This window comes from Desulfosarcina sp. (assembly GCF_055467485.1).
Genome location: NZ_JBUOIV010000008.1, coordinates 57,672 through 115,342, shown reverse-complemented (window position 1 = coordinate 115,342; position 57,671 = coordinate 57,672). Strand labels below are relative to the sequence as shown.

55 protein-coding genes and 2 tRNA genes (2 of these 57 cut by a window edge) are annotated in these 57,671 nt (G+C 55.7%); 25 read left to right on the top strand and 32 right to left on the bottom strand.

Translation table 11 applies throughout. The annotated features are described in order from the left end of the window. From ACZCED_RS06285 to ACZCED_RS06275, 3 genes are all read right to left on the bottom strand, one after another. A protein-coding gene (locus tag ACZCED_RS06285) for a (Fe-S)-binding protein (RefSeq protein ID WP_462969916.1) crosses the window boundary here: on the bottom strand, positions 1-2,036 show its 5' portion. Its footprint begins 76 nt before the window's first position; the window shows 2,036 of its 2,112 coding nt (coding positions 1-2,036); its start codon is at positions 2,034-2,036; its stop codon lies off the left edge, out of view. Positions 2,037-2,127: 91 nt separating this feature from the next. After that, positions 2,128-3,087, bottom strand: a complete 960-nt coding sequence (locus tag ACZCED_RS06280; RefSeq protein ID WP_462969917.1) for an electron transfer flavoprotein subunit alpha/FixB family protein — start codon at positions 3,085-3,087, stop codon at positions 2,128-2,130. Positions 3,088-3,156: 69 nt separating this feature from the next. Further along, positions 3,157-3,942 carry an electron transfer flavoprotein subunit beta/FixA family protein gene (locus ACZCED_RS06275; protein ID WP_462969918.1) on the bottom strand — a complete coding sequence of 262 codons (786 nt, stop codon included), beginning with the start codon at positions 3,940-3,942 and terminating at the stop codon, positions 3,157-3,159. Between the two features lie 673 nt (positions 3,943-4,615). On the opposite strand from ACZCED_RS06275, the gene ACZCED_RS06270 reads away from it, so the two are divergent. Next, positions 4,616-6,448, top strand: coding sequence for a L,D-transpeptidase family protein (locus ACZCED_RS06270; protein ID WP_464860443.1), 1,833 nt, complete (start codon positions 4,616-4,618; stop codon positions 6,446-6,448). Between the two features lie 160 nt (positions 6,449-6,608). Here ACZCED_RS06270 and ACZCED_RS06265 read toward each other — a convergent pair whose 3' ends face one another. The 5 genes from ACZCED_RS06265 to ACZCED_RS06245 form a co-directional block, all read right to left on the bottom strand. Continuing rightward, positions 6,609-7,577, bottom strand: coding sequence for an ABC transporter ATP-binding protein (locus ACZCED_RS06265; protein WP_462969920.1), 969 nt, complete (start codon positions 7,575-7,577; stop codon positions 6,609-6,611). Continuing rightward, positions 7,574-8,584, bottom strand: coding sequence for an ABC transporter ATP-binding protein (locus ACZCED_RS06260; protein WP_464860442.1), 1,011 nt, complete (start codon positions 8,582-8,584; stop codon positions 7,574-7,576). Before ACZCED_RS06260 ends, ACZCED_RS06265 begins: the two co-directional genes overlap by 4 nt. A gap of 235 nt (positions 8,585-8,819) precedes the next feature. After that, positions 8,820-9,986: an ABC transporter permease gene (locus ACZCED_RS06255; protein ID WP_462969922.1), complete on the bottom strand. Its 1,167-nt coding sequence runs from the start codon at positions 9,984-9,986 to the stop codon at positions 8,820-8,822. After that, positions 9,986-10,945 carry an ABC transporter permease gene (locus ACZCED_RS06250; RefSeq protein ID WP_462969923.1) on the bottom strand — a complete coding sequence of 320 codons (960 nt, stop codon included), beginning with the start codon at positions 10,943-10,945 and terminating at the stop codon, positions 9,986-9,988. Before ACZCED_RS06250 ends, ACZCED_RS06255 begins: the two co-directional genes overlap by 1 nt. A 9-nt stretch (positions 10,946-10,954) precedes the next feature. Continuing rightward, positions 10,955-13,060, bottom strand: a complete 2,106-nt coding sequence (locus ACZCED_RS06245; RefSeq protein ID WP_464860441.1) for an ABC transporter substrate-binding protein — start codon at positions 13,058-13,060, stop codon at positions 10,955-10,957. Between the two features lie 389 nt (positions 13,061-13,449). On the opposite strand from ACZCED_RS06245, the gene ACZCED_RS06240 reads away from it, so the two are divergent. Beyond that, positions 13,450-14,649: a M24 family metallopeptidase gene (locus ACZCED_RS06240; protein ID WP_462969925.1), complete on the top strand. Its 1,200-nt coding sequence runs from the start codon at positions 13,450-13,452 to the stop codon at positions 14,647-14,649. A gap of 248 nt (positions 14,650-14,897) precedes the next feature. Here ACZCED_RS06240 and rpsI read toward each other — a convergent pair whose 3' ends face one another. After that, the gene (gene rpsI, locus ACZCED_RS06235) at positions 14,898-15,293 is read right to left on the bottom strand and encodes a 30S ribosomal protein S9 (protein ID WP_462969926.1); all 396 of its coding nucleotides are present in this window, start codon (positions 15,291-15,293) and stop codon (positions 14,898-14,900) included. Positions 15,294-15,337: 44 nt separating this feature from the next. Beyond that, positions 15,338-15,775 (bottom strand): 50S ribosomal protein L13, encoded by a 438-nt coding sequence (rplM, locus tag ACZCED_RS06230; RefSeq protein ID WP_462969927.1) that lies wholly within the window; start codon positions 15,773-15,775, stop codon positions 15,338-15,340. A 165-nt stretch (positions 15,776-15,940) separates the two neighbouring features. Here rplM and cyaB point away from each other — a divergent pair, with 165 nt between their 5' ends. Beyond that, on the top strand, positions 15,941-16,564 hold the full coding sequence (cyaB, locus tag ACZCED_RS06225; protein WP_462969928.1) for a class IV adenylate cyclase: 624 nt from the start codon (positions 15,941-15,943) through the stop codon (positions 16,562-16,564). A gap of 165 nt (positions 16,565-16,729) precedes the next feature. On the opposite strand, the gene ACZCED_RS06220 is transcribed toward cyaB, so the two are convergent. The 12 genes from ACZCED_RS06220 to tolQ all read right to left on the bottom strand — a co-directional run bounded on the left by ACZCED_RS06220 (position 16,730) and on the right by tolQ (position 26,750). Further along, entirely contained in the window at positions 16,730-17,074 is a 345-nt protein-coding gene (locus ACZCED_RS06220) for a bactofilin family protein (protein ID WP_462969929.1), read from the bottom strand. 70 nt (positions 17,075-17,144) lie between these two features. Next, complete coding sequence (locus ACZCED_RS06215) at positions 17,145-18,326, bottom strand: hypothetical protein (RefSeq protein ID WP_464860440.1); 1,182 nt, start codon at positions 18,324-18,326, stop codon at positions 17,145-17,147. 59 nt (positions 18,327-18,385) lie between these two features. Continuing rightward, positions 18,386-19,189 carry an SAM hydrolase/SAM-dependent halogenase family protein gene (locus tag ACZCED_RS06210; protein WP_462969931.1) on the bottom strand — a complete coding sequence of 268 codons (804 nt, stop codon included), beginning with the start codon at positions 19,187-19,189 and terminating at the stop codon, positions 18,386-18,388. A gap of 4 nt (positions 19,190-19,193) precedes the next feature. After that, positions 19,194-20,234 carry a Holliday junction branch migration DNA helicase RuvB gene (ruvB, locus tag ACZCED_RS06205; RefSeq protein WP_464860439.1) on the bottom strand — a complete coding sequence of 347 codons (1,041 nt, stop codon included), beginning with the start codon at positions 20,232-20,234 and terminating at the stop codon, positions 19,194-19,196. 66 nt (positions 20,235-20,300) lie between these two features. Beyond that, positions 20,301-20,918: a Holliday junction branch migration protein RuvA gene (gene ruvA / locus ACZCED_RS06200; protein ID WP_462969933.1), complete on the bottom strand. Its 618-nt coding sequence runs from the start codon at positions 20,916-20,918 to the stop codon at positions 20,301-20,303. Positions 20,919-20,967: 49 nt separating this feature from the next. Continuing rightward, positions 20,968-21,450, bottom strand: coding sequence for a crossover junction endodeoxyribonuclease RuvC (locus ACZCED_RS06195; RefSeq protein WP_464860438.1), 483 nt, complete (start codon positions 21,448-21,450; stop codon positions 20,968-20,970). A gap of 90 nt (positions 21,451-21,540) precedes the next feature. After that, positions 21,541-22,437, bottom strand: a complete 897-nt coding sequence (ybgF, locus tag ACZCED_RS06190) for a tol-pal system protein YbgF (protein ID WP_462969935.1) — start codon at positions 22,435-22,437, stop codon at positions 21,541-21,543. Between the two features lie 213 nt (positions 22,438-22,650). Next, complete coding sequence (gene pal, locus ACZCED_RS06185) at positions 22,651-23,247, bottom strand: peptidoglycan-associated lipoprotein Pal (RefSeq protein WP_462969936.1); 597 nt, start codon at positions 23,245-23,247, stop codon at positions 22,651-22,653. Positions 23,248-23,281: 34 nt separating this feature from the next. Next, on the bottom strand, positions 23,282-24,604 hold the full coding sequence (tolB, locus tag ACZCED_RS06180) for a Tol-Pal system beta propeller repeat protein TolB (RefSeq protein ID WP_464860437.1): 1,323 nt from the start codon (positions 24,602-24,604) through the stop codon (positions 23,282-23,284). Between the two features lie 74 nt (positions 24,605-24,678). Beyond that, entirely contained in the window at positions 24,679-25,584 is a 906-nt protein-coding gene (locus ACZCED_RS06175; RefSeq protein ID WP_462969938.1) for a TonB C-terminal domain-containing protein, read from the bottom strand. Continuing rightward, positions 25,584-26,024 (bottom strand): protein TolR, encoded by a 441-nt coding sequence (tolR, locus tag ACZCED_RS06170; protein ID WP_462969939.1) that lies wholly within the window; start codon positions 26,022-26,024, stop codon positions 25,584-25,586. Before tolR ends, ACZCED_RS06175 begins: the two co-directional genes overlap by 1 nt. 12 nt (positions 26,025-26,036) lie before the next feature. Beyond that, positions 26,037-26,750: a protein TolQ gene (gene tolQ / locus ACZCED_RS06165; protein WP_462969940.1), complete on the bottom strand. Its 714-nt coding sequence runs from the start codon at positions 26,748-26,750 to the stop codon at positions 26,037-26,039. A 541-nt stretch (positions 26,751-27,291) separates the two neighbouring features. On the opposite strand from tolQ, the gene ACZCED_RS06160 reads away from it, so the two are divergent. The 14 genes from ACZCED_RS06160 to ACZCED_RS06095 all read left to right on the top strand — a co-directional run bounded on the left by ACZCED_RS06160 (position 27,292) and on the right by ACZCED_RS06095 (position 43,794). Then, the gene (locus ACZCED_RS06160) at positions 27,292-27,861 is read left to right on the top strand and encodes an HD domain-containing protein (protein ID WP_462969941.1); all 570 of its coding nucleotides are present in this window, start codon (positions 27,292-27,294) and stop codon (positions 27,859-27,861) included. Between the two features lie 52 nt (positions 27,862-27,913). Beyond that, entirely contained in the window at positions 27,914-28,555 is a 642-nt protein-coding gene (locus tag ACZCED_RS06155; RefSeq protein WP_462969942.1) for a succinate dehydrogenase cytochrome b subunit, read from the top strand. Positions 28,556-28,646: 91 nt separating this feature from the next. Then, the gene (locus tag ACZCED_RS06150; protein ID WP_462969943.1) at positions 28,647-30,560 is read left to right on the top strand and encodes a fumarate reductase/succinate dehydrogenase flavoprotein subunit; all 1,914 of its coding nucleotides are present in this window, start codon (positions 28,647-28,649) and stop codon (positions 30,558-30,560) included. Continuing rightward, positions 30,557-31,321 (top strand): succinate dehydrogenase/fumarate reductase iron-sulfur subunit, encoded by a 765-nt coding sequence (locus tag ACZCED_RS06145; protein WP_462969944.1) that lies wholly within the window; start codon positions 30,557-30,559, stop codon positions 31,319-31,321. Before ACZCED_RS06150 ends, ACZCED_RS06145 begins: the two co-directional genes overlap by 4 nt. A gap of 558 nt (positions 31,322-31,879) precedes the next feature. Next, positions 31,880-35,140: a hybrid sensor histidine kinase/response regulator gene (locus ACZCED_RS06140; RefSeq protein WP_462969945.1), complete on the top strand. Its 3,261-nt coding sequence runs from the start codon at positions 31,880-31,882 to the stop codon at positions 35,138-35,140. Between the two features lie 121 nt (positions 35,141-35,261). After that, positions 35,262-35,696, top strand: a complete 435-nt coding sequence (locus ACZCED_RS06135) for a chemotaxis protein CheW (protein WP_462969946.1) — start codon at positions 35,262-35,264, stop codon at positions 35,694-35,696. A 66-nt stretch (positions 35,697-35,762) separates the two neighbouring features. Beyond that, positions 35,763-36,878, top strand: a complete 1,116-nt coding sequence (locus ACZCED_RS06130) for a protein-glutamate methylesterase/protein-glutamine glutaminase (protein ID WP_464860436.1) — start codon at positions 35,763-35,765, stop codon at positions 36,876-36,878. 54 nt (positions 36,879-36,932) lie between these two features. Then, entirely contained in the window at positions 36,933-37,772 is an 840-nt protein-coding gene (locus tag ACZCED_RS06125; RefSeq protein WP_462969948.1) for a CheR family methyltransferase, read from the top strand. Between the two features lie 65 nt (positions 37,773-37,837). Next, positions 37,838-38,407, top strand: a complete 570-nt coding sequence (locus tag ACZCED_RS06120; protein WP_462969949.1) for a response regulator — start codon at positions 37,838-37,840, stop codon at positions 38,405-38,407. Between the two features lie 472 nt (positions 38,408-38,879). Then, positions 38,880-40,007, top strand: coding sequence for a mechanosensitive ion channel family protein (locus tag ACZCED_RS06115; protein WP_462969950.1), 1,128 nt, complete (start codon positions 38,880-38,882; stop codon positions 40,005-40,007). 70 nt (positions 40,008-40,077) lie between these two features. Next, the gene (locus ACZCED_RS06110; RefSeq protein WP_462969951.1) at positions 40,078-40,758 is read left to right on the top strand and encodes a PTS sugar transporter subunit IIA; all 681 of its coding nucleotides are present in this window, start codon (positions 40,078-40,080) and stop codon (positions 40,756-40,758) included. A gap of 127 nt (positions 40,759-40,885) precedes the next feature. After that, on the top strand, positions 40,886-42,616 hold the full coding sequence (locus tag ACZCED_RS06105) for a chloride channel protein (RefSeq protein ID WP_462969952.1): 1,731 nt from the start codon (positions 40,886-40,888) through the stop codon (positions 42,614-42,616). A gap of 59 nt (positions 42,617-42,675) precedes the next feature. Continuing rightward, positions 42,676-43,503 (top strand): universal stress protein, encoded by an 828-nt coding sequence (locus ACZCED_RS06100; protein ID WP_462969953.1) that lies wholly within the window; start codon positions 42,676-42,678, stop codon positions 43,501-43,503. 15 nt (positions 43,504-43,518) lie between these two features. Next, entirely contained in the window at positions 43,519-43,794 is a 276-nt protein-coding gene (locus ACZCED_RS06095; RefSeq protein ID WP_462969954.1) for a hypothetical protein, read from the top strand. A 28-nt stretch (positions 43,795-43,822) separates the two neighbouring features. Here the strand turns inward: ACZCED_RS06095 and ACZCED_RS06090 are convergent, their stop codons facing one another. The 6 genes from ACZCED_RS06090 to ACZCED_RS06065 all read right to left on the bottom strand — a co-directional run bounded on the left by ACZCED_RS06090 (position 43,823) and on the right by ACZCED_RS06065 (position 47,222). Beyond that, positions 43,823-44,224 (bottom strand): YkgJ family cysteine cluster protein, encoded by a 402-nt coding sequence (locus ACZCED_RS06090; protein WP_464860435.1) that lies wholly within the window; start codon positions 44,222-44,224, stop codon positions 43,823-43,825. Further along, positions 44,214-44,813, bottom strand: coding sequence for a recombination mediator RecR (gene recR / locus ACZCED_RS06085; protein ID WP_462969956.1), 600 nt, complete (start codon positions 44,811-44,813; stop codon positions 44,214-44,216). The genes ACZCED_RS06090 and recR overlap by 11 nt, the downstream gene beginning before the upstream one ends. After that, positions 44,813-45,124: a YbaB/EbfC family nucleoid-associated protein gene (locus tag ACZCED_RS06080; RefSeq protein WP_462969957.1), complete on the bottom strand. Its 312-nt coding sequence runs from the start codon at positions 45,122-45,124 to the stop codon at positions 44,813-44,815. The genes recR and ACZCED_RS06080 overlap by 1 nt, the downstream gene beginning before the upstream one ends. 12 nt (positions 45,125-45,136) lie before the next feature. Continuing rightward, on the bottom strand, positions 45,137-46,825 hold the full coding sequence (gene dnaX, locus ACZCED_RS06075) for a DNA polymerase III subunit gamma/tau (protein ID WP_462969958.1): 1,689 nt from the start codon (positions 46,823-46,825) through the stop codon (positions 45,137-45,139). Between the two features lie 159 nt (positions 46,826-46,984). After that, positions 46,985-47,078: transfer RNA gene (locus ACZCED_RS06070), tRNA-Ser, on the bottom strand. A 51-nt stretch (positions 47,079-47,129) separates the two neighbouring features. Beyond that, positions 47,130-47,222: transfer RNA gene (locus ACZCED_RS06065), tRNA-Ser, on the bottom strand. A gap of 203 nt (positions 47,223-47,425) precedes the next feature. Here ACZCED_RS06065 and ACZCED_RS06060 point away from each other — a divergent pair. Then, positions 47,426-48,754 (top strand): DUF1015 domain-containing protein, encoded by a 1,329-nt coding sequence (locus ACZCED_RS06060; protein ID WP_462969959.1) that lies wholly within the window; start codon positions 47,426-47,428, stop codon positions 48,752-48,754. A gap of 29 nt (positions 48,755-48,783) precedes the next feature. On the opposite strand, the gene ACZCED_RS06055 is transcribed toward ACZCED_RS06060, so the two are convergent. Both ACZCED_RS06055 and ACZCED_RS06050 read right to left on the bottom strand, forming a co-directional pair. Next, the gene (locus ACZCED_RS06055; protein ID WP_464860434.1) at positions 48,784-49,506 is read right to left on the bottom strand and encodes a tRNA1(Val) (adenine(37)-N6)-methyltransferase; all 723 of its coding nucleotides are present in this window, start codon (positions 49,504-49,506) and stop codon (positions 48,784-48,786) included. Positions 49,507-49,629: 123 nt separating this feature from the next. After that, on the bottom strand, positions 49,630-49,947 hold the full coding sequence (locus ACZCED_RS06050) for a DciA family protein (RefSeq protein ID WP_462969961.1): 318 nt from the start codon (positions 49,945-49,947) through the stop codon (positions 49,630-49,632). 426 nt (positions 49,948-50,373) lie between these two features. Between ACZCED_RS06050 and hflK the strand changes: the two genes are divergently transcribed. Beyond that, positions 50,374-51,345 (top strand): FtsH protease activity modulator HflK, encoded by a 972-nt coding sequence (hflK, locus tag ACZCED_RS06045; protein ID WP_462969962.1) that lies wholly within the window; start codon positions 50,374-50,376, stop codon positions 51,343-51,345. Next, a complete protein-coding gene (gene hflC, locus ACZCED_RS06040; RefSeq protein ID WP_462969963.1) occupies positions 51,342-52,313 on the top strand; it encodes a protease modulator HflC in 972 nt (323 codons plus the stop codon). Before hflK ends, hflC begins: the two co-directional genes overlap by 4 nt. Before the next feature lie 91 nt (positions 52,314-52,404). On the opposite strand, the gene ACZCED_RS06035 is transcribed toward hflC, so the two are convergent. Further along, a complete protein-coding gene (locus ACZCED_RS06035) occupies positions 52,405-52,503 on the bottom strand; it encodes a 30S ribosomal protein bS22 (protein WP_073474648.1) in 99 nt (32 codons plus the stop codon). A 223-nt stretch (positions 52,504-52,726) separates the two neighbouring features. On the opposite strand from ACZCED_RS06035, the gene ACZCED_RS06030 reads away from it, so the two are divergent. From ACZCED_RS06030 to ACZCED_RS06010, 5 genes are all read left to right on the top strand, one after another. After that, positions 52,727-53,278, top strand: a complete 552-nt coding sequence (locus ACZCED_RS06030; RefSeq protein ID WP_462969964.1) for a hypothetical protein — start codon at positions 52,727-52,729, stop codon at positions 53,276-53,278. Between the two features lie 115 nt (positions 53,279-53,393). Continuing rightward, on the top strand, positions 53,394-53,678 hold the full coding sequence (locus ACZCED_RS06025) for an FmdB family zinc ribbon protein (RefSeq protein ID WP_462969966.1): 285 nt from the start codon (positions 53,394-53,396) through the stop codon (positions 53,676-53,678). A 276-nt stretch (positions 53,679-53,954) separates the two neighbouring features. Next, positions 53,955-54,242, top strand: a complete 288-nt coding sequence (gene groES / locus ACZCED_RS06020; RefSeq protein WP_319258132.1) for a co-chaperone GroES — start codon at positions 53,955-53,957, stop codon at positions 54,240-54,242. A 41-nt stretch (positions 54,243-54,283) separates the two neighbouring features. After that, complete coding sequence (gene groL, locus ACZCED_RS06015) at positions 54,284-55,945, top strand: chaperonin GroEL (protein ID WP_464860433.1); 1,662 nt, start codon at positions 54,284-54,286, stop codon at positions 55,943-55,945. Between the two features lie 341 nt (positions 55,946-56,286). After that, on the top strand, positions 56,287-57,360 hold the full coding sequence (locus ACZCED_RS06010; RefSeq protein ID WP_462969968.1) for a LysM peptidoglycan-binding domain-containing protein: 1,074 nt from the start codon (positions 56,287-56,289) through the stop codon (positions 57,358-57,360). Positions 57,361-57,445: 85 nt separating this feature from the next. On the opposite strand, the gene ACZCED_RS06005 is transcribed toward ACZCED_RS06010, so the two are convergent. Continuing rightward, positions 57,446-57,671 carry the 3' portion of a GspE/PulE family protein gene (locus tag ACZCED_RS06005; protein WP_462969969.1) on the bottom strand. Its footprint extends 1,589 nt past the window's final position, so 226 of the gene's 1,815 nt are visible here — the last part of the coding sequence; the start codon falls outside the window, past its right edge; its stop codon occupies positions 57,446-57,448.

Here is a 57,671-nt window from a genome sequence, read left to right as displayed (position 1 = left end):
ATCCCGTCTTCGATCATGGTCAGGCAGAAGGGACAGCCCACCGCCACGTTGGGCACCCGGCAGTCGACGATTTCTTCGGCACGCGCCAGATTGATTCGTTTGCCGATGGTCTCCTCCATCCACATTCTTCCACCACCGGCGCCGCAACAAAAGCTTTCGCGCCCGTGTCGGTCGAGTTCCTTGACGCCGCCACTGCAGACGGATCGCAGGATCGACCGGGGTTGATCGTAAATGTTATTGTAGCGCCCGAGATAACAGGGGTCATGGTAGGTCAGCGCGCCGTCGAGTGATGGTTTCAGTTTGATCTTTCCGGTTTGGACGAGTCCATCGATGAACTCGGCATGATGGATCACCTCGTAATTTCCCCCCATCTGAGGATAATCATGTTTAAGCGAATTGAGACAATGCGGACAGGCCGTGATGATCTTTTTGACCTGGTAGGCGTTCAGTGTGGCGATGTTTTCCTCGGCCATCATCTGGAACAGCATTTCATTGCCGACCCGTTTGGCAAAATCACCGGTGCACTTTTCTTCCACGCCCAGCATGGCGAAACGGATCCCGGCGTTGTTCAGAATGTTGACCAGGCTGATGGATACTTTTTTGGATCGATCATCAAAGGAGCCGGCACACCCGACCCACAGCAGATAATCGACCTCCGGGTCGTCAGCCATCGTTTTGACGTTCAGTCCGTCGGCCCAATCGGCGCGTTTGTCATAACCGATTCCCCACGGGTTGCCGTTGCGTTCGAGCCCTTTCAGAGCCGGGTTCAGCTCTTTGGGATAGGTTTCCGCGATCAAGGTTTGCCCCTGCCGCATGGCGATGATCCGGGGTACATGTTCAATGGTCACGGGGCACACTTCTTCGCAGGCACGGCAGGTGGTACACGCCCACAGCGTCTCATTGGCGATCACCTCACCGACCAATTGCTTATCGCTGTTCAGTGCGGCGATCGCCGCCTTGGTTGTTTCAAGCTGCTCGGCATCTTCGATGTGGCCCAGGGTGGATGACAATTTGGCCCGCTTGATTATTTTTGACTCATTTTCCGATAGTTCCGATTTCAGGGCGTCATTGAATTCATGCAGGTTCAATGGTTTGTCGGTGGTGTAGGTCGGGCAGACCTCCTTGCATCGTCCGCATTCGGTGCAGGTGTAAAGGTCCAGTCCCTGTTTCCAATTGAGCTGATGGATGTGATTGAGCCCCAAGGATTCTTCCTCCCAGGCGGTTTCATCTTCCAAATCCAGCCGTTTGGTTTTTTCATGGGGATAGCCCAGGCTTTTCAGGAAAACGTTGGGAAGTGCGGTAATCACATGGAAATGCTTGCCGGTAGGCAGAATATTCAGAAATATCAATTGGGTACAAATGTGAACCCAGAACATCATCACCAGGATGGTGAGGTTGGCGTCGGCGTTCAATCCCGAAACCAGGCTGGCCGCGCCCACCGTTACCGGTGTCCAGAGAAATTCAGAACCATACTTCAGGCTGTTGAAGTAGTGAATATTTCCCGGGTTGTCATACAGCTGGATCAAATTGTAGCGCGCCCCGTCATACAATAGATCCGACACCATCAGGATCCCGATCATCACCAGGACCAGGTAGGCTTCAAAGGTGTTGTGCATGCGTTTGGGTCTTAACACGGCACGACGATAGATGGCGAGGATGACCATCAATAAAACGATGCCCTCCATGACATCTTTGATTGCCACATAAAGATATCCGAGCAGATAATCGCCACTTAAGAATGGAAGGTGAAAGCCTTGCTGGAATCCTTCTCCATAAAGGGTCAGGCTGCGAATCAGCAAGACGCAGAATCCCCAGAAGATCAAGGCATGCATCACGCCCGAGCTTCTCTCTCTTGCTCTTCCGACCAGGCGTTTCTGTCCAATGGCCAGAATGGCCATATTGATCAATCGATCCTTGAGGTGATTGGCTCTATCGGTGGGTTCAAGAGCCTTTAACAACTGAATCTTGCGAACCATCGTGCGGCCGAAAGCGGTCAATCCGACTATCAGCAAAAGGGCCATCAATAAGGGATTCACAGTTGCCTCATCAACTCACGGTAAGCTGTTTTAAAAACCCAATCGCCGGTCATGGTGCGGCGATCGAAATCGGATTGGGCCGTCGAAAGGCCTACCTCCTTATTTTTTTGATCTCTTCGCGCAGAATCGGCACCACCTCGAAGAGGTCGCCGACGATACCATAGTCCGCCACGTTGAAAATGGGTGCTTCGGGATCCTTGTTAACCGCCAGGATCACCTGAGAACCGCTCATTCCCGCGAGATGCTGAATGGCGCCGGAAATACCGATGGCCATGTAAAGGGTCGGTGCGACAATCTTGCCGGTTTGCCCAACCTGCTTGTTGTGGGCCATGAACCCGCCGTCTACCATGGCGCGGGAAGAACCGAAACCCGCTTTCAGATCGGCGGCCAGCGCTTTTACCAGCTCGACGCCCTCCTGGTCCTTGGCACCTCGTCCTACGGAAACGACGACGTCGGCATCGGCAAGATCGATTTCACCGCTCGCATCCGACAACAACTCCTTGATCACGGCCTTCAGGTCAGGTGCCGGAGCGGACAGCCGGACGACGTTTTCGGTCCCGCTGATCCCTTCTGCCGCCTCGAAGGCACCGGCCCTGACCACCGCCACCAGCTGTTTCGTGTTGATCTTCACCCGCTGCATAACCTTATTGGCAATGGCGGGCCTGATAATTTCGATTTGATCGCCTTGGAGCATCACGTCGGTGATTTCCGTCGCGCAGGCGGCATCCAGTTGCGCGGCAACCCGTGGAGCGGCGGCTTTGCCGCTTTCGGAAAAACCGAACCAGATCAGGTCGGCACCAAATTGTCTGGCGGCGTCGACGACGCAGGATGCGTAAGGACCGGCAGAAAACAGCTCCAACGCCGGATCATCGGCGACATATTGCGTATCGGAACCGGCGTTGACCAGATCGGGAATCAGGGATTCCAGGCCACTGCCAATCGCCACGACGGCGGTTTTAGCACCCAGGGCTCTGGCTTTTGATAAAAGTTCGGCTGTGCTGCCCTTTAATACCCCTTGTTTGATGTCTGCAATCACGAGTACGTTAGCCATGATAGTGTCTTCCTTGGTTGAATCCGGTTAGGGTCCAGTTACGACTGCGAACCATGCTGTTAAAAGAGGCTATAGCACCTTGGCTTCATTGGCCAGAAGCGAGACGACCCGGGCGGTGATCTCGGCAGGGTCGCCTTCAAATTTTTGCCCGGCGGTGCGCGTTTCCGATTTCATGAATTCAGCGATTTGCGATTTAGGCGCGGTGCCGCCGACTTCATCATAGGATGTCCCCAGGGCCGCCAGGTCCATTACGTCGATTTTCTTCTTCTTGGCCATCATGAGCCCGCGCATCTGGGGCAGTCGCGGTTCATTGATGCTATCGGTGACCGTGATTATAGCGGGCAGGGCCAGTTCCACGATTTCGGTCCCGGTGTCACCCAGGCGGGAGACCTTAAGATGCTGATCGTCGATCACTTCAACGGCTACCACATTGCTGACGCAAGGCAACCCCAGATACTCGGCCAGGATGATTCCAGTTTGACCATTATCCGTATCCTGGGCCTGTTTACCGGTGATCACCAGATCATAGCTTCCCTTTTCGTAAACCTTTTGCAACACCCTGGCGTAGACAAACGAATCCGCTTCGGCCAGCGCCGGGTCATCGATTTGAATGCCGTTCTCAATTCCCATGGCGTAGCCCCTGCGGATGATTTTAGTATTGTCTTCACCGCCGCCGATACTGACCAAGGTGGTTTCCGCCTGGTTGTTCTCCTTCAGCTGGACAGCGGCTTCCACCGCATTTTCATCCCAGGCGTTCATGACGTACTGCAGTCCGTCTTCAATGATCGACCCATTCTCCACCCTGATGGTCAATTCTACATCAACGACTTTTTTGATGGTTGTAAGAATGTTCACCGTTTCCTCCTGATATTTTATGTTTCCCTGTTTCGGATTATTTATCTGGTGTCGGTCAAAAAAGGTAATGGTCCTGGCTCGGCAAACCGAGCGTTGGTTTTCCCGGCGGGGATCTTGCCCGCTAACGGAACAGGCTGCCAGGATTCTGCAGCGATCGCATGGATGCGCCTTGTTTCCTGAATGGGTCGGGATCCATCGAAAACCACAATGTAACTATATTATAGCTACTTTGTGAATATATGAAGATTTCTCAATGGGATGTCAAGTATTTTTTAAGCTGAAACCGTTGAATCAACCTGCCATGCAACGGTTTTCAGCATCGCGTGTCGGGCCCGGGGCGACAGGGTGTGTAAATAATGTTCACATCCTGATGGATTTGATGTTTATTTCTTAAATAATGGGCATATTTTTTCACAATTTAACCATTCACCGATACCTCCTTGAATCTCTTATCTCTTCATCTTTCCGTAATAACGAAGAAAATCACCTTTAGATAAAAATAACAGGGTTGGTCCGTATCTTGAAATCGAACATGGGTAGGTCGCCCGGTCCGCTGGCCGACGGTCCTTGGACCGGCCTACCACAATGGTTCGATTCTCCGTTGGCTGGGTTGCCTTGCAGCCAGCCCACCGGATCACCGCCGGCAAACCGATAAAAAGCGCTAAAACAACCAATGAAGATCGACGTTATCATAACCGCCATGTTGATGGTGATCACGCTCTTTCAACTACCGATCATGGCGTTGGCGGAACCCATCCACCCGTCCGTTGAGCATGAGCTGCTGGAATGGCTGGTACCGATTGCGGACCTGGATGATGAAACGTCGGACGCGGCGGTCGGCAACCCACTGGTTCCCGTGGCGCGATTCTACCGCATGGTCGACTATCGGCCGGTATGGATGGATGCTAACGGACTGAGGCCGCAGGGGCAAATCCTCTGGGCGGCCATCATGGGTTCCTCCGGTGACGGCCTGCGGCCGGACGACTACCTTTTCCCTGCGCTGGAATGGCCGTTGAACGACTCGGTTTCGCTGTCCGATTCGATCCATCTTTCTTACCTGAAGCGATATGTCCAGATGGATGTCGCCCTGACCGGCGCGATACTCAATTATGCCATCCATTTGTGGCAGGGCCGCCTTGCACCGGAAACCCTTGCCCACATGGGGTTAACCAATCAGCGAACGGCTGGCAGAGATCTGCCTGCCGAGCTGGCCGCTGCCGTAAACGAAAATCGACTGACCGCATTTATTGAACAATTGCGGCCCAAGCAAAAAGCATACATACGCTTGAGATCCACCTTGAAGCAATATGAGGAAATCCGGAAAACCGGCGGATGGCCGGCAATTGCACCGGGCCCAACGTTGCAGTGGGGAGATCAGGGTCCCCGCGTGTCGGCACTGCGCAACCGACTGGCCCTGTCAGGCGACCTGAGCACCGACCTGCCGGTTGACGAAAGCATATATGACCGGGGGCTGGAAACGGCAGTCATGCGGTTTCAGTATCGTCATGGACTGATTCCGGACGGCGTCGTCGGCAGGAAGACGCAGACCGCCCTGTCCGTTTCCGTTGAAGAACGAATCCTCCAGCTGCAGCTCAACATGGAGCGATGGCGATGGTATCCGGACAGTTTCGGTAAGCGGTACGTGATGGTCAATATCCCCGATTACACGCTGAGCGTCATCGAGGACGACTGGACGGTCAGGCGCATGCGCGCCATCGTCGGCAAGTCACGCCGCCAGACCCCTGCCCTGTCCGGCCGAATGACATACCTCGAGTTCAATCCCTATTGGAATATCCCTCGAAACATTGCCCGCAAGGATATCCTGCCCAAGGTCGTCAGCGACCCGGATTACCTGACCCGGCAAGGCATCCGGGTATTTGACAGCTGGGACCATCAGGCCCGTGAACTGGATCCGGCAGCAATCATATGGGAGAACCTGTCACCCCGCCATTTTCCTTACCGTCTCAGGCAGGATCCATCGGACGTGAATGCACTGGGGCGCGTCAAGTTCATGTTTCCCAATCCTCAGAGCGTCTACATCCACGACACCCCCGGCAGGGGCCTCTTCAACCGGCAGGAGCGGCATTTTTCCTCCGGATGCGTTCGGGTGGAAATGCCCCTGGACCTGGCCCACTACCTGTTGGACGGCCAGGGGTGGGACCGCAATCGTCTTGAGGCCGCCGTGATGAACGGACAGCGGCAAACCGTGGTGCTTGAGGACCCCATCCCGGTGCATCTGGTATATTTCACCGCCTGGGTGGATGCAGATGGGACGGTGAACTTCAGGGAGGACATTTACCATCGGGACCGCAATCTGATGGTCGCCCTCAACAATCACCATACCGATCTGATCGTCTGCGGCAACGATGCGATGAGAAGCCATCTGATGGCGGTCTGTTCGCCATTGCCAACCGATGCGAACGCCAGGGCAGACGTTTCAACCCGCATGGCCGCATCCATGGAGCCGCCCGGCGAAGCGGCAGGCGACCCCACGACCGGTCTCTGACAGGGCCATTTGCGTCTGCCCGCTCCTCGCCTGATGGTGGCGGAGCGATCGATTGAAATGTCCCCTCGTCAAGCCACGGGCAAACGTTACCGTGTAGAAAAAATCGATTTTCAGTCCGCTGGCCCATCCCGCCGCGAGCGACGGGGAGTGCGGTCGCGGTTCAAACCGCATTCCAGCAGCGCACGTAATGATCATCACCCACCTTGACCATGTCGGCCGGCTCCCTTTTGCAGTCATCACCGAAGTCGGGGCATTGATCGCCGAAGGCACACCCATCGGGCAGCACTGCTCGCTGCAGTCCAACCCTCACTTGGGGTGTCCACCCGACCTCTGTGGTTTCGGGAACGGCGGCCAGCAGGTTGAGGGTATAGGGGTGGCAGGGATGATCGAAAAGCTCGATTGCCGGCGCCGATTCCACGATGCGGCCTCGATACATCACACAGACGTGGTCGCAGATGTAACTGACCACGTTGAGGTCATGGGAGATGAAAAGGTAGCTTAACCCCAGCTCTTCCTGAAGATCTTTGAGCAGGTTAATGATTTGCGCCTGAATGGAGACATCCAGCGCCGAGATGGGTTCATCGCAGAGGATCAACTGGGGAGAGACGCTCAGCGCGCGGGCGATGCCCACCCGCTGCCGCTGGCCGCCGCTGAATTCATGGGGATAGCGACCGGCGCTGGCTGCCGGCATGCCCACCATGTCCAGCAATTGCCCAATCCGTTTGCGCTGGTCGGATTTGTCCCTGATGCCTGCCATGCGAACACCATCGCACACGGATTGGGCCACGGTCATGCGCGGATTGAGAGAACTATAGGGGTCCTGGAAGATCATTTGAATCTGTTTGCGCAGCGGTTTGAATTCACGCTCGTTCAATGCGGTGATCTCCCGGCCGTTGAACTGAACGGTGCCGCCGTCGGGATCCAGCAGCCGGAGAATCAGGCGCGCCACCGTGGATTTGCCGCACCCGCTTTCGCCCACCAGTCCCAGCGTCTGGCGGGGCTGAATCTCCAGGTCCACCCCGTCCACGGCCCGCACATAACCGCCAACCCGCTGAAGCAGGCCGCGGCGCACCGGAAAGTATTTTTTCAGGGCCGCTAGTCGAAGCAGGGGCGTGGCCGGTCCGGTCATGCGCTGGCCCCCCCGGTTCGGCCGCGGGCGGAAAAAAGGATGGGGCAGCGGGCCTGGTGCCCCTTTCCGTAGTCGCAAAGGTCGGGGAACTCGTTTTCGCAAACCGGTTCACGGTATTGGCAGCGCGGATGAAACGGACAGCCCTTCGGCCGGTATGCCGGATGGGGAACGCTGCCCGGAATGTTATATAGGCGCAGGCCCCGTTTTTTCTTGGTGGGCAGTGCATCCAGAAGCGCGATGGTATATGGGTGCCTGGCGTTTCCAAAGATCATGCCGGTGGCGCCTTGTTCCACCACCACGCCGGCATACATGACATAGACCTGATCGGCAATGGCCGCCACCACACCGAGGTCGTGGGTGATATATTGGATGGCCATGTTTTTTTCCTGTTTGAGTTTTTTCAACAGACCCAGGATCTGGGCTTGCACGGTGACGTCCAGGGCGGTCGTGGGTTCGTCGGCGATAATCAGGTCCGGCTCGCAGGCCAGGGCCATGGCGATCATCACCCGCTGGCGCTGTCCGCCGCTGAGCTGGTGGGGGTAATCGCCCAACCGCTGTTGCGGGTCGACAATGCCCACATCGTCCAGCAGCTGGATCGTGCGGCGGTGAACCTCAGCGTTCGACACCCGTTCGTGGGCCAACACCGTCTCGCCGATCTGGTCGCCGACGGTAAACACCGGGTTCAGGGAGGTCATGGGTTCTTGGAAAACCATGGCGATGCGTTTGCCCCGCAGGGCGCGCAGTTCATCCTGCGGTATATCCAAAAGGGATCGGCCGTCAAAGGTGATCCGGCCGCCGGCGATCGATGCCGGAGGCTGCTTGAGCAATCCCAAAATGGCCAGGGCCGTCACTGTCTTCCCGCAGCCGGACTCCCCCACGATGCAGACCGTCTCCCGGCGTCGGACGTAAAAATTCACGCCATCCACCGCCCGGGCCACGGGTCCCTCGCCTACAAAGTGGACCTTCAGGTTTTCCACGGAAAGCAATATGTCGTTCGGTTCAGCCATAATAAGCGTTAGATTCCGGGCTAAAAATTGGCTTTACAGCCTTTTCAAAGATTCAAGGTCAAGGCGGCTGAGAAAACCTTCATTTCGAATCAGGTGGCATTCAGAAAGGGTGGATTTTGATTCAGGCCAAGGCCTCAGCAATTTGGTAACCGCAGGCGTAGCAGCGCTACGTCGAGGATTGCCAAATTGCTGAGAACACCGGCCTCGGTCGAAAGATGCCCTTTCTGAATACCACCTAATTGCGTTCGCGCAGCTTGGGATTCAATATATCCCGCATCCCCTCTCCGAACAGGTTAAATGCCAGCACAACAACTAAAATCACCACGCCCGGCGCGAAGGTCAGCCAGGGGGCGTCGAAAATGAAGGCCTTGCCGTCAGACAAAATATTGCCCCATGTGGCGTGGGGGGGGGGTACGCCGAAACCCAAAAAACTCAGCCCCGCCTCGGTGAGCATGGCCGACGCAATGCCCAGGGTGGCCGAAACCAGAACCGGCGCAACGGCGTTGGGCATGATGTGGCGAAAGATGATACGGGCGTCGCTGATACCCAATGCCTTGGCAGCCGCGACAAAATCCTGTTCTCTCAATGACAGGAATTCGGCGCGCACGAAACGGGTAGTCCCCATCCAACTGGTCAGGCCGATAATGACCATGATGTTGTAGATACTCGGCGGCAGCAGGGCCACCACCGTGAGAATCAGAAAAAACGAGGGGAAGCAGAGCATGATGTCCACGGCGCGCATGATCAGGGTGTCCACCTGCATGGTCGGCAGCACCATCCATTTCAGGTAGGCGGGCCAAGGAGACACGCTGCGCCGGTGTTGGTTGGTGATGACCATTCCGGCGATGGCGGTGACCAGCAGAACGGCGGCTGCCATGAATAGCCGATGATAGGCCAGAACGGCAGCCACGACCGACAACAGCCCGAAGATAATATGGCCCGACTGAATGTAATTCCGCCCGTAGTATCCGGCGATGCCACCCAGCAGGATGCCGATACCCACGGCAATGCCCACGGCCACGAAGCCCACCGTCAGCGACACCCAGGCCCCCTGGAGCATGCGGGCAAACACATCCCGCCCCAGTTCATCCGTGCCCAGCATATAGACGCCCAGGGCGGGCAGCGCTTCCGGCCGCAGGCGCTCAGCTTTAGGGGCGGACAGGGGAGGCCGCAGCTTTTCCTGCAGGCGCACGCGGGCGGGGTCCAGGATGGGATCCTTGCCGGACGTTACCGCCAATCCGGCAACGGCAACGGCAAAAAAAACCAGAAAAATGACCAGGCCGCTGAGGGCCATTCGGTTTTTGCGAAGCAGGTGCCATGTCTCCGCCCAGGGCGTGCGGGATGGCGGCATAAAGGTCTCATCGATCCCCACTGCCACGCTATTGTTGTCAGGAGCCGCCATCAGAGTTTAATCCTCGGGTCGACCACCATGTAAAGCAGGTCCGAGACCATGGTGCCCACCAGCACCAACACGGCGGTGATGAAGTTAACCGTTAGAATGACGGGGTAATCTCTGCTCAGGATGGCCTCATAGGCCATGCGCCCCATGCCGGGCCAGGAAAAAATCGATTCGATGATCACCGACCCACCGATGAGACCGGGCAGAATCAGCCCGAACATGGTGACGAAGGGCAAAAGCGCGTTGCGCAGGGCGTGCCGGTAGTATACGGTTTCGGGCGGCAGCCCTTTGGCCCGAGCCGTGCGCACATAGTCCTGTCCGATAATCTCCAGCATCTGGCTGCGCACATACCTCGACAGCACGGCCACCCCGCCGGTAGCCCCGAGAATGGAGGGCAGTACCAGATGCCAGGTGCGATCCATGACCTGGACAAAAGGGGACGCCGAGGTCACACCGAATGTCTCCATGCCGATGACCGGCACTTGCAGCTTGGTGACGGTCAGAATGATGAGGATATAGGCAAAAAAGAACCCCGGGATGGAGATGAGCAGGTAGGCCAGAAAGGTGGCTGATTTATCGTAAAGCCCGTCCCGCTTGATGGCCGATCGTATTCCCACGGGAAATGAAAAGGTCCAGGTCAGGATGGTACCCACGATAAACAGGGGAAGGCTGTTCAGAAACCGCTCCCCTATCTTCCCCAGCACCGGCAGATTGTCGCGCCAGGATACGATCCGGCCGGTGAACAGATTTTTGTAAAAAAGCATGTACTGGACATGCAGGGGCTTGTCCAGGTTGAACTCCGTGCGCATGCGCGCCACCATCTCGGGGGTGAACTTGGGATTCAGCGGGTCGATCTGGCTGGGTTCGCCCGGGGCCAGGTGGATGATCAAAAAGGAGATCACCGAGACGAAAAAAAGGGTCGCGACCTTTTGGACGATGCTCCTTCCCAAATATGCCAGCATGGGTGCTCCCTATCCGTCGGCCGACAATTCGGGTGGCCGGTTCAGTTTGATCCACTGGTTGAAATGATAGCTGTAGCTGCCGGTTTTGGTGGGGACGATAGGCTGGTAGACGGTGCGGCCGTCGGCCCCGGTGACGGCCCTTACGATGCGCTTGTCAAGCAAAGCGGTCCAGCGGCTGACGTACAAGAAGGTATACGGCTGCTCCGCGGCGATGATTTCATGCAACCGGTGGCAATAGGCCACCTGGCGCTCATGATCGTACTCCTGTCGGATTTTTAAGATCAAATCGTCGGCCGTGGGGTTGGAAAACCCCACGAAATTGAGTTGAAAGGGGCCGCTCTGGCTGGAATGCCAGATTTGGAACAGATCGGGATCGATGCCCATCGACCAGCCCAGTATCAGGGCGTCATAGTCGAGTTGATTGACGCGTCGTTGAATGAAAACCGACCACTCCAGCAAATCGGTCTCAACCTGAATGCCGATCTTCTTCCATGCATCCTGGGCAATGGCCAGAATGGCTTTTCGCAGTGGATTGCCGTTGTTGGTGATCAGGGTGAAGGCGAGGCGCTTGCCGTTTTTTTGCAAATAGCCGTCGCTTCCACGCCGCCACCCGGCCTCTCCCAACAGCCTGACCGCACCATCCGGGTCATAGGGCAACGGGGCAATGTCGTGGTTATAAAAATCGGTCTGTTTCACGAATGGACCGGTTATGGACTCTCCCTGGCCGTATAGCACGTAGTCGATGATTTCCTGGGTGTTGATGGCCATGCCCAACGCCCGCCGCACCCGGGGATCGGTGAACGGCTCCCGCCTGGCATTGTAGCCGATGTAGGAGTAACCGAAGGCGGTGCCTGAAAAATGTTGAAAGCGTTCATCTTTGCTGAACCGCGCCACCTGGTGGGGCAGCACGTTGTAGTCGTCGACCGTGCCGGCATAAAACTCCATCTCCTGGGTCAGGGGATCGGGAATGATGCGCATCACGTATTCCTGATAGTTGGGTGCGCCCTCCCAATAGGCGTCGAAACGCTTCAGACGAACGAACTGGTCCGATTTCCACTCCTGGAATACGAAGGGTCCGCAGCCGACGGGCTGACGGTTGAATCGGCTCTGGCGCATGCCGAACCCTTCCGGTTGCTGGTCCTTTGCGGCCGCCTCTTCGGCAAGCGCCTGGTCACTGAGCAGGTGAGCCGGTAAAATACCCATGCCCCACGTCGCAAAAGCCGGCGAATAGAGCCGTTTGTATACAATGCGCACCGTGTATGGGTCGACGACCACCACCTCTTTCACCGGTTCGTAGTCGGGAATGCGCGGTGAAAGGTTCTTGGGGTTGAGGATGGCGTCATAGGTGAACTTGACATCCACGGCGGTCACCTCATGGCCGTCGTGAAACTTGATCCCCGGCCGAAGATAGAACTCGATGATGGGATTGTGGGCGATGGAGGGCATTAGCTCTTTTGCCCTGGCTTCAAGCTGTGCGGCGTCCAGGCCGGGTTCGGCGGTCACATGAATGGTGGGGTCGAACGTGTCGAAATAGCCTTCTCCCAACAGGCTACCCAGGCGCTCAAAGAGCGTCTGGTCCACCCGATCGAGCACGATGCGGACCCGCTGGGGAACCTTGGCCCGTAGGGTAATGGGACGGTTTGTCTCTCCTTCGGTAATCGAAACGGTTTGTGTGATATCTTCCGGTGGCAGCAAATCGACGCCCCTGACATGCTGCCATTCAGGTGTGGTAGGATCCATGGCGGCACGAAGTTTCGATACCAGGGCAATTGGATCGATGAGACCCCACCGGGCCGTGGCGGCTTTGTCGTTGATGTGGAAAAAAGCATGTTCGTATATCTTCCATCCGTGGGCCACTCGGCCGCGAAACTGGAGGTTCTCATCCCGGTCGATGAGACCTTCGAATACCAGCCCGTTGATCTGGCTGCTGGCACTGTCGGCGGAAATGGTGGGATTTAGCATGGCGGCATCGCCGGAAGAACTGGTTATAAATTGCACCAGCCGATCCGGATTGCCCCGGGTCTGCTCCTCATAGGTGGGCACCCAAAAATAGGAGATCATCAGCACGAGGGAGACAAGGGCTGGTGCGATGATGAGAAAACGTCGTACGCTCATAAGTGGTGGTTTGCCTGCATGGGCCGCTGGGACCGGCCTGAATTAAATCACTCCATCCGCACAAGCAGCGGTCGTTCCGGACTGCGCATAAGGAATGGAATTCACGTTAGATTAGGCAAAAGGTCCGGTGAAGTCAAGCAAAGACATCTCAAGGGGTCCGGTGCATGGACATGTCGGCGAGTCTTCTTAAAATGACCGCCTGCCCAGCGGCTGAGGCTTTCGCAGATACCGCCCCGACCCCACTTCACCGACCAACGAAATGTCAACCGCTCCGGCATCCATGGTTCCGGGCACTTGACTTTACCTCGGACCGGGTCTTATTTTCGAGCTTGATGGTCTACCTGTCCGTTCAAACGCAACCTGCAACCACTGAGAAAGGATGTCGCCCAATGATCGACCAGGGCTTTTCCACGCCGAAAGCTGAAATCGACCGACGCATCGCGAAACTCCAGCGACGGCTCCTGCATGAGGGCATCGACGGCGCGCTGATCCTGCAAAATACGGATCTGTTCTATTTTTCGGGGACCATTCAGCAATCGCATCTATACATACCCGCCCAGGGTCCGCCGCTGCTGATGGTCCGCAAGAGCCTGCAGCGCGCCAAAGCGGAGTCTCCCCTCCCCGCCATCCTTGCGTTGAACAGCCCCAAGCAGCTCATGGCCCTGATTCGGGAAAATGGCCTGGAACCGCCGGCTATTATGGGCATGGAACTGGACGTGCTGCCGACCAACATCTACTTTTCATACAAGCGGCTGCTTCCCGGGGTGGACATTCGGGATGTCTCCATACCGATCCGCATGGTCCGGGCGGTCAAGTCCGCTTACGAACTGGACCTGATCCGGCAGGCGGCCGCCTTCTCCGACCAGGTGGCGGAGACCGTACCCCGTCTGCTACGCGAGGGACTGACCGAAATCGAGTTGGCGGGCATGGTCGAAGCCCAGGCCCGGCGACTGGGCCACCAGGGCATCGTGCGTATGCGCTTGTGGGGCGCGGAAATGTTCTACGGACACCTCATGTCCGGGCCCGCCGCAGCGGTGCCCAGCTTCCTGGCGTCTCCCACCGGTGGCGCATCGGTCAGTGCTGCCGTGGCTCAGGGGCCCAGTTTCAGACGACTAAAACGGCAGGAACCGATTTTATTTGACTATGTGTTTGCCTGGAAGGGCTACATCAGCGACCACACCCGGATCTATGCCATCGGACGCCCGTCGCAGCAGTTGGTGGATGCCCATGCCCACATGCTGGACTTGCAGGAGCAGATCAAAGCCCTGGCTACACCCGGCACAAGCGCCGGGGATCTTTATGCGGCGGCCATCGAGATTGCCGCCCGCAAAGGGGTCGATGCGCATTTCATGGGTGCCGGGGCAGACCGCATACGGTTCATCGGTCACGGCGTGGGGTTGGAACTGGATGAATTCCCTTTCCTGGCCCATGGTCAGACGACACCATTGGAGGAGGGCATGGTTATCGCCCTGGAGCCGAAGCTGGTCTTCCCGGGCAAAGGGGTCGTCGGAATCGAGAATACCCATGTGGTCACCCGGAGCGGACTCGAGCAGTTGACGCACGCCGAGCAGCAGATCGTATCGGTATAGCTGTGGACGGCTGCGTCAAAAGCCCGATATCTGCGTTATGCTTCATCCCTCGTCGCTGCGGCGTACCGATAGTACGCCTCATTCCTCGGGATTCGCAAGCCTTGATCTCGGGCTTTTGAAACAGCCGTCGGAAACCCGGCTATTTCTGCAATGACACAAATAAACGCGTTCAATACGACGGGACGCAGACACAAAAAGGGAGCAGAATACGATCTGCTCCCTTTTTTAAATTGATTGAAATGAGTAGATTAACGCTTGGAGAACTGGAACCGGGCCCGGGCACCCTTCTGGCCGTACTTCTTTCTCTCTTTTTCTCTCGGGTCCCGCTTGATGAAACCGGCACGCTTGAGTGAAGGGCGTAAATCTGGATCGAACTGAATCAGGGCCTTGGTGATACCATGGCGCACCGCACCCGCCTGCCCGGAGATACCGCCCCCATGGACTTTGATGCTGATGTCGAAGGCATCCAGATTATTGGTCAGGGCCAGCGGCTGCCGCAGAATGGTCCTGGCCGTGCCCACCAAAAAATACTCATCCGCAGGCCGACCGTTAACAGTAATGACACCGGTGCCGGGCTTGATCCAGGTTCTAGCGATGGCACTCTTTCTTTTTCCGGTAGCGTAATTTGTTTTTTCTGTTGCCATTAAATTCCCCAGTAATCAACGTTATGCTATGGTTTCCCCTGCCATTATTGGATATTCATCGTTTCCGGCTGCTGGGCCTCATGGGGATGCTGGTCCCCGGCGTAAACCTTGAGTTTCTTAAACAGCCTGCGTCCCAAACTATTTTTGGGCAGCATGCCTTTAACGGCGAAACGGATCACATCCTCAGGTTTTTTTTCAATCAGTTTTTTGGCGGTAATGGTCTTTAACCCGCCGATGTAGCCGCTGTGGCGGTAGTAGTTCTTCTGATCCATTTTTCTGCCGGTGAGGACGATCTTTTCGGCATTGACCACCACCACCGAATCACCCAGGTCTGCATGGGGGGTGTAGAGCGGATTGTTTTTGCCGCGCAGGGCGGCAGCGACCTGGGAGGCCAGCCGGCCAAGGATGGCACCCTCGGCATCCACCACCCACCATTTGTTTTGATTATCAGAGTCTTTTGCGCTGTAGGTATATTTTTTCACCAGTTTGTCTCCTGTTCCTTTCTTAGAATCAGGGACTATTAATAGATAACCGCATCCGTGTCAAGAAAAAAGTAGGCCGGATAATGGCATCAATCTGCCGTTTTCATTCGCCCGGTCATCTATTGTTTTGACAACGGCCACGATTTTTGCAATTTTCCAGCTATCATGGAACATCTTGAAATTGAATTGAAATTTATTATGCCTAATCGATCCGGCCTGCGCGACCGCCTCCTGGATCTCGGCGCGGCATGCACCGGCAAACGCACATTCGAGCATAATATCCGCTACGAAACCGCGGACGGCCGCCTGCAGAAAAACAACTGCCTGTTGCGTTTGAGAAAAGACCAAGGCACCACGCTCACTTTCAAGTCTCCACCACCGACGACCGACACCCGTTTTAAGATTCACCGCGAACTGGAAGTGAGTGTCGGTGATTTCGACGCCATGGACGCCATCTTGAATGCCCTGGGTTATTGTCGCTGCCAGGTCTACGAAAAATGGCGCGAAACCTGGCAGTTGAACGACGCCACCCTGTGCCTGGACACCATGCCCTTCGGCAGGTTTCTGGAAATCGAAGGTTCACCGGACACGATCATGCAAAATGTCCACGCCCTTGGGCTAAATTGGGAACGGCGTATTCTTTCCAGCTATCTGGCCATATTCGAAATCCTGCGCGACAAGGCAGGGCTGCCCTTCAGCGACGTCACGTTCGACAACTTCAACACCGTCAACATTCGTTTTGACCGATACGCCAGCCTGTTTGAAGCCGGTGACCGCGGCGGCCAGTAACCTGGCAGGCGAAAACGGGTTTCGTTTGCGTCCATAAGGAGGGATACCGATTCCCCGTTCGCTCGCCGCGCCCGCCGCAAGCGGCGGGGAATGGGCTCGGCGGTGCGGTTCAATCGGATGAGAACGCCGGTCTGGAAAAAAGATGCCCTATACGGCCGCAAACGATTATTTTTTCCCCTGAGCCGGCCGTTGGCAGGTCACCCGGGCGTCCAGGCGGCCGCCGGCCTCTACCACCAGATCCCCGCAGATGATCTCACCGGTGCATTTTCCCGTGGACAGAATCACCAACTGCCCCGACGTTTCCACACGGCCCTCAAAGCTGCCTCCGACCGTCATGGTATCGGCCTTGGTATCTGCGGCAATGTGCCCCTCCTCGCTGATGACCACGCTCTCACCGGTGAGGGTGCCCTTGACCGACCCCTTGACCACCAGGTTGCCCTTGCCTACCAGGGATCCATCTACGGTCATCCCTTTGTCGATGATGGAAAACTTATTGCCATTGTCCTTCACATCCGCTCTCCTGATAACTGGGTCGTAACCATGGAAGGGGACGGCTCGGAAAGATCACGTTTCCCGGACTTTAAAACCGGGAACGGACGTCTTCTTTCTTTACCGGGTCAACACCTTCAGTCAGTGATGGGTCATCGACCGGCGTTCCGGCCGGTACCGCCGGCGACGCGGCCCCGGCATCGCTTTCCGGGGAGGGTGTCACTGGCAGCGTCTCCGCCGCCGCTCCCGAATCCTCCGGCGGTGCCGCTGGATCAGGCGGCGTATTGGCTGACCCCGATTCCTCCGGGATGGCGGCTGTTCCGGAGTCGTTGACCGGCTTCACCGCGGGTGCGGAGACCGGTTCCGCCTCCGGTGGGGGAGCAGGCAGATCGACGGAGAAATCTTTTTCCAGGATTTTGGCCCCGGAAGAATCAAACACATAGACGGTGGCGGTCGTATAGGATGAGGGGTCCGCCTGCCCCATGGCTTTGATTTCCATGTCTCTGAACCGGGAGATTCGGAACGCCTGTCCCCGCTCCCCGTCAGGCTCGCCGTTCACCAGCGCGACACCCGGCATGGCCAGCCACGCATCGGAATCCATCTGGTCGCTTTTAAGCACCACCACACACCGGCCCGCAACCGGGGAAGAGCGGGGGCCGGTATTTTTTACCCGGAATCGCGCCAGGAGAACCTTTTTCCTGGCGTCGTGTTCAATTTCCAGATCATCCATGGCAACCACCGGTTGCTCGGGTGCTGCGGTTGCTTCCGTTGGGGCAGCGTCCGGAACGGCCGCCTTGGCCACGCTGGCCGGAGGTGTCGCTGCCGGGGGTGCGGATGCGGGTTTGGCGGCCGCCTGGCCGGCGGCACCGCTGGATGGGGTTTCTTTTTCGCCGTCAGCGACTGTTGGTTCGGGAACCGGTTTGGCATCGACGGGTTCCACAGGCGGTTGCCGCTCCGCGCGCGACTGCCGACGGGGAACCGGCAGCCCCGATTTTTCCATGCGTGCTTCAGCCAGCACCAGTTCAGCCGTGATCAATTCATGCTGGCTTTTGTAGTGGACCACCTGGCGGTTGGCATCGGTGAGCTCAGCCATCGTCCGGCGATGTCTGACTTTTTCCGCGGTCAGCTGCCACCCCAACCCGGCACATGCCAGCCCCAGAATCACCAACAGGATCGCCAGCGTCACCGCGATCCCCTTGATTCTCTTGAAAGGAATGATCCGCCCGTCGTCAGCCACCAGCAAAAGCTGCCATCGCTTTTCGGGTTTTGCCATGGGTCAGGTTTTCCTCACGTATGTTATGGCACGGTGTGTGCCGTTTATCGATTCATCCTTCAGGTCAATCGAACCCGAACCGTGTCATGCTTTCCAGCACTCAGGGCTTTCCTCGCGTCGCCTGAGTTGACCGAAATTTCCAGCAGCCCCCGACTGCCGATCACCGCCAGGGGCGTGTGCCTGGGCACGCGGTCATAGGAGGCCACAATGCCGCCAATCGGTTTATCGGCCACGTCCACGATCAGTTTTTTACCGGTGGCCCGCTGGGCCAGTCGATCGATAGTGGTCGCATCGATATTGGTCATCAGGTTGCCGAAACGATCCGCGGCGACCACCACCCCCTCCACACAGACCGGCGTTGAAAACCGGCACCGGGGGACTACCCCGGATACGATGGAGTCCCGATCGACGGCCGGCCCCAGTTCAGCCAGCGGCAACCCGGCTGCCAGATGGGCGGAAACCGGTGCAAAGATGTCCCGGCCATGAAACGTGCGGCTCACCGGCTTTAGAAAGTAAAGCGAATTCTCCACGGAAACCGCCGCGGTAACCGATTGACGGATCAGCACGCGCTCAACCAGTCCATTGTCGGGGGCCACGAATCGCTGTCCGCCGCATTCGATGGCCAGGATCCGGCGCGCCCCGCCCACGCCCGGATCCACCACGGCCACGTGGACGGTCCCGGCAGGGAAGAAGGGGCATGCCGCAGCTAAAACATAGGCCCCGTGGACAACATCCTGAGGCGCGATGGAATGACTGATATCAACAATCCGGACGTCCGGATTGATGCCGGCAATCACCCCCTTCATGACGCCCACGTATTCGTCCTGGGTACCGAAGTCGGTGAGCAGAGTGATCAGGGGCATTCGATTAAAAGAGCTTTCGCTGGACCGGCACGCCCAGATGGCGGTAGGCCGCATCAGAGGCCCGCCGGCCCGATGAGGTACGGATGACCATACCGATCTTCAGCAAGTAAGGTTCGACCACGTCCACCAGGGTATCGGTCTCTTCCTGGAGGGTGGCGGAGATGGCCTCGATACCTACCGGACCGCCGCCGTAATAATCGATGATGGTTTTCAGGTAGCGATGATCCAGCCGGGTGAGCCCCCGGTCATCCACTCCCTCCAGCGCCAGGGCCGCTTCCACGGTGGGCTTGGAAATGGCGCCGTCGCCGCGTACCTGGGCATAATCCCGAACCCGTTTGAGAAGCCGGTTGGCGATCCGGGGCGTCCCCCGCGAGCGTTTGGCCAGCTCCAGAGCACCCAACTTGTCGATCGCGACATCCAGAAGCGACGCTGACCGGGTAGTTATCTTCACCAGGTCATCCAGGCCGTAAAAATCGAGGCTTCGAAAAATACCGAACCGGTCTCGCAGCGGGGCGGAGAGCAGTCCAACCCGCGTGGTGGCTCCCACCAGGGTGAAACACTTCAGCCGGTAACGGTGGCTGCGGGCGTGAATCCCCTTGTCGAAGACAAAGTCCACGGCAAAGTCTTCCATGGCAGGGTAGAGAAATTCCTCGACTGTCTTGGGAGTACGGTGGATTTCGTCAACGAAGAGTACATCTCCTTCTCCCAGGTGCGTGAGGATCCCGATCAGGTCGCCCCCCTTTTCCAAAGCCGGTCCCGATGTCACGGTCAGTGTCCCGCCCATTTCATTGGCAATGATGTGGGCCAAGGTGGTTTTGCCCAACCCCGGCGGACCATGAAAAAGAACGTGTTCCAAGGGTTCTGACCGCATCTGGGCCGCCTCTATGGCGATCTTCAAGGTCTCCACCACCTCGGCCTGCCCGACGTACTCGCGCAGCCGTTCGGGACGCAAGGAGAGAATGTCCGGGTCCCGGTCATCGGGCTGAACGGTGCCATCGATTATTGCCGTGTCATCCGAGCTGTGGGTGAGAATTCGGTCCGCCATCAACAGATCCATGATTGCCGGTCAACCATCTTCAATCAACCGCTTTGCGTCAGTGGGGATCGCCGTCTACTGCCGCTGTCCCCGGTAAATTTCGTCAAACAACTGTTCCGCGGAGGCGATGGTGCTGTTTTTTTCCACGGCATCGGCGATCATCTGCCGGGCATCGGTGGTTCGATATCCCAGCTGTGATACGAGCACATCCATCACCATCTGGATAAAATCCTCATCCGCCGGTGCCATGGCCCCTTCTTTTTCATGCCGGATGAGAGCAAACTTGTTCATCTTGCCCTGCAGGGAAGCGACAATTTTATGGGCCGTACGATCGCCGATCCCGCTCAGCCGTTTCAATGTCTTGACATCGCCGCTTTCGATGGCATGAGCGATATCTCCCACCGAGATGTTCAATGCCTTGACGGCCTTGAGCGGTCCGATGGCTTCCACGGAAATGAAATATTGAAAGAATTCCTTTTCGGCCTCAAGGTTGAATCCGATGAGCACCGGCTTCGGCTGTCTTTCTGTCTGGTGATAATAGATATACAATGAGACCTCATCGCCGATTGCTTTTGCGGACAAGGTTTCCATCACCACCACCGGAACAAGGATTTCGAATCCCACCTGGTTCACCAGCAGCAGGATACGCTCCTTTTCCTTTTTCATCAATCTGCCTTCGAGGTATCCGATCATCTCTTGTCAACTCTGAAATCAAGCGGCACGTAGGGTTAGTAGATCCTCTTCATTCCGGCTTAAAGCGGAACAGGCCAATCAGGGCTAAGCCCAATGCATCAGATGCATGAAAGGGCCGGATGGCCGCCGGGGCGCAAAGGGTGTTTCGCACCACCCGTTCCAACTGGACTTTTGAGGCGTTCCCGTTGCCGGTGAGAATCTGCTTGGCCTGGCGCACCGGCACTTCCGTTAAGGGGACACCGGACCGGATACCCGCCAGCAGCACGACCCCGCAGACCTTTCCTAAAACGATACCCGACTTGGGATACTTTTCAAGGGAAAAGACATCCTCGAGAACCATCAGGTCAGGCTTCTCGTCGGCCAGCACCCGGCTGACCTTCGTATAGATGTGCTCCAATCGGCAGGCAGTTGGCTCATCCTTGGATGTGGATATGGTGCCATAGGCATAGCCGTGTACGTCAAGGCCGCTGCCGCGGACAATGCCGATCCCGGTGTCGGCCAAACCGGGATCAATACCGATCACTTTGATCATGGTCGATTATCGCATCGCGCAATGACCCGCCTTCCATCAATCGGATGGGTCAAGCGCATGGAAGCACGGATGCCCACCGGTGCAGCACCACTAGAGGGATTCCAATTTCTGTTTGGCGATGCTGGCTTCATTGGTACTTGGATGCTTGGCCACCAATTCTTTGAGCACCAGGCGGGCGTTATTGGTTTCTCCAATGTTCAGAAAGGATAATCCCTGCTTGAGCAACGCCGCTGGTGTCTTGTTGCCGGAAGGGTATTTCTCAATCACTTTCTGGTATTCAAGGATTGCTTTCTCATACCACTTTTCCCGGTAATAAGTTTCGCCGATCCAGAACTGAGCGTTGTCCGCATTCGGGGATTGGGGATAGTCGGTGAGCAGTTGTTCAAAACCCTTGCGCGCCGCTTGAACGTTGCCTTCATCGAAGGCTTTCTTGGCCTCGGCGTAGAGGGCCTGGTCCGATGCCGGTTTGGCGGCTACGACTGCCGACACCGCCGGCGAGGCCGGTTGCTTCGCCTGGGCGGCTTCAAGGTTCAGGTACTGGTCGATCATATCCATGCGTTTCTGAACGGCGGCCATATCGGTGGCCATCCGGTCCATTCGTTCTCTATTCTTCAGCTGGTTGTCTTCAAACCCCTCGAGTTTCTGGTTAAGCAGATATTCTATCTCTTCCAGCCGGCCGGAAAGCATTTGCGACGTTTCCTGCAATGATTGTATCTGGGCGGCCAAACCGGCATACTGCGCGCGAAGCTCCATCTCATCATCCCGGCGGGTCTGGTCCAAACCTTCGACCCGGCTGGATATACTCTCTTTTGCCTGAATCAAATCCCGGTTGAGTGTATCCAGTTCGCGATTCTGCTTTTCCAGTTCAAGATTTCGCCGCTCCAGAGCGGACAGGCGGTGGTCCAGCGTGTAGACATCCTCCTGAAGTGCACAACTGCAGAGCAAAACTGCCGCGACAAGGCCAATCCATATGGTTTTGTTTGGCATGGTCACCTTCCCGGATATCTCCGGGCCTAAATGGCCCGCAGGATGGACGGCGTATGAGCCGTCCCATATAGAATATGCAGCAACGGCTTACTTTCAGGCCGGTTGCTGCATATTCGGTGAGTTACATATGGGGTTGATTGCGTTGTCGTCCGCGGCAACCACCAGCTAGCCGGCTGGATGGCGCGGGTCGTCAACGACGATGACTACTGATAATTACTCCAGGACAAAGGCGGCACGTCGGTTCTTTGCCCACGCCTCTTCATTTTGCCCCATGTCGACGGGTTTTTCCTCACCATAGCTGATGGTGGTCAACCGCGCTTCGGAGATTCCCAGGTTCACCAGGAACGCTTTGGCGCTTTCAGCCCGGCGTTCGCCCAGTGCCAGGTTGTAGGCATTGGTCCCTCTTTCATCGCAATGCCCCTCGATGACGACGTTGGCATCGGGATTGTCTCGCAGCCACATGGCTTTTTGCTTGAGCAGTTCCTGGGCCTGATAGTCCAAGGTGGCATTGTCGAAGTCGAAGTAGACATTTTCGTTGAGGAAACGGTTCTTTGCCATCATCATGTCCCGCTGCATGGCTTCCGCTTTAAGCTGCTCAGCACGTTCGGCAGCCAGGCGCTCTTCTTCCATCTGTTTCTGGCGCTCCATCTCCTTTTGTTTTTCCATCTCCGCCTGACGGGCGGCTTCATCGGCGGCCGACGTGTCAGTGGTCGACGGCTCTGTCATAACGGCCTTCTTGGCACAGGAAACAGAAAACAGCATGGCGGGGATAATAAACATCATAGCCAGAATGATCCACTTTCTTTTCATCACTTTCTCCTCCTTTTTCGGGTATACGTACGATTCATGGGTTTAGGATATTCGGAGACCACTTTGGGTTGGACTGCTCACCGGGCAAGGTGAGCAGGCGTCTCTGGTCGGTTCCGTAAGCGGTCATCACGTAAAGCCTGCTTTTACCCTCACGTGTCGAGCTGAAGGCAATAAGACTTCCATCGGGGGACCATGTCGGTGCCTCATTGCTTCCTTGATTCTCTGTGAGCTGAACGGGCTCGCCACCTTCGGGGTTGATGGTAAAGATATCTATGACGCCATTGTTCATGGCAGAGTATGCGATTCTGTCTCCTTTGGGAGACCAGCTCGGCTGGGTGTTATAGCGCCCTTCGAAAGTCAGCCGCTGAACCCGGCTGGAAACACTGTCGTAAATATATAGCTGGGGGTTGCCAGAGCGTTTGGACACAAACGCCATGCGCCTGCCGTCCGGAGACCACGTCGGTTCCACGTCAATTCCCATGCTGCCTGTCAGTCTTTTAATCACTTTCCCATTTCCGGTCAACAGATAAATTTCCTGGTCGCCGGAAAACGAGAGGCTGGCAGCCAGCTCAAACTTGCCGGGAACCCAAGCCGGCGCGACCTGCAGGCCCGGCTTGTCGATCCTTGCCGTCCGGTTTTCCCTCACATGCTGAATGCGGATCCGCGGCCAAGTATCCGCATAGGTGGTGTAGGCGATCCACCGGCCGTCCGATGACCAGTCGGGAAAAAGCGAGATGCTGTTGTGGTGAGTAAACCGGGTAATGTTGCTGCCGTCAAATTCACACAGGTAAATTTCCTTGTGACCGGAACCGTTGGAAACAAAGGCTAGTTTCGAATCGAAAAAGCCGCGGCTGCCCGTGATGGCAAATACCACCTCGCTGCAGAACCGCCGGGCCACCTGGCGGTGATCGTCCGGGCTGCCTCGATAGCGCTTTCCCACCAGCATTTTTTCCTTGACCGTGTCGAACAGCCGAAGCTCGAATTCGGCATCCCCATCCCGGATCACCACGCCGCCGGTGACCAGCAATTCGGCACCGATGGCCGTCCAGTTCCGGTAACGGATACCGGCTCCGGAAATATCCATCAACTGCGGGTCTTCCAGGAAAGCGCCCGGGTCGCTGATGGAAAAGTAGCCTGTAAAATCAAGATAATACTCCAGCAACGCCGATGCGGCTTTGGCCGCCTCCATGGCTGCCGGATCCTGGGCGGCAGCCTTGAATATCGGCACAGCGATGGGGGTTTTTCGAAGAAAAGGATTGGATATATCAATATAATTGTATTGCGCGGCGGCAGCCGGCCAGGATAGCAGCCAAATCAACAGCACCGCTGAAACGAACATCAATCGGCTTCGAATCATATTAGCATGGTGTCCTTGGTTGTTGGGTAACCGGTCTAAGGTTCAGGGTTCCGTGCTGCAGAGCCCGCAATCGCTTAACGAATGCCCTGTGGGGTAAACCGAATAGCCATGACCACATAGGGTTGAATCAGTCCATGGGGATGGCTGTCCACCGGATTGGATTTCACGATGGCCTTGTATGCCGACTCATCTAAATAGGTGTTGCCTGAACGGTCGGTGAAAAAAATATCCCGGATTTCCCCATCGGGCATCACCTTGAAAACAATGGCCGCCACCAGGGATTGGTCACCGCCGGCCAACTGCTCGTTAAACGCCCAGTTTTTCTGGATCTGGTAAGCGATCTCGATGCGATACAGATCGATCAGCTCGGCTGTCTTCTTTCCTTCTTCATTGAACTTTCCCAGCTTTCCACCGGTTTTCCCGGCGGAACGATCCGTGCTTTCGCCGGTTGGTACCGGCCGGCTGGCTTCCGCCTTTCCCACCTCCTGCCGCAGCCGCTCCAAAGCGGATTTCAGCGGTTCAGGTTGGGCCGTTTCCGTTTGCGCCTCTGTTTTGACCTTCACCTGCTCCTCCAACTGTTCAATGGCCTGCTTGACCACCTGGGTCGACTTGAAGGTCTTTTTTTTCATAGACGTCTTGGGTTTCGGCGGCGGCGTATCTGCTACCTTGGCCGCTTTTTTGACCGGCGGCGTGACGCTGGGTTTTTTCACCACATCGGGCTTTTCGATTTTGGGAGCCTTGTTTTCAACCGCCGGTTTTTCGCCGGCCTGCGTAGCGGGGTTTTTTAACGATACCATGCTGACATTGATCACCGACTGGGTCTGGACTTTTTCAGACCGCAGGCTCGGCGTAATCACGAAAAGCAACAGAAACACCATGTGACAAACCGAGGAAAGGGCCACCGGGTAAAACAACGGTGCCCGTCCATCGCCCCGCAGGTCCTGGCTGGAGGAGACCGGAACGCGGATGTTCTTTTTCATCAGCTTTTTTTACCGGAGGATTGCCCGATGGTCTGGTCGTCGAAGGGGTCAGTCACCATGCCCAGTTTGTCGACACCGGCGGCCTTGATCTCCGCCATCACACGGACGACGACCCCATAGGAGACGTCTTTGTCCGCTCGAAAAAAAACCTCCCGGTCCGTTTTTCCCGCAAGGATTTTTTCCAGCTTCTCTTTGAGGAAATCCATCCGCACCTGAAAATCGTTGATATAGATATTGGCCTCCCGGTCGATGGTGACGGTAAGGTTTTCCTTTTCAGTCACCATGGGCGTTGCACTCACCTCGGGAAGGGCCACATCGACCCCTTGAACCATCATGGGAGCCGTCACCATGAATATAATAAGCAGTACCAGCATGACGTCCACAAACGGGGTCACGTTGATGTCCGACATGAGTCGATCACTGCCGCTGCCGATTGCCATTCCGCCTCCCTTTTATCGTAGAATGTCCCGGTCTAGAATATTGAGGAAATCAGCCGAAAAACTATGTAATTCCGTCTCAATCACGCGAATCTTCTGCATGAAATGGTTGAACGCGATCACGGCGGGGATGGCCACCGCCAAGCCTGCAGCCGTGGCCACCAGCGCTTCTGAAATACCCGGTGCCACCACGGCAAGACTGGCCGAGCCCCGCTGCCCGATGCCATGGAAAGAGTTCATGATTCCCCACACCGTGCCGAACAACCCGATAAATGGGGTTGTGTTGCCGGTGGTTGCCAGAAATGGAACCATCTGATTGATACGCGTCATTTCCGTGTTGATCGCCCGTCGAAGGGCCCGTTTGACGTTGTCGGTGCCCGAAAAGCCCTGGCGCAGGGAGGGACTGCTCTCATCAGGAATAACCTCGTCCCCGGGTTTGCCGCTGGTGTTGAGTTTGCGCAGTTCGGCATACCCGATTCTGAAAATGCGGGCCACCGGGCTCCCGCTCAGCTGCTTGGCCTTGGTAAAGGCGCCGGCCAGGTCTCGGCTTTTCCAGAAATAATCGATAAAAATATCCGACTCGCTAAACGCCTTGCGAATGTACCGGATCTTTATGATGATGATCGACCAGGACATCACTGAGAAGAAAAGCAGCAGCAGCAGGACAAATTTCACCATCAGGCTGGCGTTGCTGATAATGTGAATATAATCCATCTGGGTAGGCACCATGTCCGTCTCTCCACTATGTAATGATTTAAGCACGCACGGGGTTCGCCCTGCCGGCGAGAGTCCAAAACCAACCGATCGGGCAGGTTCAATGGGTCGAAACCCCTTGAAAAAGGTTTTGTATACCTATACAAGCCTCCAGATGGTGTCAAGCAGTTTGACGTTCGAAGTACCGCGGTTCAAGGCTTTGCGGCCACAAGATCCAACCCTTTTCCCAACATGCAAACGATTGAAGATTCCCCGCGGCAGGCCGCAGGGAATCTTCTGCCTATAACGGCAGTTCTGCAAAGCACCGCAAGGAAACAGTCAATGATCAGTTCGCGGTTCAACCACCCCGGCCAAACCGGTCAGCTGCAAAAAATAGAATCGACCATGGTGGCGCCGGGGGTTGAACCGGATACAAGACCCGCCAGTGGCTCCACACGGGTTGCATGGAGCCTTTGGTGAAACGCCATATCCGGACCGCATGGACCAGCCGGATGGACCCGGCTGCTTTTTCCGCGGCCCTTGCCATATGTGAATCCATCCGCACAGGGGAGAGACCATGGAACGCATCGCCGAGTTCTTGTTTGAAACCATGCTACTAAAAAGGATACAGCGCACCGGGTATCAGTTCCTCGGGCCGGGAAAGGAATCTGTCGCCGAACACACGTTTGGCGTCATGTGCATCGCCTGGACGCTGGCACGGATGGAACCGGAAGCGGATGAGGGCCGGTTGCTGGCCATGTGCCTGATTCACGATCTCCCCGAGGCCAGGATAGGCGACCTGAACACGGTTCAGAAAGAATATGTAATGGCCGATGAAAAAATGGCTGTGGCCGACATGACCCGGGACCTGCCTTTCGCAACGGACATTCGCGCCCTGCTCGACGAGTTCAACGCCCGTGAAACCCTCGAAGCCCAGTTGGCCCGTGACGCCGACCAACTGGCCTTCCTGCTGGATCTGAAGTCCCTGTCGGACATGGGTTATGCCGCTCCGGACAAGTGGTCCGGACATGTAAAAGCGCGCCTTCAGACGGCTGCTGGCATCAAACTTTCGGAAAGCATAGCGAAAACTGAATGGGATTCATGGTGGTTGAAATTATTTATTGACAGCGATAGGAAAGAAAAATAATTTAGATCCCTTATTCAAAAATTTGGGCATTCACCTTAAACGGGAGGCAACGATGAACTGGATTACCGGCACACTGGGGTCATCCATCGGAAAAAAACTGCTGATGGCCATCACGGGGCTTAGTTTTTGCGGATTCCTGGCAGCCCACCTGGCTGGCAACCTGACCATCTATGGCGGAAAAGATGCCTTCAACGGCTACGCCGAGCATCTTCACGCCCTGGGGCCGCTGCTGACGATGGCCGAACTGGTCCTTTTGTCCTTTTTCCTGGTTCACGTGATCACCGGTCTCTACCTTTTTCTGCAGAACCTCAAGGCCCGGCCGAAACGCTATGCAGTTAACCGGAGCGCCGGCGGCCGCACCGTGGGGTCCGCCACCATGCCCTACACCGGCGCTGCTTTGTTGGCCTTCATCATTTTTCACCTGATGAACTTTCACTTCGTAGACAAGACGGACACCACTATTTTTACGATCGTCTCCAACGCCTTTTCCAATACCGGCTATGTTGCCGTCTATATCGTGGCCATGGTGGTTGCCGCCATCCATGTCAGCCACGGGTTCTGGAGCGCCTTTCAAACCATCGGCGCCAATCATCCCAAATATATGCCCCTGTTTCGTACGCTCAGCATCGCCTTTGCGGTGGTGGTGGGTATCGGATTCGGCTTTCTGCCCATATACATTTTCCTGCTGGCCTGATGGGCCAATCGACACAACGCCCAGGCTTCGGCCACAATTAAAACACGCGATGGGGTTGCCCACCCCCAACCAAGTCCAGAAAGGAAATACCATGGCACTTGATGCAAAAATACCCGGCGGACCGATTGCACAAAAATGGGACCGGCACCGTTTTGAACTGAAGCTGGTCAATCCGGCCAACAAACGCAAATTCAATGTCATCGTTGTCGGCACCGGTTTGGCCGGCGGATCGGCGTCGGCGACCCTGGCTGAACTCGGCTACAACGTCAAGACCTTCTGTATCCAGGACAGCCCCAGACGGGCCCACAGCATCGCGGCCCAGGGCGGCATCAACGCCGCCAAAAACTACCCCAACGACGGCGACAGCATCTGGCGGCTGTTCTACGATACGGTCAAGGGCGGAGATTTTCGGGCCAGGGAGGCCAACGTCTACCGCCTGGCCCAGGTCAGCAACGACATCATCGACCAGTGCGTCGCCCAAGGTATTCCCTTTGCCCGGGATTACGGCGGCCTGCTTGACAACCGGTCCTTTGGCGGCGCCCAGGTGTCCCGTACCTTCTACGCCAGAGGGCAGACCGGCCAGCAGCTGCTCCTGGGCGCCTACAGCGCCCTGATGCGTCAAGTGGGCGCCGGCAAAGTGGAAATGTTCCCCCGTCGTGAGATGCTGGATGTGGTGCTGGTCGACGGCCACGCCAAGGGCATCGTCGTTCGCAACATGATCAACGGGCAAGTGGAGCGGCATGCCGCCGACGCCGTCGTGCTGTGCACCGGCGGCTACGGGAATGTTTTTTTCCTCTCCACCAACGCCATGGCCTCGAACGTCACCGCCGCCTATCGGGCCTATAAAAAAGGTGCCTTTTTCGCCAATCCCTGCTTCACCCAGATCCACCCCACCTGTATCCCCGTGCACGGCACGTTCCAGAGCAAGCTCACCCTCATGAGCGAAAGCCTGCGTAACGACGGGCGGGTGTGGGTACCCAAAAAACCGGGAGACACCCGCAAACCGGACCAGATTCCCGAATCGGAGCGGGATTACTATCTGGAAAACAAATATCCCAGTTTCGGCAACCTGGTTCCACGAGACGTGGCCTCCCGCAATGCCAAGGAACAATGCGACATGGGCAAGGGCGTGGGCGAGACCGGCCAGGCCGTCTATCTCGATTTCGCCGATGCGATCAATCGCGACGGCAAGGATGTCATCGAAAAGAAATACGGCAACCTGTTTCAGATGTACGAAAAGATCACCGCTGACGACCCGTACCAGACCCCCATGATGATCTATCCGGCCATTCACTACACCATGGGCGGCCTGTGGGTGGACTACAACCTGATGAGCACCGTCCCCGGCCTCTTTGTCCTCGGCGAAGCCAACTTTTCCGACCACGGTGCCAACCGGCTCGGGGCCAGCGCCCTGATGCAGGGATTGGCGGACGGCTATTTCGTGCTGCCCTATACCATCGGCGGCTACCTGGCCGGCACCGCCAAGGCGGACGTCACCACCGGCCACAAAGCCTTCGACGAATCGGAAAAGCAGGTCACCGGCCGCATCGACCGGCTGCTGGCCATCAACGGCAAACGAACGGTGGACGACTTCCACAAAACCTTGGGACGCATCATGTGGGAGTACTGCGGTATGGCCAGAAACAACGAAGGCCTCGAAATGGCCCGGGGGATGATCCAGGAACTGAGGGCCGAATTCTGGGAGAATGTGCGGGTGCCCGGCAAGTCGGCCGATTTCAACCAGAGCCTGGAGCGTGCCGGACGCGTGGCTGATTTCCTCGAATTCGGTGAATTGATGATCGTCGATGCATTGGCGCGTCAGGAGTCGTGCGGCGGCCACTTTAACGAAAAGTTCGAAACCGAGGAGCACGAGGCCCTCAGGGATGATGACAATTTCTGTCATGTGGCGGCATGGGAACATACGGGGGACGGCCGGGAACCTGAATTTCACAAAGAGCCCCTGGTATTTGAAAACGTCAAACTTACGCAAAGGAGCTACAAGTGACAAAGACGATTAATTTGACACTGAAAGTGTGGCGCCAGAACGGACCCAAAGACAAAGGACGGTTCGATACCTATCATGCCGAGAACATATCCACCGACATGTCCTTTCTGGAGATGCTGGATGTGGTCAACGACCAACTGACGATTGACGACAAAGAGCCCATCGCTTTCGATCATGACTGCCGGGAGGGCATCTGCGGCATGTGCGGCTGCGTGGTGAACGGTCGGGCCCATGGCGCGGAAAAAGGAACGACCCTTTGCCAGCTGCACATGCGCCATTTCGACAACGGCGACACCATTGCCATCGAACCGTTCCGGGCCATGGCCTTTAAAGTGATCAAGGACCTCGCCGTGGACCGCAGCGCTCTGGACAAGATCATCCAGGCCGGCGGATATATTTCAGTCAACACCGGTGGCGCCCAGGATGCCAATGCAATTTTGGTCCCCCAGGAAGTCGCCGATCTGGCCATGGACGCCGCCCAATGCATCGGCTGCGGGGCCTGCGTGGCATCGTGCCCCAATGCCTCGGCGATGCTCTTCACCAGCGCCAAGGTGTCGCAATTGGCGCTGTTGCCCCAGGGAAAACCTGAAGCGGCCAAACGGGCGATCAATATGGTCCGGACAATGGACGAGCTGGGTTTCGGCAACTGCACCAATGAAACGGAATGCGAAGCCGAATGCCCGAAAGAGATCTCCATTACCAATATCGCCCGGCTTAACCGTGAATATCTCAAAGCCGGTTTTTTCTCCAGGTCCTATTAGGACGCCGATCCGTCGATGATCAGAACCTTCCCCGCGGCGAGCCGCGGGGAAGGTTCTGCCTGAGACGGCCGTGCCGTGCAGCCCTGCAGGCATGAGCATCGAGTCCCCGTCAGCTCGCATCCCCCGCACCATTTCTGTCTCGACGGCCGGCCTGCATGCTGATCTTACCGACAGGCCCTTTCCGGAAAGCCAGTCCCCGATTGACCCGGCCTGACCTGGCTCATCATTCCAAACGCTCCCCCTCACGGACGGTTCCACAGCCTCTCCACCGAATCGTTTGTTGGCGATTTCGCCTATCTTAAAAACAGCTAAAGTTTTTGATCAGGTTGCGGATATAAGTTCATAGAAACTGCCCGGTGGTTTCACCAGAACGACAAATGCGCGAAATGGAACGATCATTTAATCGCTTACAACACCGTTCACCAACCGGATCTCAACTTGTTCAGGCTATCGACCTGGCACCTGTTTCAGGCGGAAAACGGTCGTTGCAGATCTGAACCGGTTTGAAGACAGGCTATCTGACAGGACGCAATCTTTTTTCGGTAAAAGGAGCACGCCATGACCATTCAGGACGACGAAACTTTACAGATGTACCTGGAGGAATCCATCGAGCATCTGGCGGATATCGAAACCGACTTGCTGGCTATTGAGGAGGCCGGTGCCGACATCGATGAAGATCTCGTCAACAAAGTTTACCGGGCCGCCCACTCAATCAAAGGCGGCGCCGGTTTCATGGGTTTGACCACCATCAAGGATCTCACCCACGAGATGGAAAATATCCTCGGCAAAATCAGAAGCCGGGATATGGTTCCCACGCCCGAGATCGTCAATGTTCTGCTGATGGCCTCCGATACCCTCAAGGCCCTGATGAACGACGTGTTCACCAGCAATGAAGTGGACATCGCGCAGCACATCGATGCCCTCCAGGCCATTGCCGATGGCCGACCGTTGTCGCCGGCGCCCGCTGAGCTGAAGCCGGGTGCGCCTGCTGCGCCGGAACCCGTGGAAGATGGGGATGCCGACCGGATTGTCGACGGGGGACAGAAAAACGAGCAAGAAATGATGTCCGTCGCCTCCGCTGATGCCAGTGTGGCCATCGAGGCGGATCGCGCCATGGTCGAAAGCCTGATGACCGAAGGCAAATTTGTTTACCTGGCGGACATCGACCTGATGGCCGATGTGGTGGAAAAAGGCAAAACCCCCGGAGCGGCCATCGAAGAGATGGAGCAGACCGGCACCCTGATCGCCTGCAGCGTTTCCCCTGACAAGATTCGGTCCATGGAACTGAAAAAAGGACAGAAAACGGCTCCACTCATCGTTCTGTTTGCCACGATATTAAAACCCGAAGATATCAATGTCCTGTTTGAAATTCCAGAACACCAGATCCATCAAGTCATGCCGGATATGACCGTGCGATGCCTTGGGCCGCAATCCCCGGAGACGGTTTCGGCAGAAGAGAAACCGGAACCGGTGGTTGCCGTCAAACCGGATCCGGTGCCCGCGCGCGAACCGGAACCGGTGGCAGCCGCAGAACCCGATGAAATCCCTGCACGCGCGCAGCAGAAGTCCACCGGCATGAAGACAGAAACCGAAACCAGTCTGCGGGTCCACGTCAGCCTGCTGGACCAATTGATGACCCTGGCCGGTGAATTGGTGCTCAGCCGAAACCAACTGCTCCAATCGATGAGTTCGGAAGATCATCGGGGATCTGAAATCGCCGGTCAGCGCATCGACCTGATCACCTCCGAGCTTCAGGAGGCAATCATGCTCACCCGGATGCAATCCATCGGCAACGTGTTCAACAAATTTCCCCGTGTAGTCCGTGACCTCTCTCAAACACTCGGTAAAAAGGTGGAACTGCACCTCGAGGGCAAAGACGTCGAGTTGGACAAGACCATCATCGAAGCCATCGGTGACCCGCTGACCCATCTGGTAAGAAATGCCGTTGATCACGGCATTGAATTGCCGGGCGTTCGCCGCGATGCGGGCAAGAACCCCGTAGGGAAAATTTTCCTGAAGGCCTACCACGAGGCAGGCCAGGTCAATATCGAAATCTCCGATGACGGCAAGGGATTGGATGGCCAGGCCCTGGCCCAGAAAGCCTTTGAGAAGGGATTGATCAGCGAAGATCAGGCCAAGGTGATGTCCGACAAAGAACGGATCAATCTCATTTTCCTGCCCGGTTTTTCCACGGCCGAAAAGATCACCGACGTATCCGGCCGCGGTGTCGGCATGGATGTCGTAAAAACCAACCTGGACAAACTCGGCGGAATCATTGACATCGACTCCGAACTGGGAAAAGGGTCGACGCTGCGAATCAAGCTGCCCCTTACCCTGGCTATCATTCCCTGCCAGATCGTCATGACCGGCCACGAACGCTATGCCATTCCGCAGGTCAACCTGGAAGAGCTGCTTCGCATACCTGCAGACCAAGTCAAAGACCGGATTGAACGGGTGGGTGATGCGGAAGTGGTCCGTCTCCGGGGAAATCTGCTGCCGTTGATCAAACTGGCCGAGGTGATCGACACCGATTCCATCTACGTCGACCCGGCTACCGGTCGAAAGCGAATGAACCGCAGGAGATCCCTGTCTGACAGACGCTCGAAAGAGAGCCCCTTGATTGAAGAGAAAAATACCGCCGATTCCCAGAGGGAAGACCCGCAAAAGGGCGAAAAGGATGCCGTGGCCCGACAGGCTCACGAGCGCCGGTACCACGCCGCCAGCGCCCTGAATATCGTGGTCGTGTCCACCGGCGCCATGAAATACGGCCTGGTGGTTGATGAACTGCATGATTCGGAGGAGATTGTCGTCAAGCCATTGGGCAGGGATCTGAAAAGGTGCAAGGGCTACGCCGGGGCCACCATTATGGGGGACGGCCGTGTCGCGCTGATCCTGGATGTGGCCAATCTGGCCCAGATGGCCGGCCTGACCTCCGTTGAAGGCTCTTCCCGGGCAGCCGAGGTCGCCGAAGAAAACCAGCGGGCCATCCGGGAACAGAAAGACCGTCAGTCCTTGCTGGTATTCCGCAGCGCCGAAAATGAGCAGTTCGCCGCTCCACTGAACATGGTGGAACGAATCGAAAAAATCAAAGCCACCGACATTGAAAACGTGGGCGGCAAACGCGTCATCCGCTACCGCGGCAGCAGCCTGCCCTTGTTCTCCGTTGACGAAGTGGCCATGGTCCAGCCCCTGGCAGACGTCGAAGATCTGCTGGTCATCGTCTTTATCATCTGCGGCAAGGAGATCGGCCTGCTGGCTATCGGCCCGGTGGACGCCATTGAGTTTTCCCTGGATGTAGACGGCCGGACCTTGAAACAGGCCGGCATCATGGGATCCGCCATCATCAACGACCACACCACCTTGATGGTGGATGTGTACGAAATTGTTCAAACCCTGAATCCGGAGTGGTTTGAAAGCATGGAGGCGGCAACCAACCATAACGGTGAGGCCGCAAAAATCCTATTTGCCGAAGACTCTAATTTTTTCCGCAACCAGGTAAAAAGCTATATGGAGGACGAAGGGTATTCGGTGATCGAAGCTGAAGACGGGGCCATCGCGTGGGAACTGCTGCAAAAGCATGCCGATGACATCTCGCTGGTGGTGACCGACATCGAGATGCCGAACATGAACGGCTTCGAACTGACCCGACGCATCAAAGGCAGCAATGCCTACTCCCATCTTCCTGTCATCGCTTTGACCACCCTTGCCGGTGAAGAGGATATCGAAAGAGGACGCCAAGTGGGAATCAGTGACTATCAGATCAAGCTTGACCGTGAGAAATTGGTCCGCAGTATTTACGGATTTCTTACCAGCGCGTAGGCGATCCGGGTTGACCCAATCCCTCTTGGCGGTTGTCTGCATCTAAAGTGTACCGTGCGCGGCAGTCGCGACCGTTGATTGGACAAGGAGATGTGTGATGGATAGATCAAAAGGAAATAAAATGGCAAGTCGAACCGTCGAAATGGCCACTTTCTACGTGGGCAAGGCCCTTTGCGGAATGGATATCCTCAATGTACAGGAAATCAACAAGCTGATGGACATGACCACCGTTCCCCAGGCACCTGACTATGTGATGGGCATTCTTAATCTGCGGGGCCAGATCGTTACCATCATCGATTTAGGCAAAAAGCTCAATCTGGGAGAAACCGAGCTGGCCGACACGAGCCGGAATATCATTGTCAATTCGAAGGATGAATATATCGGTCTGCTTGTCAGTCGCATCAGTGACGTGGTGGAGGCCGATTGGGATAAGGTGGAACCGCCTCCGGCAAATATCGGAGGGGTCCAGGGGAAATTTTTCAAAGGGGTGTTCAAAACCAAAGAACGCCTTATCGGCATTCTGGATGTAGGGAAAGTGCTGGACAATGAAAAATAGCCGGGGAAGCGCCACGTCCCATGGTATTCACGCATCCCGGGTAATCCGGTCTTCGATGAGGCTACCATGTCGATGACTAATCGCCGACCGTTGCGGGTCATGGTGGTGGACGACACCGCCCTTTACCGCAAGATCGTCAGTGATGCGCTGGCCCCGCTTCCCGGCGTGGAAGTGGTGGGCAGTGCCCACAATGGAAAGGCCGCGGTCACCAAACTGGCCTCCCTGAAACCCGATCTGCTGACCCTCGATATCGAAATGCCTGAGATGAACGGCATTGAAGTGCTGAATCACATTCGCCAACACGCTCCGCACATCGGGGCCATCATGCTCAGCACGCTGACCCACGAAGGCGGGGCGATGACCATGAAAGCCCTGGAACTGGGGGCATTTGACTTTATTCCAAAGCCCCAGACCGGCACCATGGCGGAAAACCGCAATAAGATCGAATCCGCCATTGCCCCCATGATCCGTGCCTTTCAAAGAAGTGTTCGAATCCCCGATAGCCTGAAAACCGCTCCAGGACCGAGTAAAGCGGCCCTCGCTGCCTCGCCCGTGATCGCACCGGCATCGCGTACGCTGGCCAGGCCGTTCCGGCGCTCCAAGGCGGAGATCGTCGCCATCGGCATTTCCACGGGCGGCCCCAACGCCCTGGCCAAGATGCTGCCGATGATTCCAGGGGACATCGGTGTCCCCATTGTGATCGTTCAGCACATGCCGCCGATGTTCACCCAATCATTGGCCAACAGCCTGGCGTCCAAATGCGCGATTTCGGTGAGAGAGGCCAAGCAGGGAGAGCCCCTGGTGCCCAACACCGCCTTTATCGCACCGGGTGGCAAGCAGATGAAAATCGTCGCCGGCGCCGATGGAAAGAACCGAATCATCAAGATCACCGACGACCCGCCGGAAAACAGCTGCAAGCCAAGCGTAGACTACCTTTTCCGATCTGTGGCCAACCATTATGTGGGCCGATCCACCGGTGTGATCATGACCGGCATGGGATCGGACGGCACCCAGGGCCTTAAATTGCTAAAGAAAAACGGGGCCACGATCATCGCCCAGAACGAAGCGACCTGTGTGGTGTTCGGCATGCCAAAGGAGGCAGCGGAGACCGGACTGGCAGACGCGGTCCTTGCGCTGAATCAGATCGCCGACATGATCGTTAAAACCGTACGCATGGGTTAACCAGCACTGTCGGAAGGCATGCTGAGGCCGCCGGCCGTTGCGCCAGGGAAAATAATGGTAAAAATCAAACCGGAAGAAATCAAAGTCCTCTCCACCTACATTTATAATGTATCTGGGATCTCTATCGATGCCTCCAAAGCCTATCTGCTGGAGACCCGGTTTGGAAAGCTGCTGGACGAGGAAGGCTGCAAATCCTACAGTGAATTTTACCACAAGGCCAAGTCAGATACCCGAAGGATCCTTGAGAAAAAGATCATCAATGCCATCACCACCAACGAGACGCTCTTTTTTCGCGACACCAGCCCATTTGAACTGTTAAAACACAAAATCCTGCCGGATCTGATCGATGCCCGCACCGGCAAAGGCGCCCGGCCGGGACTCCCCAACCTGAAAATCTGGAGCAGTGCCTGTTCCACCGGCCAGGAATTATACAGTATCGCCATCGTCATCAAAGAGCTCATGGGCAATAACGGTACCCATAAAACCACGCTCATGGGCACCGACCTTTCGGATGCCGCTGTTGCTCAGGCCAGCGCCGGATCCTACAACAAGTTTGAGATCGAACGGGGACTTCCCCGGGAAAAACTCCAGCGTTATTTCACACCGGATGGCGGAAACTGGAAAATTAAGGATGAAATCCGTGCCATGGCTTCTTTCCGGCACATGAACCTGATGCAACCGTTTGTGGGGCTGGGCAAATTTGACATCATTTTTTGCCGGAATGTGGCGATTTACTTCACCCTTCAAGATCGGAGAAAGCTGTTCAACAAAATTGCCGATGTGCTTGAACCCGACGGGTATCTGCTTATCGGTTCCACCGAGTCGCTGACCGGGATTTGTCCGCGATTTATCCCGAAGCGTCACCTGCGGTCGGTTTACTACCAGCTGCAGTGACAACCGTACGAAAATGGTTAGCGCCGACCCAATGACCCGGACGGTTTAACCAGGGAGAATGAGAAATGACTTGTCTTAAGATTCTTGTGGTCGACGACGATCCGGTCACCCGGACACTGTTAACCAAGCGGTTGGCCCGTGAGGGACACACCGTTGATGCCGCCGAAGACGGCCGGGTTGCCATTGAAAAAATGGCCGGGCTTTTCTACGATGTGGTGCTCACCGACCTGATGATGCCGGGCGGGGTAGACGGCATCGGTGTGCTCGAAGAAGCCAAACGGATCAACATCAAGACAGAAGTCGTGCTGATCACGGCCCATGCCTCGGTGGACAACGCCATTGAAGCCATGAAAAAGGGCGCTGCGGATTACCTGCAAAAGCCCATCAATTTCGATGAACTGTTCCTGCGACTGGATAAGATCCGCAACCTGAAGATGCTGATCAAAAATGCCAGCGATCTTCGCGAAGCCATGGATGTCACTGAAAAGACCGCCGCCGAAACCATACAGGATTTGACCATTCGGGTGGCTGAGTTAAGCGGACGGCTCTCAGAGATCCGCTCCACATTGCTTCAGGCGGACGTGGTCCCCGAATCCCGCATTCGACAAGTTCTGGATGGCCTGGACGAAAAATAGGGTGTCAACTCCGGCCCAATTCCCGATTGGGGACACCTTGCGACATAGCCGGATCCTTGCATAAACCGACCGTTAGGCGGTCAGCCGTTTTCGCCGCCATCCTCCAACCGGTTCCGCCGTTCTTCTTAAGGCAGCGTTTCCGACAGGATGCGACGGACCTTCGCCGCAGTCTTCCCTTAAATACGATGCAATCATTTGCCATGCCTTCGGACTCCTTGATAAACATGAACGACCCAAAGCGAATGCCACTTGTCAGGTATATGCATGCTGACCGCTGTCGTTCGGGCGACGGATCGTACTTCTCGTCTGGTTTTTGTGCATTGGCATCTGGCATGCTTACGATGGATGATCAGATGCATCACCCTCTGCTTAAATTGTCGGGACAGGCGCTTTTCCATTAACAACCCGCTTAAAAATATGGTAGAGACCCCCAGCAGACGACGGACAGGCATCCTTCTTCCATAGGTTATCCATGAACACCATCACTGGCTATATCGATCGGGTCATTTCATTTTTCGGCGCCGAGGCGTCCCTGTCGAAAAGTTGGGCAAATGCGCTCCTGGCCGTGCTTGCCGCCTTCATCCTGTGGCTGATTATCAAACGGATCCTGATCATTCTCGAAAAGAAGATCGTCTACTTCAAGCTTATTCAAGTACGCAGGGAATTGTTTGTCATCCTGCGGAAAGCGGCCGGCCTTCTGCTGATATGGCTCGTGGGCGTGATGTGGATCCGGCTGTTTCACTTGAGGATGGTCGAGAAGGTATTCCACGCCGTCTTCATCATCGTGGCGGCCGCGCCTGTCAAATCGATTCTCCTCATTTTTTTGGAATACCTCGAACGCAATCTGGCCAAACGCACGCAAACCGACATAGACAACATCGTCATTGATCTGCTCAACAAATTCTCCGGCGCCATTGTCTATGCCACGGCAGCGGTCATCGCTCTGGATGTACTGGGTGTCAACGTGATGCCCTTCATTGCCGGAGCCGGTGTCATGGGGGTTGCCGTGGGTTTTGCCGCCAAGGATACGCTGTCCAACCTCATCGCCGGGATCTTGCTCATTATCGACCGACCCTTCGAAATCGGGGATCGCATCGAGGTGTGGAGCGCACCGACCGGCAGTGCCTCGTGGGGCGATGTCATCGATATTGGGCTGCGGGCCACCCGCATCAAAACAACGGACAATATCGTGGTGATCATCCCCAACAACGAAATCATGACCCGGGACATCGTCAACTACACGATTATCTCTTCATCCATCCGGGTGCGTGTCAACATCGGCATCGCCTATGATGCGGACATGGCCAAAGCCAAGGCGCTGATCATTCGGGCGGCGCAGTCAGCCGATTGGATACTGGCCGAACCGGCGCCCAAGGTGGTGGTGCGGGATTTCGGCGAATCATCGGTGGACCTTCAACTCAGGGTCTGGATCAAGGATGCGCGCAAACGCATGGATACGATCTCCTACATCACCGACACGGTTAAAACGCTGTTTGACGAGAACGGCATCGAAATCCCCTTTCCCAAACGAGACATCACCATTGTCGACCGTCACAGCGGCAAACCGTGTCAACCTAAAAAAGATGATATGAGCCCTTGATTAATCATAAATATCAGCGTAGTTTTATGGTTTTTAAATTTTTCTGTATTGATTGGTTCGGAATGCAGCCATGAAACTACCCATGAAAACAGTGGCCGGGGGCCTTAATCTTCCCGTATCCACGGTCGAACGATGGATCCGCCAGGGAAGAATTCCAATTCAGCGCAGCGGCGCCGATGCGGTTTTTTCTCACTCGGCATTGGAAAAATGGGCTGCCACGCACAATTTGCCATTTTCCCTGAACGGCAATCAGGCCGATGATCTCCCACCCGAAGCGCTGGATTCCCTGGCTTCGGCCATGCAACGGGGAAAGGTTTGTCACCGGATCACCGGAAAGGATGCCGCTGCGGTCTTTCGATCGGCAGTCGACTGCATCGATTTTCTGTCAGGGGATAGTCGTGAAGAGCTTTTTGAAAAACTGATCGAACGCGAACAATTGGCGTCCACTGGCATAGGCAACGGCATCGCCATCCCCCACCCCCGGGATCCGCTCTCTCAGCCGCCCGAACTGCCGGTCATCACCACTTGTTTTCTGGAAACGCCGGTGGACTTCAATGCCATAGACGACCAGCCGGTGTCGGTTTTCTTCTTGCTGATCAGTCCGACGGTCAAACACCACCTGCACCTGCTTTCCAGACTCTCCTATTGCATCCGGGACAGGGGGTTTGTGGCCTTTTTAAACCGGCATCCCGAAGCTGCGGATCTCTATTCGCGCATCGCCGAATTTGAAAGGCAGCTGGACGACCTCTGATCATCATGAGCGCAACCGAAGCATCCATAACTCGAGGCAACCCGCCCGGAGCCGGCACCGTTTCTGATCGTAGCCGGAACCCGTCGCCACCTGCGGATCAGGCCTAAACTGGAACCGGCAACACCCTATGACTCGCCTTTTTAAAAAATTGAAATACCCGGGCAGTTGGTCCCTGTTCAGGTCCGATGACCGATTGCTGCTGATGATCTTCGCCATCGTCGTGGGTATCTGCAGCGGTCTGGCGGCCCTGTTGTTAAACCGCAGCCTGGAAACCATGCTGGAATGGCTGCATCATTACCGGGTTTACTGGTGGGCCATTTTTCTTCCGGCGGCCGGAGCCGCGCTCTCTTCCCTGTTTCTGGAAAAGATCGTCAACGAAGGCGCCGGACACGGTGTTCCCGAAGTTATCTACGCCGTCTCCCGGTACGGCGGCCTGCTGCGCCTGCGATCCAGTTTTTCCCGCCTGATCTCCAGTTTTCTGACCATCGGCAGCGGTGGGTCCGCAGGCCCGGAAGCGCCGGTGGTGATGAGCGGAGCGGCCATTGGATCAAACATCGCCCAGGCCTTCTCGCTCAATGACCGCCAGCGGGTGGCGCTGGTGGGATGCGGTGCGGCAGGCGCCATCGCCGCCATATTCAATGCCCCCATTTCAGGAATGGTATTCGCTATCGAAGTCATCCTTGGTGAGTGGAGCACCATGAATATCATCCCCATTGCCATTGCCGCAGTGGCGGGAACCGAGGTGAGCCGCCTGCTCAAGGGTAACCAGATCGCCTTTGCCCACAGGGACTTCAACATTCATTTCCATGACATTCTGGCCTGCGTCGGACTGGCCGTTATTTGTGCACTGGCCTCCATCCTGCTGACCCGAGCGCTGCGTTCCATGCACCACGTGTCCAAGGGCGTCACCCTGCCCGTGTGGGTCCGCGCCGCCGTCGGCGGCAGCATGGTTGGTGCCATCGGCTACTTTCTGCCGTATGTTCTCGGCGAAGGCTATCATGCCATCCGCACCGCCATCGAGGGAGGCTTCTCGGGCGGCTTTCTGCTGGTGGCCGTGATCGCCCTGGTCAAGATATTGGCCACCGCGCTGACTTTGGGGTCAGGCGGTTCCGGAGGGATATTCGCCCCTTGCCTGGTCATCGGCGCATTCGTGGGCCTGAGTTTTCACCGGCTGATGGCCATGGTATGGTCCTCGGTGCATTGGGTCAACGAAGGCTGTTTCGCACTGCTGGGCATGGCCGGCCTCATCAGCGGTATTCTGCAGGCACCCCTCACGGGTATTTTTTTGGTGATCGAGATTACCGGCGGCTACGAAGTGATCCTCCCATTGATCGTTGTCTCGGCGATCTCCACCACGCTATGCCACTACCTGGAGCCGGCGTCCTTTTATCTGAAAGACCTGGTGGAACAGGGACAACTGCTGCGCCCCGGCACCGACGCCCGCGTGCTGACGGACCTGAGTATTCAAGAGCTTCTGGAAACCGACTGTATCTGCGTTCACCCCGATATGCGCCTGGCGGACTTTGTTGGCATTGTCAAAGCCTCTCACCGCAACTACTTTCCTGTTGAAGATCAGCAAAGCCGCCAGTTTGTCGGCATGATCCACCTCGATGACATCCGGCCGTACCTGTTCGACCCCGCCATGCATCACGCGGTACTGACCGGCCAACTGATGGACCCCCATGTGAAAACGGTATCCCTGCATGACGACCTTGCCGATGTCCTGCAAAAAATGGATGATGACCGCATTTTCAGTATGCCGGTAGTTTCGGACGGGCGCTTTCGGGGAATGATATCCAAAGCCACTTTGCTGGATCAGTACCGCAAGGAACTGATGGTGCAGACCGGCCGCTTGTAAAAGGGCAACCGCGGTCCGGCAGCGGTCCGGAAGGAAGAACGCGAAAAGGAGAAACACCCATGACCCAAAAATTGTTCCATATATTCAGGAATACGCCGCTGGGCAGGGAGACGCTGCTCCAGTCCATCTATTTCTGCCAGAAGATGGGTGTGTTGCCGACCATCTATATTCCTGAATCCACCAAGTTTTTGATGTATTTCGAAAATGACGTGGTTCAGGTGGACCTGGATCCATCCTACCTGAATGATCCGGGCACGGCTGTCATGCACGTGGAGCACCTGCTCGACGAAGCAACGATCAAGCCGGATTTTTTTACGCCAAAGAACTACACCGCCTCGACCCTTCCGGACATTCCCACCAGTTTTGAGTTTATGTGCTGTCCACGCAGCATCAGCGATCTCTCCTCAAAAATCGGGCTGGGCTACATCGGTCCGCGGGTTCGTCGAATCATCCAGGCAGCCCGTTTTCCGGTTCTTATTACCAGCCCGGTGTATAAACCCTGGCAAAATATCGCCGTCTTTTTCGGCGGATCCGCCAATGCGGTCAACGCCCTGCGACTGGGTGTCAGGATCGCCAAAATAACCGGTATGTCCCTGGACATCTATACCCAGGTGGATAAAAAGACACCCTCGGAATACCGGTCCATTGTCCGGGAAAAAGGCCTGGAAAAACTACTGGAAGGCGTTTTGAACCAATGGACATTTTTCGAAAAGGGCCGCTTCGAGGACAACCTGTATGACGTGCCCCACAATGCCTTGGTCGTTCTGGGGGCTTACGGTCACGGGATTATCAGGGATATCATGTTCGGCAGCATGATGGAGAAAATCCAATCGACCATTTCAAACAACCTGCTCATCGCCGGCCCCAAGTACACGATGATCGGTTAGGATCAGGAGAACACCATGAACGGCAATTCGGTGGAACCGGCCATGAGCCAGAAGATATTTTCAATGAATCTCGATGTGGAGACGGTATCGCTTTACCTGCTGTGCTGTGCGGTGGCCGATGCGGGAGCCACCATCACCGTCAAGACCCTTCAGGCAAAATGGAATGGCAGCCAGGCCGCACTCGAACATGAACTGCGCCAATTGGAAAGCAGAAATATCTTGGTCCGGGGTGGCGACGATTCACAGGAAGAGCCTGAGTACCGCATGGTGGATGAGAAGTTATGGCGTTAAGATTGGTAACCGAATGAGTGGATCCGCACTACGCGCCTGCCAATGCCTTTTTCACACATTCGATTATCTGTTGATCCGGCGCATCGGCGTCCATCCCCGGGCAGGATGCCGCCATGGCCTTCCAGTTGTTCACATCCACCAGGATGCTGCTGATAAAGGGCCACTGGCGGCACATTTTCGGTTTAACCGGATGAATGGTGCAGACCTTGTCCCAGAAAACGCAGTAGCCGTTATTCCCCTGCGCGATCAGGTGTCTGCCGCCGGACTTGCGTGTGTAGCGCGCCACCAGTTGATCGGCCGATATCCCCAGGTAGCGCGCAATCGCATCGATGTCCATATCGGACAGGAAGGTACCGCCATATCCGCTGCAGCAGTCGCCGCACAGGGTGCAGGCAAACAGTGCTCGGCAAGCCGCTTCATCAGATCCCATGCCTGCTCTCCATCGCACGCTTCAGGGTCACTTGGTCCACATATTTTAAATCTCCGCCCATAGGCACCCCCGAAGCAATGCGGGTCACCTTCACCGGCAGGGAGGCCAGAATCCCGGCGATGTATGCGGCCGTGGATTCCCCCTCCACATTCGTTCCGGTGGCAAGAATGATCTCGCAGACGTCTTCTTTCTCCACCCGGGTCACCAGTTCCGCAATCTTGATGTCATCGGGCCCGATGCCATCCATGGGTGAAAGCCCCCCCCCCAGGATATGGTAGCAGCCCTTGAAGGCGCCTGACTTTTCGATGGATGCCATGTCTGCCGGCTGTTCCACGACACAGATCAGGCCACTTTCGCGGGAGGGGTCGTTACATATCCGGCACAGGACATCGTCACTGAAGGCAAAGCACCGGCTGCACAAGCGCAGTTTTTTTTTCAATTCCACAATGCTTCTGGCGAGCCGATGGGCGTCTTCGTCCGGTTGCTGGAGAATGTGCATCGCCAACCGCTCGGCGGTTTTCTGGCCGATGCCCGGCAGTCGGGCCAGGCTCCTGATCAGGGCTTTGATTGATCCGGGGTAATAGTCCATCACATCAGGCCGGGGATCTTCATGCCGCCGGTGAGTTTTCCCATTTCTCCGGAAACCATTTCCTGTGATTTTACCAGCGCATCGTTGACCGCGGCGAGCACCAGGTCCTGGAGCATCTCCACATCTTCGGGATCCACCACTTCCTTTTCTATCTTTATCGAAACGATCTGCTGGGCACCGTTGGCCACGACGGTGATCATGCCGCCGCCGGCGGTGGTCTCAACGGTTTTGGTGGCCAGTTCCTCCTGCATGCGCAGCATCTTGGATTGCAGTTTCTGGGCCTGCTTCATCATGTTTCCCATGCCCTTCATAGGCTTTCCCTCCTATCTGATTTTTATCTCTTCTATTTTTCCGCTGAAAATCTCGACTGTATCCGCCAGCAGCGGATGATTGAGCAGTTTTTGTCTGATGTCATCCGCCTTCTGCTTCGCCGATGCCGCCGGGTTCTCCTGCGCATCACCGCTGAAAAAGTCGGCATGGATTCCCCGACCGGCAAGCTCGCGACATACGGCGTCGATCATGCTTAGGTTCTTTTTGACCAGGTTCATCGAGTAGTCATTGTCACGCACCTCCACGATGAAGGCCTGTTCCGACACAGATACCAGCTGTGACCGGGAAAGCGCCGTGGCAATGGACGGTTTGGTTTCTGCGATACGCGCAATGATCCCCCTCCAGGCATCACTTCCGGGGCCATGGTCACCCGGCGGAACCCTATCCGGCGCAGCGGGGGACTCATCCCCTGCAGGTGCCGCCGGTGAAACCGCAAGATGATCTTCAGCGGGTTGGCTGCGTGGTTGGTTCATTGGTGGTGTCACGGCATCCCCGTAGGCAGATTGGGCCTCAACAACACCCGGCACCGGCCTGAGGTTCGGATCGTTCAGGAGCGTGTCCAAGCGTTCGATCAACAAATCGATGGGCAACGCCGGCGTGATTTGTTGAATCTTGAAAAAGGCCATCTCGATGGCCAGCCTGGGCTGTGAAGCATGGCGGACGCTGGGCTCGGCGTTGAACAGCACGGTGAACACCTGATCGATAAAGGCAATGGAAACCCCTTCAACCTGCCCGGCCATGGTTTGAATGTCGTTGGGCGGAAGATCCACCAGTGCGTCCGGCCGTGCATCCATCTTGACGAGCATCAGGTGACGAAAATGCATCAGCAGATCCGCGAAGAAACGCTTCAAATCCTGGCCGTTTTTAAAAACGGAGTCGATGAGCGTCAAGGTTCTGGAGATGTCCCTGGTAAAGGTCGCCTCGGAAAGCTCGAATAGCACCTGGCGGTCCATCCCCCCCAGCAGGTTCGTCACATATTTATCGTCGGCCTGACCGTCTCCGCAGGCCAGGACCTGGTCCAGGAGGCTCAGCGCATCGCGCATGCTGCCGCCGGATTCTTGTGCAATGGCCCACAGGTTGCCCGAGGAGATGGATACCGACTCCTGCCGGCAAAGGTATTCCATATGCTGTGAAATGGCGGCGGTCTCGATACGCCTCAGGTCGTGGCGCTGACATCGTGAAAGTATCGTGATGGGAATTTTATGGACCTCGGTGGTGGCGAAGAAAAACAAGACGTGCGCCGGCGGCTCTTCGAGCGTCTTGAGCAGGGCATTGAAGGCGGCGATGCTCAACATGTGGACTTCATCGATTATATAGATCTTGTAGCGGCTGTGAGCCGGCATGTAGCGGCTGTTGTCCCGGAGTTCTCTGACCTGATCCACACTGTTGTTGGAGGCACCGTCGATCTCGAACACATCCACGCCGCGTCCAGCCGTGATGTCCCGACAGGAGCGGCAGGCGTTGCATGGGGTCGGCGTCGGTCCGGATTCACAGTTCACGGCCTTGGCCAGTATCCGGGCGATCGTCGTTTTGCCGGTTCCCCTCGGTCCCGAAAACAAGATGGCATGTGCGACCCTTTCGCCACTGATGGCATTTTTCAGGGTCCGGGTGACATGCTCTTGTCCGACCACATCCTCAAATACCTGTGGCCGGTATTTTCGCGCTAGAACCAGATAAGCCATTTACGCCTTTCCTTGGACACCGATTTGCCGCCTTAGTGTATCCCATGCGCTGGCGGGTGGCAACCCGGAATCTCCCGGGCTTCGTCCCGTCAGGGGTTGGGAAAAGCGGTCGGGAAAACCGATGTGCGGGAAAAGAGGCGGGACGGGTACAAAGGGTTGTGGCGGAGAGAGAGGGATTCGAACCCTCGGTGCCGCTATAAACGACACACACGATTTCCAGTCGTGCTCCTTCAGCCAACTCGGACATCTCTCCGCATAGGGCAGATGAATCTGAACGGTGCTCGTGCAAGCCTCCTTCGGAAAATGGCGGAGAGGGTGGGATTCGAACCCACGATCCCACTTTTGGCAGGATACCGCTTTTCGAGAGCGGGGCCTTCAGCCGCTCGGCCACCTCTCCTTTCCCCTCACAGGCACAAGCTTAAAGAAGCACTCGATATCCTTTTTGGGCTCGGTTTGTCAACCCTCAAGTTGGTCTTTCTGGTGATGTCCGGCCACCCGCAGCGATGCATCATTCGGATTGTTCTTGAACTGAAAAGGCATCCTGTAGTATTGAGTTCGATTTGGCATCTGCCCCAACAGAAAGAAAGGAAAAGATAATCCATGGCAACTGTTTTGCCGTTAAAAGGGATCCTCTACAACCCGGAAAAAATAGCCGACAGTGCGGAAGTTACGACACCGCCCTACGATGTAATCGCCCCTGATGAGCAGGCGGCCTTTTACGAGAGACATCCATACAATGTCATCCGCCTGATTCTGGGCCGAGCCAAAGCGACCGACAACGCCTTGGAAAATCCCCATACCCGCTCGGCGCAATATTATCGGCGATGGTTGTCTGAAGGCATTCTCAAGCAGGATGAACAGCCGGCCCTTTATCTAAAGGCCATCACCTACGCCCATGGAGAACAAACCATTACCCGCTACGGACTGATTGCGCGGGTCGGCCTCGAACCCTTCGAAAAGCGCATTATTCTCCCACATGAGAAGACCTTCTCGAAAGTCCGGTCCGAAAGGCTCCAGTTGATGAAGGCCACCCATTGCAACTATTGTCCGATATTCTCATTGTACCCTGATGACGGCGGCATGCTGGTATCCCTCGAAGATGCCGTTGACCAGACCGCACCCATCGTTGCGTTTACGGACGATCAGGGCCACCGGCACCAGTTGTGGCGAATCCTCGATCCGACGGTTCACCGGCAGGTGGCCGCGGCCATGCAGGACAAGCGACTGTTCATTGCTGACGGCCATCACCGCTACGAAACCGCATTGAATTTCAGAAAGCATCTCAAGGAAACGGATCCGTCTTTCAGCGACCGTCATCCGGCAAACTATGTCCTGATGTACCTGTGCAGCATGAGCGATCCGGGGCTGGTCATTCTTCCAGCCCATCGCCTTCTCAAAGCAGTCAGTACCGAGGATCTGCAACTGGCGATGGTGAAAATACGCACCTACTTCGACGTCGCCGAGCACCCCTTTACCGCGACTGATCGCCAACAGGTTGAACAATCCTTCCTGGCCGCCCTCAGCGACGGGGGGAATCGGCAGCGCATGGGCATCTATGCCCACCGATCACCGATTTTCTATCTGCTAACCCTCAAGGCCGGCGTGATGGATCGCTTGTTCTCGGATGAATTGGATCCATCGCTGCGGTATCTGGACGTAACGGTGCTGACCCGCCTGGTGTTTATGACGGTTCTTGGATTTGACCAGATCCGCCTGGACAACGAGCAGCTCATCGGATACGCCAGTACCGCGGACAAGGCTTTTCAGTCAATCGACACCGGCGCCTATGATGTGGCTTTCATTCTCAACCCCACCCGCATCGAACAGGTTCAGGAGGTCGCCCAGAAAGGATTGATCATGCCTCGGAAATCAACCTATTTCTATCCGAAAGTAAAATCGGGGCTGGTGATGAACACCTTGAGGGAATAGGCGAGCCCTTTCGTAACGCGTCGATCGGTTCAGCCGGAAAACATCGCTTGGAGGGTTCGGGTATAAGACCCGTCCTCATGATACAGCTCAAGCGGCGGGCCGACCTCGAGGCCCGGGCGTCCGCCTTTGACCCCCGTTACCGCCACCAACCTGGCCGGAGACGCCGGCTTGGAATGGATCATCGTCAGGGATTTCGGCTCTATCCCGGTGGATCGCATCATCGCTAAGAGGTCAACGCTTCGGACGGACGGATAGATGATGGAAAACCGCCCGGCCTTGCGTAGCATCCGTCGGGCGGTCTGCAGCACCGTTTCCAGATCGGTTTTCAATTCATGCCGCGCCACGGCCCTCTGGCTGTCGGCATTGATTCTGCCGCTGTCCAGTTTACGGTAGGGCGGGTTGGTCACCACCCGGTCAACCGGCCCCCCGATATCCGATAAGAGCAACTTCCCGATATCCTTTTCAATCGTTCGAATCCGGTGGGTCAAGCGGTTATCGGCAACATTCTGCCGGGCGAGTCTGGAGAGTGAGGACTGGATCTCCACGCCAATCACGCGGATGTCCGGATGCCTGAAGGCCAGCATGATGGGGATCACCCCACAACCGGTGCCCAGGTCCAGTACGGTCTCACCGGGTGCCGGGCTGACCAGATGGGAGAGAATAACCGCATCGATGGAAAACCGATAGCCTGATTCCGGTTGATTCAGGATGATCCTGCCATCAAAGAAATGATCGCGGGTCAGCGGTTCCATGGCGCTTGACGTCTTCCCCGGCACAAAGAGCCGGCAGCATGCAGGCGCAGCCGCTGGTGACGCCGGTTCACTTTTTACAAGCAAGGGGAAACCGTCGCAGCGGGCACCTGGATCAGGTGAATTTTAGAACGAACCAATTTTGAACTTGATGTCCTCGAGGCGTTCGTTTGCGAGACTGCGGTTGAGCTTATCCAGCAGTTCGGCTTTCAAAAAACGGAGCTGGTGCAGCCACGCGGAACTGGACACATGCACCAAGAGAATCGATCCCTTGACGGCAAACGGTTTCGCGTTTTCAGAAATCGGCGGTCCCACCGCTTTTTCCCACACATGGATCAGGTGCAGGATACCTCCGCCGCTCTCGGACCGGCATTGATCGAGAATGGAATCCAGCACCTGGCCAATCGGTGTGAACGTGCTGTTCGGTCGACTTTTTTTCTCCATACTGGATCGCTCTCCTCTGGGGCCGGGAAAAAACGGAATTGAATCGCAGTGGCCATCGTGCCGGTATAGGAAGTGTCCTCCAAGAAGTCAACCCAAACCCACGGCAGCCCCGTTGAAAGTACGCCAGGTGGATGCTTCCCTTTGATTTCCCTTGACTTAACGGGATGCCAACCTTAAATTAACCACATTTGGAATTCGTCTATAGCCGGCAGCAATTCGTCTTTTCGCCGACGTGCACACGCCGCACGGTCCATATGGGCGCCCCCTTGGTACCACACCGGGGTCGATTGGCAACACCGGCGATCATGAATGCGGCAGAAGGCACCATCGCAGCATCACCACCTACACGAAGGATAAGAAATGGCTTGGGATTGGGAAAAGTTAAACCGTCAGCACCAACAGCAACCCGGCGGCGTTCCTCCACAAATGGATGATATCATCAATCAGTTAAAGAAATTCAAACCGCCGGGCGGTTCGCTGCTGATTATTGTTGTCATCGCTGCGCTGATGTTCGGCTATTCTGTCTTTTTTACCATCGAGTCCGGTTCAGTCGGCGTTGTTCAGCGTTTCGGCAAGTTTGTCCGGATCGCCGAGCCGGGCCCCAACTTCAAACTGCCCTTCGGCATCGAAAAAGTCACCAAGGTTCGCCAGGACCGCGTCTATAAGGAAGAGTTCGGCTTCCAGTCGGAGCGTGGCGAGATTGATGGCAGGTACGCATCGGCCTCGGATACGGCCAACATTTCCTTGATGCTCACCGGCGACCTGAATGTGGCGGTGGTGCCGTGGATCGTTCAATACAAGATCAAGGATCCTTACAATTTCCTGTTCAAGGTGAAAGATGCCAATGGCCTGCTGCGGGACCTGTCCGAGTCCAGCATGCGCCTGGTGGTCGGTGACAGAAGCATCAACGAAGTGATCACCAAGCGTGATGAGATTGCCGTGGAAGCCCATCGAGTGCTCCAGGAAGAGTTGGATGCAGCCGAGACAGGTATCAACGTGGTCACTGTGGAAATGAAGAAGACCAATGTGCCCACGCCGGTGCAGGCCTCCTTCAACGAAGTCAACCAGGCCACCCAGGAGAAAGAGAAGATGATCTACCAGGCCCGGGAAGACTATAACAAGGCCATCCCGGCCGCCAAGGGTGAAGCGGAAAGAACCATCAAAGCCGCCGAAGGCTATGCGCTGGATCGGATCAATCGGGCCCAGGGTGATGCAGCCCGATTCACGGACCTGTACAGCGAATATGTCAAGGCCAAAGACGTGACCAAACGAAGGCTCTATCTGGAATCGCTCAAGGAACTCCTGCCGAAGATCAACCGGAAATTTATCGTGGATGCAGACCAGCAGAACATCCTGCCGCTCTTGAACCTCGGAAACAGTGAGGGTGAATCAAAATGAAAATAAAAGCACTGCTGGCTGCGGCCGGCGCACTGGTATTGCTCCTGTTCATCTGTGCCTACACCGTAGATGAAACCGAACAGGTGGTGATCACCCGATTCGACAAGGTCCAGCGGACGGTGTTGACACCCGGACTGCGATTCAAGCTTCCGGTCATCGAAAAAGCGCTGGTTTTTCCCAACAACCTTCAGGAATGGGACGGAGACCCGGGGCAGATCCCGACCAAGGACAAGACCTACATATGGGTGAACACATTTGCCCGCTGGAAGATCGTCGACCCCGTCCTCTTTTTCAAAACGGTGGGCTACGTAAACCGGGCTCAGCAGCGGCTGGACGAAATCATCGATCCCACCGTGAGAAATTTTATCACTTCCAACCGCCTCATCGAAGCCGTTCGAAACAGCAACCGCGAACTGGACACCTTCGAGGACCTGGGTGACGGGTCAGAAAATGCTAGTACACAGGAAGACAAGCCCGTCCGGTTCTCCCAGGTATTTGTCGGCCGGGACCAGATCGACACCGGCATCCTGAACCAGGCCAGGCCCAAACTGTCCAATTTCGGGATTGAACTGGTGGATGTAAAGATAAAACGGGTCAATTATGTTGAAGAGGTCAGAACATCCGTCTACGAGCGGATGATTGCCGAGAGAAAACAGATTGCCCAGAAATTCAGGTCCGAAGGAAAAGGCGAAGCCCAGAAGATCCTGGGCGAAAAAGAGCGTGAGTTGAAGCGTATCGAATCGGAAGCCTACCGGACGGCGCAGGAGGTCAAGGGTAAGGCGGATGCCGAATCGACAAGGCTCTATGCCAAGGCCTACGGGTTGGACGCGGAGTTTTATTCCTTCATCAAAACATTGGAGGTCTACAACGAGGCGCTCTCCGAAAACAGCTCAATCATCCTGTCAACGGATTCTGAGATCTTCAAGTACATGAAGGGTTACGAAGGGAAAACGGCGGGACGGCCGTAGCGGCAAATTGCATAAAAGGAAACAAAAGCACCGACGCGCGCTGTGCCGGTGCTTTTTTATTGGTGTCCATCACAGAAGTGCGCAGGTGTCATTATTTACCCTTTCTTCTCTGATGCCGCGTACGGGCCAACAACTTTCGGTGCTTATGCTTGCGCATCTTTTTTCTTCTTTTTTTGATCACGCTGCCCAACAGATCACCCCCATTCATAATAAGATATCTGGATAAACTCGTTCTCTTATATCATTGCACCGTTCTTGTCCATCATTTTTTAAACGACAACTGCCGTTCAACCATCCAACGAGGGGATCCAACGACCAATATCAGCACAGTGAAACAAAAGCGGCCCATTGCCGCTGCCGGCTCAATCGATAAAGCCATTGATCCAAGAAATGGGGTATGCTACAGGAATTTAATGAAAAAAAAGTTTGGTGTCTCCACATTCAAAGACGATGAACTGGCAATTGTCAACAACGCCGTCGCCATGGCCGAAGAGGTGGTCAGCAACTACTATAAAATGTCGGCAAGTCAGTGGTTGCGCCCAAAATACGATGTAAAAACCCTTGCCGATCTGGCCGAAGATGAAATCGTCACCGGCCCCTTCGCCCAAATCATCCGATATGAGGGCAAACTCAAAGGCGGGGTCCTGGGATCTAGCGCATACGATTTCTATAAGATATGTATTCAGGATCATTCCATCCTTGAAATCCTCAGGAGGCGTCCGGAAATCAGACTCTCCCCCTTTGCCTTGTATGTGGTCACCCATGAATTGGTCCATATCGTCCGTTTCAGCCGCTTCCAGCAAAACTTCAACGCCAGCGAGGTTGAAAAACTGATTGAAGAGCGACGGGTACACGGCATCACCCACGACATTCTTGATCCCCTGAAGACCGCCGGACTGGGAGCCGTACTTGATTTCTACGGCACCTGGCGCCCCCCCTTTGACGGGTTAAAAACCATCCCCTGATTTTCGCCGGCATTTTCTTGACAAGCACGAAAATTGACATATATTAAAGCAGTCATTCAGGCGGGACACCTAATTTTATTTAATTTTTGCAATACCTTACAGGAGAATCAAAACCATGCCGCTGTATGAATACCAATGTGCGGATTGCGGAGGAATAGAAGAGGTCATTCAAAAATTTTCAGATGCCCCGTTAACCACATGCAGGCATTGCTCGGGAAAGCTGAGCAAGCTCATTTCCCAGAGCAGCTTCCACCTGAAAGGCACCGGCTGGTATGTGACGGACTATTCCAAGAAGCCGGCAGTTGAATCCAGCGGCAAAACTTCGGATTCAGCCACGACCGAAAGTAAAACAAGCAGTACCGGCGCCTCTGAATCTAAAGCCAAAGCGGGTGAGGATTGATTTGAGCGGTTCCAATGATACGCCCCCGGCGCTATCTGCCGCCGCTGATCGATATGGAATGCGGTGGTTTCCGCGTACAAAAAATGACGTCCACTCTTTACAAATCATGACGTGTGATTAGATTATTGAATCTTTCGTCTTCCTGAAAAAAATCAGCGTATGCGACGACATTTGTTTGGAATAAGGTCATGAGGACTGGCCTGTTTAAAATAGTTGTGTGGCTTTGTTTTTTTGATGATCAACACAAGTGCTAAACTAAAAAGGAGAGAAGGAACGATGAAACTCAGACCATTGCAGGATCGAATTCTGGTGCAGCGCGTCGAAGAGGAGACCACAACCAAAGGCGGCATTATCATCCCGGATACCGCTAAGGAAAAACCGGCCGAAGGAAAGGTCAAGGCCGTAGGAAATGGTAAGGTTGGGGATGACGGCAAGCGAGTGGCACTGGAGATCAAGGTCGGCAACCGGATTCTATTTGGAAAGTACTCTGGAACCGAAGTAAAAATCGACGGTGAAGAGTATCTGATCATGCGCGAAGACGACGTGCTCGGCGTCATTGAGTAAGGGATTACCCAACTAACGACAGACTATGGAGGTTATGAAAAATGGCTGGAAAAGTAATTAAATATGATATGAAAGCCCGCGAAGCGATGCTCAACGGCGTCAAGGCGCTTGCCGATGCAGTGGTTGTCACATTAGGACCCAAGGGCAGAAACGTGGTTATCGATAAGTCATGGGGTTCTCCCACCGTTACCAAGGACGGCGTCACCGTTGCCAAAGAGATCGAACTGGAAGACAAGTTTGAAAACATGGGCGCCCAGATGGTGAAAGAAGTGGCCAGCAAAACCAGTGATATGGCCGGTGACGGCACCACCACCGCAACGGTTCTCGCTCGCGCCATCTATGAGGAAGGGCAGAAGCTCGTAGCTGCAGGCAACAACCCCATGGCCATCAAACGCGGCATCGACAAAGCGGTTGAAGTGGCCGTCAAAGAGCTTCACAAGATGAGCAAGCCGACCAAGGATCAGCGAGAGATCGCCCAGGTTGGAACCATTTCCGCCAACAATGACGAAACAATCGGCAACATTATCGCCGAGGCAATGAACAAGGTGGGCAAAGAAGGCGTAATCACCGTGGAAGAAGCCAAAGGCATGGAGACCACCTTGGATGTGGTCGAAGGAATGCAGTTCGATCGGGGCTATCTCTCTCCCTACTTCGTGACCGATCCCGAAAAAATGGTTGTTTCCCTGGAAGATCCCTTCATCCTGATCAATGAGAAAAAAGTAAGCAATATGAAAGACCTGCTGCCCGTGCTCGAGCAGGTGGCCAAGATGGGCAAGCCCCTGGTGATCATCGCCGAAGACGTAGATGGCGAAGCGCTGGCGACCCTGGTCGTCAACAAACTGCGCGGCACCCTTCAAGTGGCCGCTGTCAAAGCCCCCGGATTCGGTGACCGCAGAAAAGCCATGCTGGAAGACATCGCCATTCTCACAGGCGGTCAGGTAGTTTCCGAAGACCTGGGCATCAAACTCGAGAGCTTGACCCTCACCGATCTGGGCAAGGCCAAACGCATCAGCATCGACAAAGACAACACCACCATCGTCGACGGCGCCGGTGCGCGCTCCGCATTGGAAGGACGTGTCAAACAGATCCGTGCACAGATCGATGAAACGTCTTCCGATTACGATCGTGAGAAACTGCAGGAACGTCTGGCCAAACTAATCGGAGGAGTCGCCGTGATCAACGTCGGTGCGGCAACAGAAACCGAAATGAAAGAAAAGAAAGCGCGCGTTGAAGACGCTCTCAATGCGACCCGCGCAGCGGTCGAAGAGGGCATCGTCCCCGGTGGCGGCGTCGCGCTGGTCCGCACCCTCCCCGCACTGGACAAAATCAAAATCAAATCCGACCAGAAATTGGGTGTAAAAGTTGTTATGCGTGCCATTGAGGAGCCTCTGCGCCGGATCGCCGGCAATGCCGGCTACGAGGGCAGCGTCGTCATCGACAAGGTTAAAAACGCCGAAGGTGCAATGGGTTTCAACGCGGCGACCAATGAGTATGAAGATCTCATCGCAGCCGGGGTTATCGACCCCACCAAAGTGGTCCGCTTTGCCCTTCAGAACGCAGGCAGCGTTGCCTCGCTGATGCTCACCACCGAAGCCATGATCGCTGACAAGCCCGAGGAAAAATCCTCAGACCCGATGGCTGGCGCCGGAGCCGGCGGTATGGGTGGCATGGGCGGCATGGGCGGCATGGGCGGCATGATGTAAGCAATCGCTCCGCTGAACATCGCGTACAATAAAAAAAGCCCCCGCATGATTGATCATGCGGGGGCTTTTTTCCTTCGTTGCCAAATCGGAGATCCCAGGCAGGAAAATAATTACCCCCCGTTACCTGTCTGTTGGCCCGCCTACGCCCCCACCGCCGACGGCGCTGATCCTGAAACCACCGGCAGCCTGTCGGATAGACAATCGAAAACACGGTGCGATGACGCGCAATAATTTCTTGCCGGGGCTCTAAACGCTTGACAACACGCCAATAATCAGGTTACTGAAATCAATGTAAAAGTTTCAACAGATACATCGATGACACCCAAAAAATGAGGTTTCTGATGAATCGCAGAATTAATTCAACCGCTCTTATTTCCGTTTTTCTGCTCCTGCCCCTGCTGTTATCAGCGACTGGAACAGCAGCAGACAAGATCGACGTGGTCGAAAGCGAGACGGGGTTTTACTACACGATCCAAAAAGGTGATACCCTCTGGGACCTGTCAAACCATTTCAACGATTCTCCCTGGTTGTGGCCGGAACTGTGGGAAGGCAACGATCAGATTACCAATCCTCACTGGATCTTTCCCGGAGAAAGAATCCGCCTTTACAGAAAGTCAGGTTCTCAGGCCGTTGTAAAATCCGAGGACATCCAACCCGTTGCTGTAATTCAACCCGCACCCGTTACGCCGGTAAAACCGGCCGAGGGGAAAAAAGCGTCTGCACCGTTTTTCGTATATCCTTCCATTGACCGTGTCGGATTCATTCGGAAACCACCCGTAACGCCATCGGGTTCCATCTTCGAGGTTGAGGGGAGAAAAGTTCTGATCAGTGAAGGGGACAGGGTTTATGTCCGCCCGCAAGGAGATGCCGCCCAAAACGAACTCATTCCCGGGAGCCGGCATACCGTTTTCCGGTATATGAAACCGACTGACGAACGCGATTCAACCGAAACCATCGGAACCCAGCATTACATCCTGGGCATCGTGGAAGTGACTAAAAAGGAACCGGATATGGTCATCGCGAAGGTTTTGAAATCCTTTCGGACAATTCGTGTGGATGACCTGTTGATGCCTTATAATCAGCGATCGTCAGACATCGAACTCAAACCGAGCATCCCCGGTATCGATGGACAGATCATCATCTCTGAAGATCATTTAAAATTGACCGGTGATTACACCCTGGCATTTATCGACAAGGGGCGCGCCGACAACATCCAGGTTGGCCAGCAATACAGCATCTACAGCAAACAAAAGACCGTTATGGAAAATAATGAGATCAGTTCAAAAAGCCTGCCCCCGGTTGACTTTGGCGCTTTTCTGGTCCTTCATACAGAACAGACCACATCCACGGTAATCATTACCAGTGCGTCAAAAGTCATTTCTCCAGGAGAACGATTCAGAACACCGATCAATTAAGGACGGATACCTCAACTGCCAGAAAGCCTGCCCTTTCCGGGGCAGGCTTTCTGTTTTATGGGTCCACGAAAAACGCCTTCGATCGTCACCCGATTTCGTTTTTGGAGGTGACGCGAAGGACCTCCTGGTAAGTGGTGATGCCCTCCATCAGTTTCTCGACGGCGCTCTCGCGCAAGGTGGTCATGCCCTCTGCCCGTGCCGTTTCCGTCAGGACAGCCAGATCCGCGTCGGGAACGGTCTTTGATTTGATGGCATCAGAGAAAGGAAGCACTTCGTGGATGGTTGTTCTTCCCTGATACCCGGTGTCTCTG

Excerpts from the sequence above, each read along its gene's own strand:
- ACZCED_RS06280 (WP_462969917.1), bottom strand. The coding sequence starts at position 3,087 with ATGGCTAACGTACTCGTGATTGCAGACATCAAACAAGGGGTATTAAAG.
- ACZCED_RS06270 (WP_464860443.1), top strand. The coding sequence starts at position 4,616 with ATGAAGATCGACGTTATCATAACCGCCATGTTGATGGTGATCACGCTC.
- ACZCED_RS06265 (WP_462969920.1), bottom strand. The coding sequence starts at position 7,577 with ATGACCGGACCGGCCACGCCCCTGCTTCGACTAGCGGCCCTGAAAAAA.
- ACZCED_RS06260 (WP_464860442.1), bottom strand. The coding sequence starts at position 8,584 with ATGGCTGAACCGAACGACATATTGCTTTCCGTGGAAAACCTGAAGGTC.
- ACZCED_RS06255 (WP_462969922.1), bottom strand. The coding sequence starts at position 9,986 with ATGGCGGCTCCTGACAACAATAGCGTGGCAGTGGGGATCGATGAGACC.
- ACZCED_RS06250 (WP_462969923.1), bottom strand. The coding sequence starts at position 10,945 with ATGCTGGCATATTTGGGAAGGAGCATCGTCCAAAAGGTCGCGACCCTT.
- ACZCED_RS06245 (WP_464860441.1), bottom strand. The coding sequence starts at position 13,060 with ATGAGCGTACGACGTTTTCTCATCATCGCACCAGCCCTTGTCTCCCTC.
- ACZCED_RS06240 (WP_462969925.1), top strand. The coding sequence starts at position 13,450 with ATGATCGACCAGGGCTTTTCCACGCCGAAAGCTGAAATCGACCGACGC.
- rpsI (WP_462969926.1), bottom strand. The coding sequence starts at position 15,293 with ATGGCAACAGAAAAAACAAATTACGCTACCGGAAAAAGAAAGAGTGCC.
- cyaB (WP_462969928.1), top strand. The coding sequence starts at position 15,941 with ATGGAACATCTTGAAATTGAATTGAAATTTATTATGCCTAATCGATCC.
- ACZCED_RS06215 (WP_464860440.1), bottom strand. The coding sequence starts at position 18,326 with ATGGCAAAACCCGAAAAGCGATGGCAGCTTTTGCTGGTGGCTGACGAC.
- ACZCED_RS06210 (WP_462969931.1), bottom strand. The coding sequence starts at position 19,189 with ATGCCCCTGATCACTCTGCTCACCGACTTCGGTACCCAGGACGAATAC.
- ruvB (WP_464860439.1), bottom strand. The coding sequence starts at position 20,234 with ATGGCGGACCGAATTCTCACCCACAGCTCGGATGACACGGCAATAATC.
- ruvA (WP_462969933.1), bottom strand. The coding sequence starts at position 20,918 with ATGATCGGATACCTCGAAGGCAGATTGATGAAAAAGGAAAAGGAGCGT.
- ACZCED_RS06195 (WP_464860438.1), bottom strand. The coding sequence starts at position 21,450 with ATGATCAAAGTGATCGGTATTGATCCCGGTTTGGCCGACACCGGGATC.
- ybgF (WP_462969935.1), bottom strand. The coding sequence starts at position 22,437 with ATGCCAAACAAAACCATATGGATTGGCCTTGTCGCGGCAGTTTTGCTC.
- pal (WP_462969936.1), bottom strand. The coding sequence starts at position 23,247 with ATGAAAAGAAAGTGGATCATTCTGGCTATGATGTTTATTATCCCCGCC.
- tolB (WP_464860437.1), bottom strand. The coding sequence starts at position 24,604 with ATGATTCGAAGCCGATTGATGTTCGTTTCAGCGGTGCTGTTGATTTGG.
- ACZCED_RS06175 (WP_462969938.1), bottom strand. The coding sequence starts at position 25,584 with ATGAAAAAGAACATCCGCGTTCCGGTCTCCTCCAGCCAGGACCTGCGG.
- tolR (WP_462969939.1), bottom strand. The coding sequence starts at position 26,024 with ATGGCAATCGGCAGCGGCAGTGATCGACTCATGTCGGACATCAACGTG.
- tolQ (WP_462969940.1), bottom strand. The coding sequence starts at position 26,750 with ATGGTGCCTACCCAGATGGATTATATTCACATTATCAGCAACGCCAGC.
- ACZCED_RS06160 (WP_462969941.1), top strand. The coding sequence starts at position 27,292 with ATGGAACGCATCGCCGAGTTCTTGTTTGAAACCATGCTACTAAAAAGG.
- ACZCED_RS06155 (WP_462969942.1), top strand. The coding sequence starts at position 27,914 with ATGAACTGGATTACCGGCACACTGGGGTCATCCATCGGAAAAAAACTG.
- ACZCED_RS06150 (WP_462969943.1), top strand. The coding sequence starts at position 28,647 with ATGGCACTTGATGCAAAAATACCCGGCGGACCGATTGCACAAAAATGG.
- ACZCED_RS06140 (WP_462969945.1), top strand. The coding sequence starts at position 31,880 with ATGACCATTCAGGACGACGAAACTTTACAGATGTACCTGGAGGAATCC.
- ACZCED_RS06135 (WP_462969946.1), top strand. The coding sequence starts at position 35,262 with ATGGCAAGTCGAACCGTCGAAATGGCCACTTTCTACGTGGGCAAGGCC.
- ACZCED_RS06130 (WP_464860436.1), top strand. The coding sequence starts at position 35,763 with ATGTCGATGACTAATCGCCGACCGTTGCGGGTCATGGTGGTGGACGAC.
- ACZCED_RS06125 (WP_462969948.1), top strand. The coding sequence starts at position 36,933 with ATGGTAAAAATCAAACCGGAAGAAATCAAAGTCCTCTCCACCTACATT.
- ACZCED_RS06120 (WP_462969949.1), top strand. The coding sequence starts at position 37,838 with ATGACTTGTCTTAAGATTCTTGTGGTCGACGACGATCCGGTCACCCGG.
- ACZCED_RS06115 (WP_462969950.1), top strand. The coding sequence starts at position 38,880 with ATGAACACCATCACTGGCTATATCGATCGGGTCATTTCATTTTTCGGC.
- ACZCED_RS06110 (WP_462969951.1), top strand. The coding sequence starts at position 40,078 with ATGAAACTACCCATGAAAACAGTGGCCGGGGGCCTTAATCTTCCCGTA.
- ACZCED_RS06105 (WP_462969952.1), top strand. The coding sequence starts at position 40,886 with ATGACTCGCCTTTTTAAAAAATTGAAATACCCGGGCAGTTGGTCCCTG.
- ACZCED_RS06100 (WP_462969953.1), top strand. The coding sequence starts at position 42,676 with ATGACCCAAAAATTGTTCCATATATTCAGGAATACGCCGCTGGGCAGG.
- ACZCED_RS06095 (WP_462969954.1), top strand. The coding sequence starts at position 43,519 with ATGAACGGCAATTCGGTGGAACCGGCCATGAGCCAGAAGATATTTTCA.
- ACZCED_RS06090 (WP_464860435.1), bottom strand. The coding sequence starts at position 44,224 with ATGGGATCTGATGAAGCGGCTTGCCGAGCACTGTTTGCCTGCACCCTG.
- recR (WP_462969956.1), bottom strand. The coding sequence starts at position 44,813 with ATGGACTATTACCCCGGATCAATCAAAGCCCTGATCAGGAGCCTGGCC.
- ACZCED_RS06080 (WP_462969957.1), bottom strand. The coding sequence starts at position 45,124 with ATGAAGGGCATGGGAAACATGATGAAGCAGGCCCAGAAACTGCAATCC.
- dnaX (WP_462969958.1), bottom strand. The coding sequence starts at position 46,825 with ATGGCTTATCTGGTTCTAGCGCGAAAATACCGGCCACAGGTATTTGAG.
- ACZCED_RS06060 (WP_462969959.1), top strand. The coding sequence starts at position 47,426 with ATGGCAACTGTTTTGCCGTTAAAAGGGATCCTCTACAACCCGGAAAAA.
- ACZCED_RS06055 (WP_464860434.1), bottom strand. The coding sequence starts at position 49,506 with ATGGAACCGCTGACCCGCGATCATTTCTTTGATGGCAGGATCATCCTG.
- ACZCED_RS06050 (WP_462969961.1), bottom strand. The coding sequence starts at position 49,947 with ATGGAGAAAAAAAGTCGACCGAACAGCACGTTCACACCGATTGGCCAG.
- hflK (WP_462969962.1), top strand. The coding sequence starts at position 50,374 with ATGGATGATATCATCAATCAGTTAAAGAAATTCAAACCGCCGGGCGGT.
- hflC (WP_462969963.1), top strand. The coding sequence starts at position 51,342 with ATGAAAATAAAAGCACTGCTGGCTGCGGCCGGCGCACTGGTATTGCTC.
- ACZCED_RS06030 (WP_462969964.1), top strand. The coding sequence starts at position 52,727 with ATGAAAAAAAAGTTTGGTGTCTCCACATTCAAAGACGATGAACTGGCA.
- ACZCED_RS06025 (WP_462969966.1), top strand. The coding sequence starts at position 53,394 with ATGCCGCTGTATGAATACCAATGTGCGGATTGCGGAGGAATAGAAGAG.
- groES (WP_319258132.1), top strand. The coding sequence starts at position 53,955 with ATGAAACTCAGACCATTGCAGGATCGAATTCTGGTGCAGCGCGTCGAA.
- groL (WP_464860433.1), top strand. The coding sequence starts at position 54,284 with ATGGCTGGAAAAGTAATTAAATATGATATGAAAGCCCGCGAAGCGATG.
- ACZCED_RS06010 (WP_462969968.1), top strand. The coding sequence starts at position 56,287 with ATGAATCGCAGAATTAATTCAACCGCTCTTATTTCCGTTTTTCTGCTC.